Annotated in this window: 51 protein-coding genes and 1 other RNA gene (2 of these 52 running past the window's edge); 35 read left to right on the top strand and 17 right to left on the bottom strand. The window is 64.1% G+C overall.

Annotated elements, in window-relative coordinates:
• Positions 1-374, bottom strand: partial view of an outer membrane protein assembly factor BamD gene (locus M2361_RS22080; protein ID WP_259252643.1) — the 5' portion only. Its footprint begins 415 nt before the window's first position; 374 of the gene's 789 nt are visible here — the first part of the coding sequence; the start codon lies at positions 372-374; the stop codon falls past the left edge of the window.
• Between the two features lie 107 nt (positions 375-481).
• Here M2361_RS22080 and M2361_RS22075 point away from each other — a divergent pair, with 107 nt between their 5' ends.
• From M2361_RS22075 to M2361_RS22030, 10 genes are all read left to right on the top strand, one after another.
• Complete coding sequence (locus tag M2361_RS22075; RefSeq protein WP_259251795.1) at positions 482-1,489, top strand: RluA family pseudouridine synthase; 1,008 nt, start codon at positions 482-484, stop codon at positions 1,487-1,489.
• Entirely contained in the window at positions 1,477-2,241 is a 765-nt protein-coding gene (gene pgeF, locus M2361_RS22070) for a peptidoglycan editing factor PgeF (RefSeq protein WP_259251794.1), read from the top strand. Before M2361_RS22075 ends, pgeF begins: the two co-directional genes overlap by 13 nt.
• A gap of 123 nt (positions 2,242-2,364) precedes the next feature.
• Positions 2,365-3,999 carry an alpha/beta hydrolase gene (locus M2361_RS22065; RefSeq protein ID WP_259251793.1) on the top strand — a complete coding sequence of 545 codons (1,635 nt, stop codon included), beginning with the start codon at positions 2,365-2,367 and terminating at the stop codon, positions 3,997-3,999.
• Between the two features lie 78 nt (positions 4,000-4,077).
• Positions 4,078-4,815: an acetoacetyl-CoA reductase gene (gene phbB / locus M2361_RS22060; protein WP_050447831.1), complete on the top strand. Its 738-nt coding sequence runs from the start codon at positions 4,078-4,080 to the stop codon at positions 4,813-4,815.
• A gap of 119 nt (positions 4,816-4,934) precedes the next feature.
• A complete protein-coding gene (gene phaR, locus M2361_RS22055) occupies positions 4,935-5,501 on the top strand; it encodes a polyhydroxyalkanoate synthesis repressor PhaR (protein ID WP_100857221.1) in 567 nt (188 codons plus the stop codon).
• A 232-nt stretch (positions 5,502-5,733) separates the two neighbouring features.
• Positions 5,734-6,270, top strand: coding sequence for an iron transporter (locus M2361_RS22050; protein WP_100857220.1), 537 nt, complete (start codon positions 5,734-5,736; stop codon positions 6,268-6,270).
• Positions 6,271-6,272: 2 nt separating this feature from the next.
• Complete coding sequence (locus tag M2361_RS22045) at positions 6,273-6,626, top strand: cupredoxin domain-containing protein (RefSeq protein WP_404976436.1); 354 nt, start codon at positions 6,273-6,275, stop codon at positions 6,624-6,626.
• 13 nt (positions 6,627-6,639) lie between these two features.
• Complete coding sequence (locus M2361_RS22040; RefSeq protein WP_100857219.1) at positions 6,640-7,503, top strand: FTR1 family protein; 864 nt, start codon at positions 6,640-6,642, stop codon at positions 7,501-7,503.
• 39 nt (positions 7,504-7,542) lie between these two features.
• Positions 7,543-8,940, top strand: a complete 1,398-nt coding sequence (locus M2361_RS22035; RefSeq protein ID WP_259251792.1) for a 4Fe-4S binding protein — start codon at positions 7,543-7,545, stop codon at positions 8,938-8,940.
• 88 nt (positions 8,941-9,028) lie between these two features.
• Positions 9,029-9,901 (top strand): PhzF family phenazine biosynthesis protein, encoded by an 873-nt coding sequence (locus M2361_RS22030; protein WP_259251791.1) that lies wholly within the window; start codon positions 9,029-9,031, stop codon positions 9,899-9,901.
• A 109-nt stretch (positions 9,902-10,010) separates the two neighbouring features.
• On the opposite strand, the gene M2361_RS22025 is transcribed toward M2361_RS22030, so the two are convergent.
• The 3 genes from M2361_RS22025 to M2361_RS22015 form a co-directional block, all read right to left on the bottom strand.
• Positions 10,011-10,343, bottom strand: a complete 333-nt coding sequence (locus M2361_RS22025) for a BON domain-containing protein (protein ID WP_259251790.1) — start codon at positions 10,341-10,343, stop codon at positions 10,011-10,013.
• A gap of 96 nt (positions 10,344-10,439) precedes the next feature.
• Positions 10,440-10,604, bottom strand: a complete 165-nt coding sequence (locus M2361_RS22020) for a DUF1328 domain-containing protein (protein ID WP_006218179.1) — start codon at positions 10,602-10,604, stop codon at positions 10,440-10,442.
• 44 nt (positions 10,605-10,648) lie between these two features.
• Complete coding sequence (locus tag M2361_RS22015) at positions 10,649-10,849, bottom strand: CsbD family protein (protein WP_050447836.1); 201 nt, start codon at positions 10,847-10,849, stop codon at positions 10,649-10,651.
• Positions 10,850-11,233: 384 nt separating this feature from the next.
• On the opposite strand from M2361_RS22015, the gene M2361_RS22010 reads away from it, so the two are divergent.
• Entirely contained in the window at positions 11,234-11,362 is a 129-nt protein-coding gene (locus M2361_RS22010) for a hypothetical protein (RefSeq protein ID WP_259251789.1), read from the top strand.
• 148 nt (positions 11,363-11,510) lie between these two features.
• Here the strand turns inward: M2361_RS22010 and cphA (M2361_RS22005) are convergent, their stop codons facing one another.
• Both cphA (M2361_RS22005) and cphA (M2361_RS22000) read right to left on the bottom strand, forming a co-directional pair.
• Positions 11,511-14,081, bottom strand: coding sequence for a cyanophycin synthetase (cphA, locus tag M2361_RS22005; protein WP_259251788.1), 2,571 nt, complete (start codon positions 14,079-14,081; stop codon positions 11,511-11,513).
• 14 nt (positions 14,082-14,095) lie between these two features.
• On the bottom strand, positions 14,096-16,711 hold the full coding sequence (cphA, locus tag M2361_RS22000; RefSeq protein WP_259251787.1) for a cyanophycin synthetase: 2,616 nt from the start codon (positions 16,709-16,711) through the stop codon (positions 14,096-14,098).
• A 269-nt stretch (positions 16,712-16,980) separates the two neighbouring features.
• Between cphA (M2361_RS22000) and M2361_RS21995 the strand changes: the two genes are divergently transcribed.
• Together M2361_RS21995 and M2361_RS21990 are read left to right on the top strand one after the other, a co-directional pair.
• Positions 16,981-19,266, top strand: a complete 2,286-nt coding sequence (locus tag M2361_RS21995) for an ABC transporter ATP-binding protein (protein ID WP_259251786.1) — start codon at positions 16,981-16,983, stop codon at positions 19,264-19,266.
• Between the two features lie 21 nt (positions 19,267-19,287).
• Entirely contained in the window at positions 19,288-19,770 is a 483-nt protein-coding gene (locus M2361_RS21990) for a DUF1854 domain-containing protein (protein ID WP_259251785.1), read from the top strand.
• A gap of 59 nt (positions 19,771-19,829) precedes the next feature.
• Here M2361_RS21990 and M2361_RS21985 read toward each other — a convergent pair whose 3' ends face one another.
• The gene (locus M2361_RS21985; protein ID WP_259251783.1) at positions 19,830-20,960 is read right to left on the bottom strand and encodes a GNAT family N-acetyltransferase; all 1,131 of its coding nucleotides are present in this window, start codon (positions 20,958-20,960) and stop codon (positions 19,830-19,832) included.
• 95 nt (positions 20,961-21,055) lie between these two features.
• Between M2361_RS21985 and M2361_RS21980 the strand changes: the two genes are divergently transcribed.
• The 5 genes from M2361_RS21980 (at position 21,056) to M2361_RS21960 (ending at position 25,444) form a co-directional block, all read left to right on the top strand.
• On the top strand, positions 21,056-21,901 hold the full coding sequence (locus tag M2361_RS21980) for a ferritin-like domain-containing protein (protein WP_259251782.1): 846 nt from the start codon (positions 21,056-21,058) through the stop codon (positions 21,899-21,901).
• Complete coding sequence (locus tag M2361_RS21975) at positions 21,898-22,611, top strand: MOSC domain-containing protein (protein ID WP_259251781.1); 714 nt, start codon at positions 21,898-21,900, stop codon at positions 22,609-22,611. Before M2361_RS21980 ends, M2361_RS21975 begins: the two co-directional genes overlap by 4 nt.
• A 107-nt stretch (positions 22,612-22,718) precedes the next feature.
• Positions 22,719-23,900, top strand: coding sequence for a lytic murein transglycosylase (locus M2361_RS21970; protein WP_259252641.1), 1,182 nt, complete (start codon positions 22,719-22,721; stop codon positions 23,898-23,900).
• A 120-nt stretch (positions 23,901-24,020) separates the two neighbouring features.
• Entirely contained in the window at positions 24,021-24,434 is a 414-nt protein-coding gene (locus M2361_RS21965) for a YidB family protein (protein ID WP_259251779.1), read from the top strand.
• A gap of 59 nt (positions 24,435-24,493) precedes the next feature.
• Entirely contained in the window at positions 24,494-25,444 is a 951-nt protein-coding gene (locus tag M2361_RS21960; RefSeq protein WP_259251777.1) for a DUF4434 domain-containing protein, read from the top strand.
• A gap of 58 nt (positions 25,445-25,502) precedes the next feature.
• Here the strand turns inward: M2361_RS21960 and M2361_RS21955 are convergent, their stop codons facing one another.
• The 9 genes from M2361_RS21955 to ompA form a co-directional block, all read right to left on the bottom strand.
• Entirely contained in the window at positions 25,503-28,322 is a 2,820-nt protein-coding gene (locus tag M2361_RS21955; RefSeq protein WP_259251776.1) for an NfrA family protein, read from the bottom strand.
• On the bottom strand, positions 28,319-30,013 hold the full coding sequence (locus M2361_RS21950) for a glycosyl transferase family protein (protein WP_259251775.1): 1,695 nt from the start codon (positions 30,011-30,013) through the stop codon (positions 28,319-28,321). Before M2361_RS21950 ends, M2361_RS21955 begins: the two co-directional genes overlap by 4 nt.
• Positions 30,014-30,032: 19 nt before the next feature.
• Positions 30,033-32,246, bottom strand: a complete 2,214-nt coding sequence (locus M2361_RS21945; RefSeq protein ID WP_259251774.1) for a cellulose biosynthesis cyclic di-GMP-binding regulatory protein BcsB — start codon at positions 32,244-32,246, stop codon at positions 30,033-30,035.
• 38 nt (positions 32,247-32,284) lie between these two features.
• Complete coding sequence (gene wecB / locus M2361_RS21940) at positions 32,285-33,445, bottom strand: non-hydrolyzing UDP-N-acetylglucosamine 2-epimerase (RefSeq protein ID WP_310508924.1); 1,161 nt, start codon at positions 33,443-33,445, stop codon at positions 32,285-32,287.
• A 217-nt stretch (positions 33,446-33,662) separates the two neighbouring features.
• Positions 33,663-34,052, bottom strand: a transfer-messenger RNA (tmRNA) gene (ssrA, locus tag M2361_RS21935).
• Positions 34,053-34,143: 91 nt separating this feature from the next.
• Positions 34,144-35,322, bottom strand: a complete 1,179-nt coding sequence (locus tag M2361_RS21930; RefSeq protein ID WP_259251772.1) for an MFS transporter — start codon at positions 35,320-35,322, stop codon at positions 34,144-34,146.
• A gap of 397 nt (positions 35,323-35,719) precedes the next feature.
• Entirely contained in the window at positions 35,720-36,394 is a 675-nt protein-coding gene (locus tag M2361_RS21925) for an HAD-IA family hydrolase (protein WP_259251771.1), read from the bottom strand.
• Positions 36,391-37,119 (bottom strand): bifunctional 2-polyprenyl-6-hydroxyphenol methylase/3-demethylubiquinol 3-O-methyltransferase UbiG, encoded by a 729-nt coding sequence (gene ubiG / locus M2361_RS21920; protein ID WP_259251770.1) that lies wholly within the window; start codon positions 37,117-37,119, stop codon positions 36,391-36,393. The genes M2361_RS21925 and ubiG overlap by 4 nt, the downstream gene beginning before the upstream one ends.
• Positions 37,120-37,270: 151 nt before the next feature.
• Complete coding sequence (gene ompA, locus M2361_RS21915; protein ID WP_050447851.1) at positions 37,271-37,852, bottom strand: outer membrane protein OmpA; 582 nt, start codon at positions 37,850-37,852, stop codon at positions 37,271-37,273.
• Positions 37,853-38,268: 416 nt separating this feature from the next.
• Between ompA and gyrA the strand changes: the two genes are divergently transcribed.
• The 15 genes from gyrA (at position 38,269) to cysM (ending at position 54,939) form a co-directional block, all read left to right on the top strand.
• On the top strand, positions 38,269-40,953 hold the full coding sequence (gene gyrA / locus M2361_RS21910; protein ID WP_100857198.1) for a DNA gyrase subunit A: 2,685 nt from the start codon (positions 38,269-38,271) through the stop codon (positions 40,951-40,953).
• On the top strand, positions 40,953-42,083 hold the full coding sequence (serC, locus tag M2361_RS21905; RefSeq protein WP_259251769.1) for a 3-phosphoserine/phosphohydroxythreonine transaminase: 1,131 nt from the start codon (positions 40,953-40,955) through the stop codon (positions 42,081-42,083). Before gyrA ends, serC begins: the two co-directional genes overlap by 1 nt.
• Entirely contained in the window at positions 42,076-43,161 is a 1,086-nt protein-coding gene (pheA, locus tag M2361_RS21900) for a prephenate dehydratase (protein ID WP_259251768.1), read from the top strand. Before serC ends, pheA begins: the two co-directional genes overlap by 8 nt.
• A gap of 9 nt (positions 43,162-43,170) precedes the next feature.
• A complete protein-coding gene (gene hisC / locus M2361_RS21895) occupies positions 43,171-44,292 on the top strand; it encodes a histidinol-phosphate transaminase (RefSeq protein WP_259251767.1) in 1,122 nt (373 codons plus the stop codon).
• On the top strand, positions 44,289-45,191 hold the full coding sequence (locus M2361_RS21890) for a prephenate dehydrogenase/arogenate dehydrogenase family protein (protein WP_259251766.1): 903 nt from the start codon (positions 44,289-44,291) through the stop codon (positions 45,189-45,191). The genes hisC and M2361_RS21890 overlap by 4 nt, the downstream gene beginning before the upstream one ends.
• Before the next feature lie 5 nt (positions 45,192-45,196).
• On the top strand, positions 45,197-46,519 hold the full coding sequence (gene aroA / locus M2361_RS21885; protein ID WP_259251765.1) for a 3-phosphoshikimate 1-carboxyvinyltransferase: 1,323 nt from the start codon (positions 45,197-45,199) through the stop codon (positions 46,517-46,519).
• Positions 46,520-46,531: 12 nt separating this feature from the next.
• Positions 46,532-47,242, top strand: coding sequence for a (d)CMP kinase (gene cmk / locus M2361_RS21880; RefSeq protein WP_259251764.1), 711 nt, complete (start codon positions 46,532-46,534; stop codon positions 47,240-47,242).
• Between the two features lie 259 nt (positions 47,243-47,501).
• Entirely contained in the window at positions 47,502-49,214 is a 1,713-nt protein-coding gene (gene rpsA, locus M2361_RS21875) for a 30S ribosomal protein S1 (protein ID WP_006225145.1), read from the top strand.
• A 3-nt stretch (positions 49,215-49,217) separates the two neighbouring features.
• Positions 49,218-49,577: an integration host factor subunit beta gene (locus M2361_RS21870; protein ID WP_046802728.1), complete on the top strand. Its 360-nt coding sequence runs from the start codon at positions 49,218-49,220 to the stop codon at positions 49,575-49,577.
• A gap of 139 nt (positions 49,578-49,716) precedes the next feature.
• A complete protein-coding gene (locus M2361_RS21865) occupies positions 49,717-50,031 on the top strand; it encodes a lipopolysaccharide assembly LapA domain-containing protein (RefSeq protein WP_046802729.1) in 315 nt (104 codons plus the stop codon).
• A 60-nt stretch (positions 50,032-50,091) separates the two neighbouring features.
• On the top strand, positions 50,092-51,306 hold the full coding sequence (gene lapB / locus M2361_RS21860) for a lipopolysaccharide assembly protein LapB (protein WP_259251761.1): 1,215 nt from the start codon (positions 50,092-50,094) through the stop codon (positions 51,304-51,306).
• Positions 51,303-52,244, top strand: coding sequence for a D-glycero-beta-D-manno-heptose-7-phosphate kinase (gene rfaE1 / locus M2361_RS21855; RefSeq protein WP_259251760.1), 942 nt, complete (start codon positions 51,303-51,305; stop codon positions 52,242-52,244). The genes lapB and rfaE1 overlap by 4 nt, the downstream gene beginning before the upstream one ends.
• The gene (rfaD, locus tag M2361_RS21850) at positions 52,241-53,230 is read left to right on the top strand and encodes an ADP-glyceromanno-heptose 6-epimerase (RefSeq protein WP_100857188.1); all 990 of its coding nucleotides are present in this window, start codon (positions 52,241-52,243) and stop codon (positions 53,228-53,230) included. Before rfaE1 ends, rfaD begins: the two co-directional genes overlap by 4 nt.
• Positions 53,231-53,417: 187 nt before the next feature.
• Positions 53,418-53,948: a DUF655 domain-containing protein gene (locus M2361_RS21845; protein WP_259251759.1), complete on the top strand. Its 531-nt coding sequence runs from the start codon at positions 53,418-53,420 to the stop codon at positions 53,946-53,948.
• Positions 53,949-54,030: 82 nt separating this feature from the next.
• A complete protein-coding gene (gene cysM / locus M2361_RS21840; RefSeq protein ID WP_259251758.1) occupies positions 54,031-54,939 on the top strand; it encodes a cysteine synthase CysM in 909 nt (302 codons plus the stop codon).
• Between the two features lie 93 nt (positions 54,940-55,032).
• Here the strand turns inward: cysM and mltB are convergent, their stop codons facing one another.
• Positions 55,033-56,187 (bottom strand): lytic murein transglycosylase B, encoded by a 1,155-nt coding sequence (mltB, locus tag M2361_RS21835; RefSeq protein ID WP_259251757.1) that lies wholly within the window; start codon positions 56,185-56,187, stop codon positions 55,033-55,035.
• Between the two features lie 10 nt (positions 56,188-56,197).
• On the opposite strand from mltB, the gene M2361_RS21830 reads away from it, so the two are divergent.
• Together M2361_RS21830 and M2361_RS21825 are read left to right on the top strand one after the other, a co-directional pair.
• Positions 56,198-57,121, top strand: a complete 924-nt coding sequence (locus tag M2361_RS21830) for a histone deacetylase family protein (protein WP_259251755.1) — start codon at positions 56,198-56,200, stop codon at positions 57,119-57,121.
• A gap of 70 nt (positions 57,122-57,191) precedes the next feature.
• Positions 57,192-57,456 carry the start of an electron transfer flavoprotein subunit beta/FixA family protein gene (locus tag M2361_RS21825; RefSeq protein WP_054423710.1) on the top strand. 485 nt of this gene lie beyond the right edge of the window, so the window shows 265 of its 750 coding nt (coding positions 1-265); the start codon lies at positions 57,192-57,194; its stop codon lies off the right edge, out of view.

Here is a 57,456-nt window from a genome sequence, read left to right as displayed (position 1 = left end):
TTGGCCATGAACGCGCTGGCCGGCGTGAAGTTGATCAGGCCTTTCAGGTAGAGCGCGTAGTCGGTGCCGGGGTGGTTGGGGTAGAGCTGCTGGAAGCGGTCAATGGCGGCCAGGGCCTGTTCGTTTTCGCCGTCTTTCCAGTTGACGTAGGCCAGTTCAAGCAGGGCTTGCTGGGCGTACACGCCGAAGGGATAGCGGCTTTCGATGGCGGTCAGGCGTTCGCGTGCTTCCTTCCAGCCTCCGGAGGACATTTCGGCCTTGGCGTCGGCGTAGAGCTGTTCGGCGCTCCAGTTGGTGGTCTTGTCGTATTTGGTGTTGGTCGAGCCGCAACCGGCGATGACCAATACGGCAAATAGCGCGATAACCACGCGCAAAACCGGCCCGCTTCGGGATGCGGGGTTCGAGGGAGCTGCGGGGTGGTGAATCACGAGAATCGTATCCTTGGTGTTAGCATGGCAGGCTGATTATATGATTTGTCTCCATGTCTGATACAGCCGCCGGCACAGATCTCGTTTCCGACGACGAATTCCCGGGCCTTCCTGATGAAAACCCCGCCGAAACTCGCGGCGAACCGCAACTTGTAACGGTACCTTCCAGTACCCGCGCCGACCGGCTGGACAAGGTGCTGGCCGGCTTGTTGCCCGACCATTCCCGCAGCCGCCTGCAAGGCTGGATCGAATCCGGCAACGTGCACGTCAACGGCGCGCCCGGCAAGATCCGCCAGACAGTGGGCCCGGGCGACGAGATCCTGGTCTGGGCCCAGCCCGCACCCGATGCGCGCGCCTTCACTCCCGAACCCGTTGAATTCACCGTCGTGGACGAAAGCCCCGACTGGATCGTGGTCAACAAGCCCGCGGGCCTGGTCACGCACCCCGGTGCCGGCAACTGGAGCGGCACGCTGCTCAACGGCCTGCTGTATCGCTACCCGGAATTGGCGGCGGTAGCGCGGGCAGGCATCGTTCACAGGCTGGACAAGGACACCTCCGGGCTCATGGTGGTGGCCCGCAATGAAAAGGCCCAGACGCATCTGGTGCGCCAATTGCAGGCGCGCAGCATGGGCCGCGAATACGTGGCCCTGGCGCATGGCTGGGTGGCGGCGGCCGGCAGGGTCGACCGCGCCATCGGCCGCGACGCCCGCGTGCCCATCCGCATGAGCGTCGAACGCCCGGTCGCGCCCAAACCCGCCATTACCAATTACGCCCCGGCCCGTCGCGGTCAGGTGGACCCGGGCGGCCGCGTCACGGAAGTGGTGTGCCGCCTGGAAACCGGCCGCACCCACCAGATCCGCGTTCACATGGCCAGCCTGGGGCACCCGCTGCTGGCCGACACCATCTACGGCGGCAAGAACATTGCCGGGGCAACGCGTCAGATGCTGCATGCCCGCGCCCTGCATTTCGACGACCCAGGCGGCAACGGCGAGGTGCAGTTTGCGGCCGACGTGCCTGCCGACATGACACAGGTTCAGGAGACGATTGCATGGACCGCGTGATAGCCAGCCTGCCCGTTGTCACCGGCCCCACGTGGCCCGGCGTGACGTACTTCTGCACCACCCGGGCCGGTGGCGTGGGGGTGGCGCCGCACGACACCCTGAACCTGGGGCTGCGCGCGGGCGACGACCCCGCCACCGTGACCGAGAACCGGCGCCGGGTGCGCGCCGCCGTGCCGGGTGATCCGTTATGGCTGCGCCAGGTGCACGGCAGCGAGGTCGTGGATGCCGATTCCCCCGACCTGCCTGACGAACCCGCGCTGGACGCCAGCGTTACCTCGCAGCCGGGCCGCGTGCTGGCCATCATGGTGGCCGACTGCCTGCCCGTCGTTATCGCGGATGCCGACGGCAAGGTGCTGGGCGCGGCGCACGCCGGCTGGCGGGGCCTGGCGGGCGGGGTGCTGGAGCACACGCTGGCCGCCATGCGCGCCAAGGCGCCGGAAGCCACCGGCTGGCGCGCCTGGGTCGGCCCCGGCATCGGCCCGCAGGCCTTCGAAGTGGGGCAAGACGTGCTGGACGCCTTCACGGCGGACGATCCCGCCACCGCGCGCTACTTCACGCCACGGCCGGATCTTCCCGGCAAGTGGTTGGCCGACCTCGCCGGTTTGGCTGATTTCCGCCTGCGCCGTGCCGGGGTAAAAGAGGTGGCCTTGAGCGGCATGTGCACGGTATCGCAAGCGCAGCGCTTCTTTTCTTACCGCCGCGACACCGAAACCGGACGCATGGCGTTGCTGGCCTGGCTCGACCCGGTTTGATCTGGCGCAAGGCAGTCGCGGAAGGCTTGAACGCCTGCCGCGAAACTCCTTGTATACCCGCATTGACAGTGATGGACCCGGAATGCAACATCAATTGAGCAGTGTCGATAACAAGGTGTGGAAGTGAACGCCAATCTCTCCGCAGGTCCCATTCCGGTGAGCGTGGCACCGGAAATCCTGGCCGACATTCAGGCCGAATTCTCTCGCGAATGGCAGCGCCTTTGTGACGACGCCCGGCGCGGCGCGCTCGTGCCCCCGGCCGACCGCCGCTTCGCCGGCGACGCCTGGGCCGCCAACAATTCGCATCTGCTGCTGGCGCATACCTACCTGCTGTCGGCGCGCGCCATGCAGCGCATGGTTGACGCGGCGCAGGTCAGCGAGCCCATGCGCAACCGGCTTCGGTTTTCCATCATGCAGTGGGTCGACGCGCTGTCGCCGTCGAACTTCCTGGCCTTGAACCCGGACGCCCAGCAATCCATCGTGGAAAGCGCCGGCCGCGCCCTGAACGAAGGGCTGGCCAACCTGTTGGGCGACGTCAAGAAAGGCCGCATCACCCAAACCGACGAATCGCAATTCGAAATCGGCCGCAACGTGGCGGTGACGCCCGGCGAAGTGGTGTTCGAGAACAAGCTGTTCCAACTGATCCAATACGCACCCTCGACGGCCACGGTGCACGAGCGCCCGCTGGTGATCGTGCCGCCGAACATCAACAAGTTCTACATCCTGGATCTGCAGCCCGAGAATTCCTTCGTGCGCTATGCGGTTGACCAGGGCCAAACGGTGTTCTTGATTTCGTGGCGCAACCCGGTGGCGGGCGACGCCGACGGCGTGGACCGCGCCACCTGGTCCGATTACCTGGACGACGCCGTGCTGCAAGCGCTGCGCGTGGCCAGCGACATCACCAAGCAGCCCAAGGTCAACGCGCTGGGCTTCTGCGTGGGCGGCACGATGCTGGCCTCGGCACTAGCGCTGGCCGAGGCGCGTGGCGAACACCCGGTGGCCTCGCTGACCTTGCTGACCTCGCTGCTGGACTTCCACGACACCGGCATCCTGAACGTCTTTGTCGACGAAGCCCATGCGCTGCTGCGCGATCATCAGCTTGGCAACGGCGGGCTGATGCCTGGCCGCGACCTGGCCACCACGTTCTCGTTCCTGCGGCCCAATGAGCTGGTCTGGAACTACGTGGTCGGCAACTACCTGAAAGGCCAGAAGCCGCCGCCATTTGATCTGCTGTTCTGGAATGGCGACAGCACCAATCTGCCGGGCCCGTTCTTCTCCTGGTATTTCCGCAATACCTATCTTGAGAACAATCTGAAAGTGCCGGGCCGCGCGCAAGCCGCCGGCATGCCGCTGGACCTGACTCGCCTGACCATGCCGGCCTATATTTTCGGCTCGCGTGAAGACCACATCGTGCCGTGGGTCTCGGCCTATGCGTCCACGCAATTGCTGCGCGGGCCCCAGCGTTTCGTGCTGGGGGCGTCGGGTCACATCGCGGGCGTGGTGAATCCGCCCGCCAAGAAACGCCGCAGCTACTGGGTGGCTGACAAGCTGGGCCAGAAGGGCCATGACATGCCGGGTGATCCCAACACCTGGTTCGCGCAAGCCACGGAACAGGCCGGCAGTTGGTGGCCGGACTGGACGGCCTGGCTGGCGGACCACGCGGGCAAGCAGGTCAAGGCGCGTACAAAATTAGGCAATGCCAAGCACCAGCCAATCGAGCCGGCGCCTGGCAGGTATGTAAAGGTCCGGGCAGCCTGAAACCGCAATACGCGGTTTGCTCGGGACCAAGAAGAAAGTTAATCAACGAGGCGTCCGTCGCACACAGGAGGAAGTCCAATGAGCGGAAAACTGGCTTACGTAACAGGCGGGATGGGCGGTATCGGCACCTCTATTTGCCAGCGCTTGGCCAAGGATGGCTTTCGCGTCGTGGCAGGTTGCGGCCCCAGCCGCAACTACCAGCAATGGCTGGATGAGCAAGCTGCGCAGGGCTACACATTCCACGCATCGGTGGGCAACGTATCGGACTGGGAATCCACGGTGAAGGCCTTCGAGAAGGTCACGGCCGAACTGGGCGGTGTCGACGTGCTGGTCAATAACGCGGGCATCACCCGCGATGGCCTGTTCCGCAAAATGAGCGCCGATGACTGGCGCGCGGTGATCGACACCAACCTGAACAGCCTGTTCAACGTGACCAAGCAGGTCATCGAGGGCATGGTTGAACGGCAGTGGGGGCGCATCATCAACATCAGTTCGGTGAACGGCCAGAAGGGCCAGTTCGGCCAAACCAACTATTCCACGGCGAAGGCGGGCATTCACGGCTTCACCATGGCGTTGGCGCAGGAAGTGGCCAGCAAGGGCGTGACCGTCAACACGATTTCGCCCGGCTACATCGGCACGGACATGGTCCGCGCCATCCGTCCCGAAGTGCTTGAAAAGATCGTGGCCACCATTCCGGTGCGCCGCCTGGGCACGCCCGAGGAAATCGCGTCGATGACGTCGTGGTTGGCGTCGGACGAATCCGGTTTTTCCACCGGAGCGGACTTCTCGCTCAACGGCGGCCTGCACATGGGCTGATGACGGTCAGCGGGCCGCCCCGGCGGCCCAAGGCGCTGGAAGGTCTCGGGGAGAGGGCCTTCCAGCATTACACTCCACCTTATTCGAAGTCTTAGAGATCGCCCGATCCGGGGACACACATGACGCAAGCACAAACCGGCGCCAGCCTGCGCCTGATTAAAAAATACCCCAACCGTCGCCTATACGACACCCGGACCAGCACCTACATCACTCTGGCAGATGTCAAGCAACTGGTTCTGGCCAACGAAGAGTTCCAGGTGATCGACGCCAAGAGCGGTGAAGACCTGACGCGCAGCATCCTGTTGCAGATCATCCTGGAAGAAGAAAGCGGCGGCATGCCCATGTTCTCGTCGAACATGCTGTCGCAGATCATCCGTTTCTACGGACATGCCATGCAGGGCATCATGGGTTCTTACCTTGAGAAGAACATCCAGGCCTTCATGGAAATCCAGACGCGCATGGCGGAACAGTCCAAAGGCCTGTACGGCAGCCAGTTCGGACCCGAAGCCTGGACGCAGTTCATGAACGTGCAAACGCCCATGCTGCAAAACATGATGAACAACTACATCGACCAGAGCAAAAACCTGTTCGTGCAGATGCAAGACCAGATGCAGGACCAGACGCGCGCGATGTTCTCGACGTTCCCGTTCACGCCGGGCAGCACGCCGGGCCAGGGCCGCAAGTAAGCGTTGCGGGCGAGGGCGTGTCACCGCCCTTCAAGCGCCACCAGCAGCCGGTTTGGCACTCGCCTTGCCGGCTTTTTTGTGGCCGCGCGGCCCCTTGAGCCAACGCAATGAACTGACGCATCCAGGGCCTTTCGGTTCAGGGTGATGTCAGTTTTTTTCGTTACATTAATGCAAACGGTTCTTGTTTATGTTTTTAGAGCCGACATTCATTTATGTCTCAAGGATTATGCACATGATCAAGAAAGCCTTGGCGCTGGCCATCGTTGCCCTGAGCGTATCGGCCGCGAATGCGGCTGAATACCCCATCGGCAAGCCGGCAGAAAAGGGCGGCATGGAAATCGGCGCGGTCTACTTGCAGCCGATCGAAATGGATCCGCCCGGGATGATGCGTCCCGCCAAGGATTCGGACGTCCACCTTGAGGCCGATATCCACGCCACCGCCGGTAACAAGACCGGCTTTCCCGAAGGCGAGTGGGTGCCGTATCTGGTCGTGAACTTTGAAATTCAGAAGGTCGGTAGCCAGAACGTGCAGAAGGGCACCTTCATGCCCATGGTGGCCAACGACGGCCCGCACTATGGCGACAACGTCAAGCTGGAAGGCCCGGGCAAGTACAAGCTGAAGTACACGATCCTGCCGCCGTCCGAAAACAAGATGGCCCACTTCGGCCGCCACGTCGACAAGGAAACCGGCGTGGGTCCGTGGTTCGAGCCCTTTGAACTGGACTACGAATTCGTCTACGCCGGCACCGGCAAGAAGGGCGGATATTGATCGTGCGCCGCCTGCATCGCCTGATTGCCGCCGCACTGATCGGCCTGGCCGCCCTGGCCGGCATCGCGCCCGCGCAGGCGGCCGAACTGCCGACGTTCACGCTCAGGTTCAAGCCGGACGGCACGTTCGAGCCGGCGACCCTGGAAGTGCCCGCCGGCCGTTTCAAGATTGAACTCATCAACGAAAGCAACGAGCCGGTGGAATTCGAGAGCATTCCGTTGCGCAAGGAAAAAGTGTTGGGCCCGGGGGTGAAGTCCTTTGTGGTCATCACCATTTCCCGCCCCGGCGAATATCCCTTCTTTGATGACTTTCACCAAAGCGTGAAAGGCACCCTGGTCGTCAAGCCCAAGGAATAAGCGGTAGCTACACATGGAACAGGTTCTATTTATTGTCTGGCGTGAAAGCGTCGAAGCGTTGCTGGTGGTGGGTATCTTGTATACCTGGCTGCGCGCCACGCCCGAGGGCAAGCGCGGGCTGAACTACCTGTGGGGCGGCGTTGCGGCAGGTCTGGCGTTGGCCGTGGCCTTGGCGTTGGTGTTGCTGGGCGTGTCGTCCTGGCTCAGCGACGAAGGCCAGGAATGGTTCCAGGCCATCATGTCGCTGGCGGCGTGCGCGCTGGTTGTGCAGATGGTCGTGTGGATGAAAAAGCACGGCCGCACCTTGAAAAGCGAACTGGAAAGCGGCGCGCGCAGTTCGGTCGCCAACGACAACTGGTGGGGCCTGTTCGTGCTGGTGGCCATTGCCGTGGCGCGCGAAGGCAGCGAGACGGTGGTGTTCCTGTATGGCACCGTGTCGGCGGGCGAAGGCGGCAGCGACATGCTGATGCTGGCCTTGGCCGGTGTGGCCGGCTTTGCAGTGGCCTTGCTGACGTTCTGGCTGCTGCAACTTGGCGGCAAGCTGATTACGTGGCGCCGCTTCTTCCGCGTGACCGAAATCCTGTTGCTGCTGCTGGCCGGTTCGCTGCTGGTGGGCGGCCTGGACCACCTGATTTCGCTGGACGTGCTACCGACCATCATCGACCCCGTGTGGGACAGCTCGTGGTTGTTGGATGACAGCAGCGGCGTGGGCAAGGTGCTGGCGGATTTCGCGGGCTACCGCGCCTTCCCGGCCCTGACCTCGGTCTTGCTGTGGGTGGCTTACTGGGTCGTGGTCTGGGCGCTGCTGCGCTGGGTGGGCGACAAACCCGCCCGGGTTCCGGCTCCGGCTCCGGCCCCGTCCCGCAATGCATCCTGATTCCGACGTGATGCCGGACTGAACAATGAAGGTTTGACCATGGCTGCTGTACTCGGGAGGGCGACCTCCCGGATCGCCGATTTTCTTCGTGACCATGCCCCGCTGTTGCGCAAACTGCAGTGGGGCATTGTTGCGTTGTACGCGTTCCTGTTGATCGTGCCCGCGATCATGCCCTTGCCCGACAACGCGGCATCGGTGTTCAACAACCTGACCGTCGTCGCGCAGTTCGCATTCTGGGGCGTGTGGTGGCCGTTCGTGTTGATCTCCATGCCCATCCTGGGCCGCGCCTGGTGCGGCTGGCTGTGCCCCGAAGGCATGCTGACCGAGTGGGCCAGCGAACGCGGGCAGGGTCGCGCCATACCGAAATGGATGCGCTGGGGCGGCTGGCCTTTCGTGGCCTTTGCGCTGACGACGGTCTACGGCCAGTTGGTCAGCGTCTATCAATACCCGCTGGCGGTGCTGGTCGTGCTGGGCGGGTCCACCGTGGCGGCGATGATCGTCGGGTGGCGCTATGGCCGCAGCAAGCGCGTGTGGTGCAAGTACCTGTGCCCGGTCAACGGCGTGTTCAATTTGCTGGCCAAGCTGGCGCCCTGGCATTTCAAGGTCGACGAAGAAAAGTGGCGCCATCCGGTCATCCGGATCGAACCCATCAACTGCGCGCCGCTGGTGCCCCTGCGCCACATGAAGGGTGCGGGTGACTGCCATATGTGCGGGCGTTGCAGCGGCTACCGTGGCGCCATCGAACTGACACCGCGTTCGCCCGAAGAAGAAATCGTGCATGTCGCCGACGGCGACGCCTGGCAGACCGTGTTGCTGTGCTTTGGTTTGATGGGCATCGCCATCGGCGCCTTTCTCTGGAGCGCCAGCCCCTGGTACGTGACCGCCAAGCAATGGGCCGCCACCTGGTTGGTCGAGCGCGACATCATGTGGCCGTTGATGGACAACGCGCCCTGGTTCATCTTGACGCACTACCCCGACGTGAACGACAGCTTCTCGTGGCTGGACGGCGCGGGCATCCTGATGTTTGTCGTGGGCGCCACCGTCATCGTGGGTGGCGCAAGCTTCCTGTCGTTGTGGATCGCGGACCGGCTTGCGCCCGCCGCGGCCGTGGCCAATGCGCCCGCCTGGCGTTGGATTCGTCCGGGCGTGCACAAGCTGGCGCAGGCGCTGATTCCGTCGGCGGGCATCGGCGTGTTCCTGGGCCTGTCCGCCACCACGGTCAACCTGCTCAAGCACGAAGGGGTGCAAGCCGCGTGGGCAGGGCCGGTGCGCTTCACGCTGCTGACGCTGGCCGTGCTGTGGACCCTGCGCTTGTTCGCCCGCCTGCTCAAGCCGCGCGCGGCAAGTGGCGTGCGCAAGCTGGCCGCGTGGATCGTCCTGGCGGCGGGCCTGGCGCCGTTCTGCTTGGCATGGGTATTTTTCTTTGCGATCTGGTAAGCACTGCTTGATGGCTGGCGGCGGGCCACTGCGATAAAGTGGAACGCCTTGCCGGTCCGCCGGCGCCTTGATGCCTACACGCCAGTCCATGACTTCCTACGCCTTTCGCCTGCTTAACGTCTTTGCTTCAACCACCTTCAGCGGCAACCAGCTTTGCGTGTTCGAAGACGCGCGCGGCATGGACGACGCCACGATGCTGAACCTGGCGGCGCAGTTCAATCTTTCCGAAACCACCTTCATCCTGCCGTCGGATAACGCCGATGCGCGCGTGCGCATCTTCACCCCCGGCTACGAAATGAAGTTCGCGGGCCATCCCACGATCGGTACTTCACAAGTGGTGCGCGAGCTTCGGCAAACGGGCGATGCATTGACGCTGGAATTTGCCGCGGGCATCGTGCCGGTGCAAGCACAAGGCGATGCCTGGACATTCACCGCGCCATGCCCCGGTGGCGTACAGACGGCGACGCCCGAACTGGGCCGCGCCGATATCGCGGCGCTGGTCGGGCTCACCACGGATGACCTTGCCGCCGACCCGATCTGGGTGGATACCGGCGCGGACCAATTGCTGGTGCCCCTGGCCAGCGTGGAGGCGGTGCGCCGGGCGGCGCCGGACGCATCCAAGCTCAGTCGCTGGCAAGCCAGCAGCCTGGGCCGCAAGACGCTGTACGTGTTTGCGTTTGATGAAGGCAATGTGCGCGATGCGCGCCAGGTGGTGGTGGCGCGCTATTTCTTCGCGAAGGCGGGCGGTGGCGTTGACGAAGATGCGGGCACGGGTTCGGCCTGCGCCAACCTGGGCGGTTGGCTGATCCACCAACAACGTTCCTTGCCCGTCAGCATCCTGGTTGAGCAGGGCGACCAGATGGGCAGGCCATGCCGCCTGCTGCTGGACGTGCTGGCCGACGGCCGCATCCAGGTGGGTGGCCGGGCATTGGAAATCGGCCGGGGCAGCATCAGTATCTGACGGCACCCGGCTTGAAGGCCGCCCATGAAAAACGGCGCCTGTGTCAGCCACAGGCGCCGTGCTCTCTCTAGGCCTCGGTATGGAACGGGGCCGTCCTGCTACGTGCTCTTTACTTCTTGGTCGCGTCGACCTTGATGTTGTTCTTCACCTGCTTCACGCCTTCAATGCCACGGGTGACCGTTGCAGCGTGATCGGCTTCAGCTGCCGTGGCGACCGTACCGGTCAGCGTCGCGACGCCGTTGTTGGTTTCCACGGCGATGTCCAGCGCGCTCAATTGCTTGTCGGCAACGTAGGCGGCCTTGATCTTGGTGGTTACGGTGGCGTCGGAGGCGTACTCGCCCACGGATTGCTTGGGCTTGCCATCATCCGCCGCAAAAGCCATGGAAGTGAAGACAGCGCCAGTTCCCAGTGCGGCGGCGGCGATCAGCTTGCGGAATTCCATAGTCGTGCTCCTTGTTCGTATGGTCTGCCGCGATAACAGGCTGCGCGGCAGACGATCAAATTTATTGTGTAGGGGTATGCGTTCTATCGACGTGTTCTATTTTTTTCGCAGGGCGCCGCTCAAGATGGACAAGAGCGCCAGCACCAGGAATACGAAGAACAGGATCTTGGCGATACCCGCGGCCCCGGCGGCGATGCCGCCAAAGCCGAGAACCGCCGCGATGATCGCGATGACGAAGAAAACTACGGCGTAATGCAACATGTCAGCTTCTCCAGTGGTTTCGACCGATCAAGGCGGGGCGAGATTCAGGGATTGCGGTCGAAGAAATCCCGGACTTCCTTTTGCGCTTCTTCCTTGGTCTTGCCGTAGCGCTCTTGGATCAGACCGGCCAGGCGTTCGGCATTGCCTTCCGTGCGGGTCAATTCGTCGTCGGTGAGTTCACCCCAGGCGGCTTTGGCCTTGCCAGTCATTTGCTTCCACTTGCCGGCGATGATGTCGTTGTTCATGGTGACCTCTCTTCTTCTCTGCGTGCGACACAAGGCTCATGGCCTATAAGTCTTGCAGTCGCGGTTGACTAGGACACTGATCAGTTAGCCCCTACCGTACGAGCCGGCCAGGGGGCTGTCAAACCTCGCTGTCGGCAAATGTAACAGCGGAAAGGCGGGTTCCTGGCGCGCTTTCCGACGGAAGAAAGAGGGGGCTGGCCATAGGGCAGGAGTTACATTCCGGCAATGTCTTGTCCCCTTTTGAGCGGGCCTCGTAACGGAAGATGCGGCGGTTTTTTGGGACGCACGGCCCTGGTTGGGTTGAGGGTGGGCCGGTATAGTCGTGACGGAACACTTCGTGATTCAACACTTCATGCTTCATCAACGAAAAAGGAAGGGGCACGCATGACGCAACGACTTTGCAGCGCGATTTTGCTGACGCTGGCCGCCATGGCGGCGGTGGGATGCACGCACGTGACGGACCGGTACCAGGCCACGGCGCCCACGCAAGCGGTGGCCACGCCCAGCACCTGATCGCGTCGGCCAAGGCCGTGGGCGGTGCGTGGTATGGCCGTGGGCCATATGGCTGCCTGGCCGGGCAATGCAAACGGGGCGCCTGAGCGCCCCGTTTGCGTGTGCGGCGGTTGAGTTGCCGCGCGGGTCTATCCACCCTGGCCCAGGGCTACGGCTGCGCGATGCGCTTGGCGATGTGGTCCAGCGCTTCTTCCACCTGGTCCACCAGGATCAGGCACAAATCCCCGGTTTGCAGCCGCGCCAACGCGGTGTCGATCGCCAGGAATTCGCCGTGGATCTCTTCAATGTGCCGCGCGCGCGGGGCGCCGACCAGGCCCTCCTGCAGCAACGCCAGCACTTCGCCGTCGGCGCGTCCGCGTTGGCATTGGTCCTGGTACAGCAGCACGTCGTCAAACGCCGCGCCCAGAATTTCCGTCTGCATGCGGATGTCCTCGTCGCGGCGGTCGCCCGCCCCGCTGATGACCACTGAACGGCGCTTGGCGGGCATGGCGTCCACCGCGCGCACCAAGGCAAGGATCGCGTCGGGGTTGTGGCCGTAGTCCGCGATGACCGTGGCGCCTCGGTAGTCGAACACGTTGAAGCGTCCGGGCGCGGTCTGGGCATCATTGACGAAGGTGGCCAAGCCATGGCGGATGACGTCCCAGTCCAGGCCCAGCGCCCATGCGGCTGCAATCGACGCCATCGCGTTTTCAACCTGGAAGGTGATCGTGCCGTTGCGCGTCAGCGGGATGTCGGCCAGCGCAAAGCGAATCTCTTGCGCGCCCTGCGCGGCCACGATCGCGTCGCCGTCGCGGTACACCGAACGCAGGCCCTGCGCGCGGTGCGTGGTCAGCACCGGGTGGTTGCGGTCCTCGGCAAAGTACGTGATGGACCCCGGGCAACTGCCGGCCATCTCGGCCACGATGGGGTCGGCGGCGTTCAGCACCGCGGTGCCCGTCGGATGCACGTGCTGGACGATGACGCGCTTGACCACGGCCAGGTCTTCCACCGTGCTGATGTAGCCCAGGCCCAGATGGTCGCCCATGCCGATGTTGGTGACGATGGCGACGTTGCAGCGGTCAAACGCCAAGCCTTCGCGCAGGATGCCGCCACGCGCCGTTTCGAATACGGCCGCGTCCACGTCCGGGTGCATGAGCACGCTGCGCGCGCTGCGCGGGCCACTGCAATCGCCGGTGTCGATGCGCAGGTTGTTGACGTACACGCCGTCGGAATTGGTCATGCCGACGCGGTTGCCGGCCGCGCCCAGCAGATGGGCGGTCAGGCGCACCGTGGTCGTCTTGCCGTTGGTGCCGGCCACGGCCACGACCGGAATGCGGCCGTCGTCGCCGTCGGCGTACATGTTGGCGATGATGGCTTCGCCCACGGGGCGGCCCTTGCCGAACGAGGGGTTCAGGTGCATGCGCAGCCCTGGCGCCGCGTTCACTTCCACCACGCCGCCATGCTGGTCTTCCAGGGGGAAGAGCACGCTTTCGGCCACCACGTCCACGCCGCAGATGTCCAGGCCGATCATGCGGGCCGCGGACACGGCGCGTGCCGCCATCTCGGGGTGGACTTCGTCGGTCACGTCGGTGGCCGACCCACCGGTGCTGAGGTTGGCGTTGTTGCGCAGGAAGATCAGGGTGCCGGGCGCGGGCACGGAATCCGCGTCGAAACCCTGTTTTTGCAACGTGGCCAGCGCGATGTCGTCAAAGCGGATCTTGGTCAGCGAGGTGGCGTGCCCGTCGCCGCGCAAGGGGTCGGCGTTGACCTGATCGACCAGTTCGCGGATGGTGTGCTGCCCGTCGCCCGTGACCTGGGGCGGGTCGCGGCGCGATGCCGCCACCATGTTGCCGCCCACCACCAGCAGGCGGAAATCGTGGCCGGGAATATAGCGTTCCACGATGACTTCCGAACTGATTTCCTCGGCGACCTCGAAGGCCTGGATCACCCGTTCGCGCGTTTCGATATTGACGGCCACGCCGCGGCCCTGGCTGCCGTCGCGGGGCTTGACGACCACCGGGCCGCCGAGCGCTTGCGCGGCTTCCCAGGCTTCTTCGGCCGACGTTACGGAACGGCCCATTGGCACCGGCACGCCGGCGGCGTCCAGCAGCATCTTGGTCAGGTCCTTGTCCTGCGCGATGGACTCCGAGATGGCGCTGGTCAGGTCGGTTTCAGCGGCCTGGATGCGGCGCTGCTTGCTGCCCCAGCCGAACTGCACCATGCTGCCTTGCGTCAGCCGGCGATAGGGAATGTTGCGCGCCACGGCGGCGTTCACGATGGACCCGGTGCTGGGCCCCAGGCGCACATCTTCATCCAGATCGCGCAAGCGCTTGAGCGCGTCGGCCAGGTCGAACGGGGTGTCGTCCAGCGCGGCGCGAACGAGTTGCTGGGCCAGCTCCATTGCCAGCAGGCCGACGGCTTCTTCGCTGTATTCCACCACCACCTGGAACACACCGGGTTCGATGGTGGCCGACGTGCGGCCAAAGGTGACCGGGCAACCGGCGTACGCCTGCATCGTCAGCGCGGCAATCTGCAAGACATGCGCAATGGACACGGCGCCCTGATGGCCTTCCGGGCGCATCAGCCCGATTTGCGGCAGCCGCGCGCGCAGGCGGGCTTCGAACTCGGGCAGGTTGTCGATGGAGCACTCGGCGTCGGCACAAGAAACAATGGCCTCGATTGCCGTGTTCTTGCTCCACAGATTGGGGCCGCGCAGGGCACGGATACGGGAAACTTCCATGGCAGGTGTTCCTGTCAGTATTGTTGAATCCAGCGGCGCACCAGATCGATGGTGGGGCCGGAGAAGGCTTCGTCGGATTGCAGCAGGACGAAGTCGCCCGCCGCCATGCCGTTCAGCACGCTCTCGATGGCCTTGCCATGGTCAGGCTCGTCCTGGATGTCTTTCACGCGGCTGCCTTGCGACAAGCCCTGGCGCAGCAGCGCGCGCGCCTGCCCCGTCGGACGCTTGCTTTGCACCGTGTTGTCGTCGTAGAGCACAACGCGGTCAAAGGCATCGCCCAGCAGGCGGCCCTGTTCGATCAGGTCCGCGTCGCGGCGGTCGGCGCCGGCGGAATAGACGGCGGCGCGGCTCGACGCCGGGAATTGATCAATGGCGGCGATCAGCGGGCGCAAGGCCGACGCATTGTGTACGTCGTCCACCACGACCGTGGCGCCGTTGCGTTCAAACAGCGTGAACTGCCAGGGCGCGTCGGCCTGGTGGATGTCAAAGGTTTCGATGCCGGCGCGGATCAGCTCCACGGGAATGTCCAGGGCCCAGGCGGCGCCCACCGCGGCCAGCACGTTTTCCACCTGGAAGGCCACGCGCCCGCCGTGGGTCAGCGGAATGGCGGCAACATCCGCCAAGCGCTCTTCGCGGGTGCCCTGCGCCAGGACGATGGCGCCGTCGCGCACAAACACCGCGCGGCCGTCCTGTTGCAGGTGGGCGGCAATGGCGGGCAGGGCGGGGTCGATGCCAAAGAAGATCACGGAACCGTCGCACAGCTCGGCCATCTCGACCACGCGCGGGTCGCGTGCGTTGAGCACGGCCACGCCGGTCGGCAACACTACATCGACTTGCGTGCGGAACACATTGAACATGCGCTCCGTTTCGTTGATGTCGAAGTCGCCCAGATGATCGGCGTCGTCAATGTTGGTGACTACGCCCACCTGGCAGCGGTCATAGGCCAGGCCTTGGCCCAGGATGACGCCGCTGTCGTTCTCGATGACGGCGGCGTCCACGTTGCGGTTCATCAGCAAACGGGTGGCCGAGGCGAAGTCGGCGTGGTCGCCCTTGTGCGCCAGGCGGCGGTCAAGGTAGAGGCCTTCACTGCAGGCCAGGCCGGTGCGCTTGCCCGACAGGTGCAGCAAGCGCGCGACCAGGCGCGCCACGACGGTCTTGCCATTGGTGCCCGTCACGCCCACGATGGGAATGCGGCCCGCGTCGCCTTCCGGGAACAGGTGGTCGACGATGGCGCGGCCCACGGGGCGCGGCGTGCCGTCGGCCGGCTTCAAGTGCATCAGCAAGCCGGGGCCGGCGTTGACTTCCACGATGGCGCCGCGCTGCTCAGCCAGCGGCCGGGTGATGTCTTCGGCCACCAGGTCCACGCCGGCGATGTCCAGGCCCACCACGCGCGCGGCCAAGGCCACGGTGGCGGCAATGCTGGGATGCACGCGGTCGGTCACGTCGAAGGCCACGTTGCCGCTGCGCTGCACCAGCACACGCTGCCCTTCAGCCGGCACGCTGTCTTCCGACATGCCCTGGCGCGCGATTTCCAGCCGGGCGGCGGAATCCAGGCGCACGAAATTCAGCGGATGGTTTTCGGTGCGGCCACGGCGCGGGTCGATATTGATCTGGCTGTCGATCAGTTCAGTGATGGTGGACGTGCCGTCGCCCGTCACCCAGGCCGGTTCGCCGGCGGCGGCGGCCACCATGCGGTTGCCCACCACCAGCAGGCGGTGCTCGTTGCCAAGCACGAAGCGTTCGACGATGACGCCGCTGCCTTCGTCCACCGCCACGCGGTAGGCGGCCACCACGTCTTCGCGGGTCGTCAGGTTGGTGAACACGCCCCGGCCATGATTGCCATCGTAGGGCTTGACCACCACCGGCAGGCCGATGTCTTCGGCGGCGTCCCAGGCGTCGTCTTCGCTGTCGACCAGACGGCCTTCCGGCACCGGCACGCCGCAGGTCGACAACAGTTCCTTGGTCAGGTCCTTGTCGCGCGAAATGCCTTCGGCGATGGCGCTGGTGCGGTCGGTCTCGGCCGTCCAGATGCGGCGCTGGGCCGAGCCGTAGCCAAACTGCACCAGGTTGCCTTCAAACAGGCGGATATACGGAATATCGCGGTCATCGGCGGCATCCACGATGCAGGCGGTGCTGGGCCCCAGGCAGTGCTTGTCCACCAGGCTGCGCAGTTTGGCAACGGTGGCGGGCACGTCGAACGGGCGGTCTTCAATGGCCGCCATGACCAGGTCGCGGGCTTCGTTCAAGGCGGTGCGCGTGACCTGTTCCTGCCAGGCGCGCACCACAACCTTGTAGACGCCGCGAGTTGACGTTTCCCGGGCTTTGCCGAAGCCGCCGCGCAAGCCGGCCAGGTTCTGCAATTCCAGGGTGACATGCTCAAGGATGTGGCCGGGCCAGGTGCCTTCTTTCAGGCGGGCCAGAAATCCGCCGCGCACGCCGGGGCTGCATCGGTGTTCGATCAGCGTCGGCAGCCATTCGGACAGGCGCTCGTAAAACCCGGGAATGGTGTTGGACGGGTAGTCTTCCAGTTCACCAATATCCACCCATGCTTCCAGGACCGGGCGATAGGTCCAAATGTTCGGGCCGCGCAAAGCCACGACATCGAGAAATTCAATGTCTTTCTTTTTCATGTTTTAATTTACGTGAGAAGCAGGTTGGCACGCGCGGACGCCCCTAGGTAAGACCGCGAATCTATTAAGAATTTTCGGGGTTGCGCTTCAAGAATAATGCCAACGAGTGGGGGATCCCAGATATTCCTAATTAGAAAAATCGGCTGCTACTATACGACGCCTTCAAGGCGTCGATTCGTTGTGTTGTAAGGAAGGGACACGTTTGCCGCCGTGGGTGGTAAACCGGTTGCCGCCTAGTAGGGCAGAGTCCTGGCCCGGTATGCGTTCCAATGAAAAAACCACACCTGCTTTCTGGCCTTGCCGATGCATTTCCTGCCCGCTGGCGGGACGAAATCCGCGCTGAACTCGCGGATGACGAAACCTTATTGGCCTGGGTTGAAATTGACCTGGACCAGCGGCTGAAGTTCCATCCGGGGCTGGTCGCAGCCACCGATCGCCGCCTGCTGGCCCGCAATTCCGCCGACAACGGCTGGGAATCCTGGGTCTATGGGCCGCAACTTTCGCTAAGTCTCACCGATCATGCGGGCGCCGCCGTGCTGGAATTGCACGACGATGCCGCCCGCCTGGCGGTCTGGCGCTTCACCCTGGCCCGCAATCCGGCCGCGCTGCGCCTGTTGGCCCAGTTCGAATCGCAACAGGCGATCCGGCTGTCCGGCCAAGCCGAAGAAGCGCCGCAAGAGCGCAACTGCACCGTCTGCAATAACGTCATTCCCGCAGGCGAAGAGGAATGCCCCACCTGCAACCAGGAACTGGCCGCGCCGTCGTCCACCTGGGCGCTGTTGCGCCTGTGGCGATTCGCCCGGCCGTATCGCGGGCCCTTGCTGGCGGGATTTTTGCTGACCTTGCTGGGCACGGCCGCCACCCTGGTGCCGCCGTACCTGACCATGCCGTTGATGGACGAGGTGCTGATTCCGTTCCAGAACGGCGCGCCGATCGACTACGACAAGGTCCGCTTGTATTTAAGCGGTTTGCTGGCGTCCGCCTTGCTGGCTTGGGGGTTGGGCTGGGCCCGGACCTACATCCTGGCCTGGGTCAGCGAACGCATCGGCGCCGACCTGCGCACCACCACCTATGAGCATTTGCAGCAGTTGTCGCTGGAATATTTCGGCGGCAAGCGCACGGGCGACCTGATCTCCCGCATCGGCAGCGAGACCGATCGCATTTGCGTGTTCCTGTCGCTGCATCTGCTGGACTTCGCCACCGACATCCTGATGATTGTCATGACGGCGGTGATCCTGGTGACGATCAACCCCTGGCTGGCGCTGGTCACGCTGGTGCCGCTGCCGTTCATCATCTGGATGATCCACGCGGTGCGCGACCGTTTGCGCCATGGCTTTGAAAAGGTCGACCGCATCTGGTCCGAGATCACCAACGTGCTGGCCGACACGATTCCCGGCATTCGCGTGGTCAAGGCGTTTGCGCAGGAAAAGCGCGAGGTTGCGCGGTTTCGCGAAGCCAATAACCGCAACCTGGAAGTCAACGACCGCGTGAACACCACCTGGTCCTTGTTCTCACCCACGGTGACGCTGCTGACCGAAGTGGGTCTGCTGGTGGTGTGGATATTCGGTATCTGGCAGGTGTCGCAAAACCAGATCACGGTGGGCGTGCTGGCGGCGTTCCTGGCGTATATCGGGCGCTTTTACATGCGCCTGGATTCGATGAGCCGCATCGTCTCGGTCACGCAGAAAGCGGCCGCCGGCGCCAAGCGCATCTTCGATGTGCTGGACCATGTGTCCAGCGTGCCCGAGCCGCAAAAGCCCGCCACGCTGCCGCAGATCAATGGCCGCATTGAACTGCGCGACGTGGGCTTTCGCTATGGCAACCGCCAGGTGATCCGGGGGCTGGACCTGACCATCGCGCCGGGCGAAATGATCGGCCTGGTGGGGCACAGTGGTTCGGGCAAGAGCACGCTGATCAACCTGATCTGCCGCTTCTACGATGTGTCTGAAGGCGCGGTGCTGGTGGACGGCATTGACATCCGTTCGGTGCGCGTGGCCGACTATCGGCGCAACATCGGGCTGGTGCTGCAAGAGCCTTTCCTGTTCTTCGGCACCATTGCCGAGAACATCGCTTACGGCAAGCCCGACGCCACCCGCGACGAAATCGTGGCGGCGGCGCGCGCGGCCCACGCGCATGAATTCATCCTGCGCCTGCCGCATGGCTACGACTCGCTGGTGGGCGAGCGCGGCCAGGCCTTGTCGGGCGGGGAACGCCAGCGCATCTCGATTGCGCGCGCGCTGCTGATCGACCCGCGCATCCTGATCCTGGACGAAGCCACGTCGTCGGTGGACACCACTACCGAAAAAGAAATCCAGAAGGCGCTCGACAACCTGGTACGGGGCCGCACCACCATCGCCATCGCGCACCGCTTGAGCACGCTGCGCAAGGCCGACCGGCTGGTTGTGCTGGACCGGGGCCAGATCGTGGAGCAGGGGCCGCACGAAGAGTTGATGGCCCACGAGGGCGCTTACTATCGTCTCTACCAGGCGCAGGCGCGCCAGGCGGAAGCCGACGCGCAGGCGTCGGGCAGCGAAGACATGGCCGCCGTGGCCTGACGCGGAATCGGGATTCTCTTCATGACCTTGCCTTCCTCGTTGCCTCTTTTTGATCTGCGCCGCAATGCCTTCGGGCGTCTGGAATTCATCTCCGCCGACGGCGAGACGCACGAAGGGGTCATCCCCGTGCGCGCTTTCCCGATCAGTGAAGCCGGCCGAGGCCTGTCGCTGGTGACCAGCGACGGCCATGAACTGCTGTGGATCGAACAGCTGTCCGACGTCCCGGCGCCGCAGCGCGCCTTGATCGAGGAAGAACTGGCCGGGCGCGAATTCATGCCCGAAATCCAAAAGCTGAGCAGCGTGTCCACCTACGCCACGCCCAGCACCTGGAAGGTCGAGACGGATCGCGGCCCCACATCGTTCACGCTGCGCGGCGAAGAAGACATCCGCCGCCTGAGCCCACAGACGCTGTTGATTGCCGACAGCCACGGCATTTTCTATCTGGTGCGCGACATCCTGTCCCTGGACAAGCACAGCCGCAAGCTGCTGGATCGCTTCCTGTAAGTGGCTCGCGCGGGCAGGGGTACGCGCGTTACGCGTTGCCCAAGCGCTACCCAAGCGCGCTAAGCGCTGCCTTTGAACGGCGTATGGGATTCCAGTTCGCCCAGGTAATCCGTGACCGCCGACGTCTCTTCATCCAGGAAGTTCTGGATGGCGTCGGCAAAGCCTGGATGCGCCACCCAATGCGCCGACCACGTCGGCGTGGGCAGCAAGCCGCGCGCCATCTTGTGTTCGCCTTGCGCGCCGCCTTCAAAGCGCTTGATGCCATGCGCGATGCAATACGCGATGGACTGCATGTAGCAGGTCTCGAAGTGCAGCCCCGGCACGTATTCCGTCGCGCCCCAGTAGCGACCGTACAGCGCGTCGCCGCCCGCCAGGTTCAAGGCCACCGCCACGGGTTCGCCGTCACGTTCGGCCAGCACCAGCACAAAGGCGTCCGGCTGTTCGCGATGCGCGCGTTCGAAGAAGTTGCGGTTCAGATACGGCGGGTTGCCATGTTGGAAGTACGTGCGGCAATAGCAGTCGTAAAAGAAGCCGAGTTCGGCGGGGCCGATCTCGGCGCCGCGTAGCCAGCGGAACGACACGCCGGCGGCGGCGACCTTCTTGCGGTCTTGCCGGATCTTCTTGCGTTTGTCGTGGCTCATCATCGCCAGGAAAGCGTCGAAATCCGCGTAGCCGGGGTTGGTCCAATGAAACTGCACGCTCTCGCGCACCATGAACCCCGCCTCGCGCAACACGCGCATATCGGCGTCCGACGGAAACAGCACGTGCAGCGACGACACCTTGATTTCCTCGGCGAAGGCAACCAGGCCGCGCACGAGCGTGGCGCGGTCTTCGTCGTTGGACGCCAGCAGGCGCGGCCCCGTGACCGGCGTAAACGGAATGGCCGACAGCAGCTTGGGGTAATAGCGCATGCCGTGGCGCTGGAAGGCGTCGGCCCAGGCGTAGTCGAACACGTACTCGCCGCGCGAATGGGACTTCAGGTAAAGCGGCACGGCCGCCGCCAGCGCATCATCTCGCCACAGGGCAAGATAATGCGGCGCCCATCCCGATGCCGGTGCGGCGCATTCCGTTTCGTGCAGCGCGCACAGGAATGCATGCCGCAAAAAGGGTTGATCACCGGCCAAGGCGTCCCAGGCGTGGGCGTCGATGCGGGACAAGTCGGTTTCAATGGTCAGGCGCAGGGAATCCATCCGTGAATGATAAAGTCATCGACAGCGCACGGGTTTGAAACCGTGGGCTTTTTCAGGGTTTGCGGTGGCATGCGCCACCTGGGATTGAAAACACCATGGACAGCAACACAATGCCCGCCGCGCCGCGCGGGCACGTCGACGACTGCTTGCGCGGGCAGGCACTGGCGGCGCTGGCCGCGCGCGAATGGCCAGAGAAAATGGCGGCCGTGCGAGGTATCTCGGATACCGCCGTGCTGGACTGCCAGCGGGAATTCGTGGCGCCCACCGGCTTGCCCGGCCGGCCGCAACGCCCGGAACTGGTGGCGCCCGCCCAGGTCAAGCATCGTTCCATGGCCACGGTCGAGGGCCGCGCGGCACTGCTGCACGCGCTGGCCCACATTGAGTTCAACGCGGTCAATCTGGCGCTGGACATTCTGTGGCGGTTTGCCGGCATGCCTGACACCTTCTATCGCGACTGGCTGCGTGTTGCGCGCGAAGAGGCCTACCACTTCGACCTGCTGCGCCAGCGGCTGGCGACGCTGGACCATGCCTATGGCGACTTCCCCGCGCACAACGGTTTGTGGGACATGGCCGAGCGCACCAGCGGCGACCTGCTGGCGCGCCTGGCGCTGGTGCCGCGCACGCTGGAGGCGCGCGGGCTGGATGCTTCGCCCATGATCCGCAATAAATTAGCGGGGGCGGGCGACGCGGAAAGCGCGGCCATCGTCGACATCATCCTGCGCGACGAAATCGGTCATGTCGCCATCGGCAACCATTGGTTCAAGCTGCTGTGCGCGCAAGCGGGCAAGGAGCCCGTGGCCTGTTACGCCGAACTGGCGCAACGCTATGGCGCGCCCCGGCTGCGCGGCCCATTCAACCTGGAAGCGCGCCGCGCCGCCGGGTTCGACGACGCCGAACTCGCCGCGTTGCAGGCGGATCAACCGGAACTGAATACCCGATGACACCCATCACCATTGATGCGCTGCTGACGGGCACGGTGCGCCCGCTGGGTGATTCCGGCCGCGATAGCGGTATCGACAAGCGCCCCGTGGCCGAGCGCCTGTGGCTAGGCGCCGAAGGCCTGCGCGGCGACGAACAAGCCGACCGCCGCTTTCATGGCGGCCCGGAAAAAGCGCTGCACCATTACGCCCGCGACCACTATTCGACCTGGCGCGCCGAGCTGGGTGCACGTGTCGTGCTGGATGCCCCGGGCGCGTTCGGCGAGAACATTTCAACCACCGGGCTGACCGAAGCGGATGTCTGCGTGGGCGACGTCTATGGCGTCGGCACGGCGTTGATCCAGGTGTCGCAGGCACGCCAGCCGTGCTGGAAGCTGGACCACCGATTCGGCCAACGTGGCATGGCGGCGCGCGTGCAAGCAAGCGGCATGACCGGCTGGTACTACCGGGTGCTGGAAGAAGGCTGGCTGTGCGTGGGCGATACGCTGGCGCTGCGCGAACGGCCTCGGCCGCAATGGCCGTTGTCCCGCGTGCAAGACATCCTGAACCGACGCGTGCTGGATGCGGACGTGCTGCACGCCCTGGCAACGATGCCCGAGCTGTCGCCGAATTGGCGCGCGCTGTTCGAGAAGCGCGCGCAGGCGGGGCAGGTGGAAGATTGGACCCGACGACTGGAAGGCGACACCGCGCTTTCAGCACCCAAGGAACGTTGAACATGAAGCATCCCCGCATGAAGCACTCAGGCATGAACCCCCCAGGCATGAAGCAACCCTATCGCGCGGGAAAGCAGTTCCTGGCCCTGGCGCTGTGCAGCGCCGCGATGGCATGGTCGGCGGCGGCACAGGCTGCCGACGCCTACGCCGCCTGCCTGTCGCAATTGCGCGGCCCGGCGCAGAAAGCGGGCGTGTCCACGACCACCTTCGATACGCACACGGCCGGGCTGTCGCCCGACATGGCGGTCATTGATCTGCTGGATGCGCAGCCCGAATTCAAGACGCCCATCTGGGACTACATGGCGGGCCTGGTGGACGACGAGCGGGTGGCGGACGGCCAGGCGGGCATGGCACGTTGGCAAGCGGAGCTGGCGCGCGCGGCATCGCGCTACAACGTCGACCCGGCCACCATTGCGGCAGTGTGGGGCGTGGAAAGCAATTTCGGCCGCACGCTGGGTGGCCGGCCCTTGTTGACGTCCTTGTCCACGCTGTCGTGCTTTGGCCGCAGGCAAGGGTATTTCCGGGGCGAATTCTTCGCCACCTTGAAAATCATCCAGGACGAGCACATCGCACCGGAACGGCTGGTGGGGTCCTGGGCGGGCGCCTTCGGCCAAACGCAGTTCATGCCGTCCACCTATCTGCGGCTGGCGGTTGATTTCGATGGCGATGGCCGCCGCGACCTGGTCGATAGCGTGCCCGATGCGCTGGCGTCCACCGCCAACTTCCTGAAGCGCGCGGGCTGGAATCCGCAACTGGCCTGGGGTTATGAGGTGCGCCTTCCTTCCGGGCTGGATACGGCGGGCGCGGGGCGCAAGAACAAACGTCCGATGTCGGCGTGGGCCAAGCAGGGCGTGACGCGCGTGGACGGACAGGCCTTGCCCGGGGGCGAGACGCCGGCCGGCCTGTTGCTGCCGGCGGGCAGGAAAGGCCCGGCGTTTTTGGTCACGCGCAATTTCGACGCGCTGTATTCCTACAACGCCGCCGAAAGCTACGCACTGGCCATCGCCCATCTGTCTGACCGGCTGCGCGGCGGTGGGCCGTTGGTCCAGCCTTGGCCGACGGACGACCCGGGCCTGTCACGAGCGGAACGGCGCGAATTGCAACGCCTCTTGATCGCCAAAGGCTATGAGCTGGGTGAACCCGATGGCATGGTCGGCGCCCGCACGCGCCAGGCCTTGCAGGCCGCGCAGCGCGAGCTGGGCTTGCCCGCGGACGGAAGGGCGGGGCAGAAGGCGCTACAGGCGCTGCGGGCCTCGGCTTCGGCCCCCGCTTCGGCCACGCCGCGCTGACCGGTCCAGACCCGCCAGATTTACAAGTTTTGCAAAGATCCCGCGCCAGGTAACCACCCTGACATGCGCGCCGCCAGCCGGGGCCCTATACTGGTTTTCCCAATTTTCAGGAGCACTGCGATGAGCCTGTTGGATACCTTGGCCTCTATGGCCGGCGGCGGTCAGCAAGGAGGCTCGGCGACGTTGCTGCCGGCGCTGATCGAGCAATTGAATAAATACCCGGGCGGCCTCAGCGGCCTGATCGCCAGCTTCCAGAAAGGCGGCTTGAGCGAAGTGATGGCGTCGTGGGTAGGCCCGGGCCAGAACATGCCCGTCAGCGCCGACCAGTTGGGTTCCGTGTTGGACCCCGGTGTTGTCAACGAGCTGTCCGCCAAGACGGGGCAGGACACCGATTCTGTGCTGGCGTCGCTGTCTTCGCTGCTGCCGCAATTGGTGGACAAGGCCACGCCGGAAGGCGAGGTGCAGCCCGGCCAACAGTTCAACCCGACCGATCTGCTGGCGTCGCTGTCCGGCATGTTCGGCAACCGCGGCTAAGGGCGGCACGGGGCTTTCCCCTGACGTACCGTCTGCTTTCATCCCCCTCGCGTCGGCGCATGTTTCAGGCGCTGGCGCTTGGTGCATTGGCGCCTTTGGTCGCCTGCGCGCCGCCCCTGTCCTTGAACGCCACCTTCCTGCAATTGTGGCGCAGCCATCTGGACTTGAGCCCCGACGACTGGCGTGTGCGTTTGTCGGCCTACCGCCGTTTGGGATGCCGCGAGATCTTCCTGCAATGGGTGGGCCTGGAAGGTGGCCGGCCCGACGATTGGATGGCGTCCGACGCCGTCCTGCGCATGATCTTTGACGAGGCCGAGCACCAGGGCCTGGGCGTGCATGTGGGTCTGCCCTACGACCAGCGCTGGTGGGACGTGCTGGCCAAGCCGGATCAAGCGGCGCTGACTGCCTATCTGGAACAGACGCGGGCACGCGGCGTGACCTATATGCAGGCCGCGCCCTGGCCCAAGCGCAGAGCTTTTCGCGGTTGGTATGTGCCTTACGAGCTTGAGCAATACAACTGGGCATCCGCCGAACGGCAGGCGCTGTTGCTGCCCTGGCTGGATGCCTTCTCTCGCACGGCGCAGGCCACCAGCCCGGGCGTGCCCTGCATATCCACCTACTATTCCCGCTTGCCCGGCGAAGGCTCGTTGACGAAGCTGTGGAGCAACATTCTGGACCGGGTACGTATCCACCCCATGATCCAGGACGGCGTGGGCGTGGCCGGCTTGGCCAACTACCAGTCGCTTGCCCCCTTGCACGACATGCTGCTCGCACGGCGCGCCTCGTTCGACTTGATCCTGGAACTGTTCGAGGAGCTGCCTTCGGGCAGTACGGACGGGTCCTCCTTCAAGGCACGCTCGGCGGATTTCGATCGCGTCAAACAGCAATGGGAAGTGGCGCGCGGCTATGGCGCCAAGCGGGTGGTGGCGTTTGCGATCGACCCTTGGGTGATCGACAACACACCCGAGGCGCGGGCACTGATGCAGGCTTGGTTAGCGGCGCGCGTTTGATGCCTGGGGGCAGGGCGGTGGCGCCCGTGCGAGGTCAGTACAGCCTTCAGTAAAGCCTTCAGTACGACAGGGTCAGGTTGATGAACAGGCCGCGCGCCCGGTCGGCCGAGCCGCCGCCGATGTTGAAGCGGTACTGCGTGGTCAGGTCCAGATACGACCGTGGCGCGTTGTAGTGGTCTTCGCGGAACCAGTAACGTACGTTGACGCCGGGCCCGGCGCCCAGCGACCACGACGAGCCATTGCCTAGCTGATCTACGCTAAACGACTCGCCCTGGGAGGAGAAAGATGCGCGGTTCTTGTTCCACAGCCAGTCGGCGCCCACTACCGCATAGGGAAAGAGCACCAGCCGGTCGCTGATGGCGTCCAGGCGATAGCTGCGGCCCACGCGCACTTCGCCGGCGCCGAACGCCTGGTCGCGCTTCATGCGGCCCGAGATCTTGTCGCTGTCTTCGCCCGTAACGTTGTCGCGCAACCAGAATTTCGCCGGCATGTCCTGCCAGGAATAACCGGCCTGCAGATAGCCTTCCATCGTGAACCAATCGGGCCGGTCGATGCGCAGCGTCGTGCCTTCGTACAGGCCGTAGGTGACGTAGGCCAGCCAGGCGCCGTTGTCGGCGGTGGTTTCGTAGTGCGGTGATTGATTCGTCTGGTTCAAGGCGCAGCGCAATGCGGCGGGTGCCGGACTGAATGTGCCGCGTCGGGTGGCGGTGCCCAGGTTGAACTGGCGTTCGATGCCGAACGTCAGCCCTACTTCGGTGGATGGCGTGAAGCGCATGCCCAGGGATCCGATCGTGGTGGGAAAGCCGGCGATGCCTTCGTTGCGGGTTTCGGCGACGTCGATGCTGCCCCCGCAAGGGTCGGCCACGGTCTGGCCCGTGGTGGTGCCGCCGTTGTCATAAAGCGTGTTGGAAACGCGCCCGTACAGTTCGAAGGTTTGCGTGGCGGAGTTCATGAAATCCGCTGGACGCCAGAAGATCTCGGCCGTGCTGAAGATGGCGTCGCCCGGCACGGTAATGGCCGCGCCACCCAAGCCCGACGATGCCGGCCGCGCGCCACGATAGCCGGCGGAAACGTAGCCGCCCCATTCACGCGATAGTTCGCCGATGCCGCTGCGGGTGTCAAAGCGCTGTTGCGGCGTCAAGGCCAGCTTGCCCGCATCGGCCTCGTCGATGGCCTGCTTCAAGTTGTTGACCGCGCCGCGCTTGTCGCCGGCGCCAGCCCGCGCGTAGCCTTCGTCCAGAATCACGGTGGGCGGCGCTTTGCCGGTGGCGCGCGCGGCTTCGAAATCCCGCAGCGCAAGCGCGGGTTGCCTCATGCGCTGGTACAGATAGCCCCGCTGCATCAGCAGCGTGGGGTCGTCGGGCTGGGCCGCCAGCGCGTGGCTCATGCGCTGCTCTGCCTCGACCAATTCGGCGCCCTTGCCGGCCGCCAGCGTGGTCGTCAACAGGCGCTGGTAGTCCTGGTTGTTGGGGTCTTGTGCCACTGCCTTGCGGGCTTGGGCGATGGCTTCGGCGTAATCTTCCCGCGCGTAGGCGGCATAGGCCAGCGCGGCAGGGCCGCCATTGCCGGCGGTGTCGGACGGCAGCAGTTGGCAAACAGTGCCGGCAGGCGTGTCGCGGCAGTCCTGCACAGGCGCGGGGTAATTGCCTAGCGTCAATGTGGCGGGCACGGCGGGGCGGGAGCGCGCGCGTTTTATCCGTGCATTGGCCGCGTCGTCCTGTTGGCCCAAGGGTTCTAGCAAGGCCAACGCGCGCGCATTTTCGCCGGCCGCCAACGCCGCATCGGCGGCAAGCAGGCGGACGTTGCGGCGTTGCGCATCGTCTTGTGGGTCTTGCTTGAGCGCGGCGTCAAAGTCTGCATTCGCCAGGTCGGTCTTGCCCTGGCGCTGGCGCAGATAGCCGCGCATGACAAGCGCCGTGGTGTTGCCGTTATTTTGCGTGATGGCATCGGTGGCGGCCGCTTCGGCGGCGGCCAATTGGTCGTCCAGCATCAGGGCGTTGATCAACAGCAAGCGGTGGCTGGCGGAGTCGGGCGCCAGCGACACCGCTTGGCGCGCCAGCGGCACGGCGTCGTCTGGGCGGTTGGCGCTTAGCGCCTGGTAGGCCGCTTCGGCCTGCTTGGCGGCCATGCGCGCATTCATCGTCTGGCGGCGGGCGGCCAGGTCTTTCTTGTTGGGGGCGCCTAGCGCAATCGCCTTGTCGGCGGCGGCTTCGGCCTGTGCGTACTGATTCTGGGCTTCCAGCGCGTCCAGCCACAGCATGGCCCAGGCGCCTTGCTTGGGATCCATGCGAAAGGCCTGCTCGGCGCCGCGCGCGGCGGCGGCATAGTCGCCGCGCTTGTAGTCGGCGTAGGCGCGGGTGGCGATGGGGTAAGCGCGGCTGTAGGCAGAGGCGGGTCGAGGAGCAGGTGGGGACGGCGTTGCGGTGGATGTGGTGGCGGCTGTGGTGGCTGTGGTGGCGGCTGTGGCGGCGGGTCGGGTGGCTGTGGCCGTGGGCATCGCCGGCGTAACGGCCGGACCGGGAGCGGGGCGCAGGTTGGCGCGGGCCTGCCGCAACGCGGGCGTATCCACCCCTTCCTTGACGGCGTTGGCGGCGGCCTGTTCCGCCTCTTTCAACTTTCCCTGCTTTTGCAGCGCGTAGATCAGCAGCAGGTGCAGCCGTTCCACGTCGGGCCGCAACACGATGGCCGACTCCGCCTGCTGCGCGGCCAGTTCGTACTTGCCCGCGTCAAAATTCTTGTAGGCCTCTTCGGCGAAGCGGTACGCCGCGCCTTCCAGCGGGGCTTCCGTCTTCGCCGCCGTCTGTGCCGTGGCGGGCGAGGCGGTCCATACGCATGCCAGCGCGGCGGACAGAATGAGCGAGCGGGTCAGCGGGATCATGTCGTCGCGGGTTTGTCGTCGGCGTGTGGTGGCGGCGCCACCTGGCCCGATTGTTGGAAGTCGATGGCTTCGTTCAGCGTGCCCTCGTCCAGCCAGCCTTGTTCGGTCAGAATCTGGCCCAAGGGCTTCTTGTCACGCGCCTGGATCTCAAGCGCGCGCGCCAGCGTGTCCTGGTCGATGGCCTGCCACGACAGCAGCAGTTCGCCCAGCCGCTTGCGTTGCTGCGACAACTGGTCTGTGCTGGGGAAGTCGTGCATGGTCTTGTCCCAAGCCAGGCGTTTGCCGGTGATCAGATGCACGATGAACAGGCGCCAGGCGCGCGCCGCCGCCATGGCGTTGATGAAGTTGCCCACGATCATGCGGGGTATCGACAGCACTGCGTGTTCCCAGCCATACATGTGGCCCACGAAGTACGCCCGCTGCACCACGCGCAGCAGCAGGGCGAAGGCATTGAGCCACATCAGCGTCACCAACCAGCCGCCGGGCCGGAAGTACGACGGGTAGTACACCGTCCACCAGCCGAATTTATCCGCCAGGAAAAACAGGAAAAAGTTAGCCAGCAGCACGTAGGCAAGAATCGCGATGAACGACGTGACCAGGCCCTTGCGGTCGCGGAACAGCAGATACCGGTTGGCGAGTGATCCCGTCCAGCCCACTTGCTGCCAGCCTTGCAGGCCGATGCCCAGCGTCCAACGCGCCTTCTGTCGGTACGCGGTACGGAAGGTGTTGGGAAAGTATTCGCGCACACCCAGCGGCATGCGAATGCTGGAGACCTTTTCGCGGCCCAGGCCGAACCAGGCGCGCCGGCGCGTCACGTATTCCACCTGGAACTTCCCGAAAATCTGCTTCATGCCGCGTTGCGCCAGCCGCGCGCCGATGTCGTAGTCCTCGGTCAGTGTGTCGGTGTTGAAAGGCTGGTTGTTGGTTTCCGCCGCCAGTTCTTCCAGCGCACGGCGCGAAAAGCAGGTGCCCACGCCCGCCGACGGCACCATCTTCGACAAGCTTTCGCGCACCACCAGATCTTTGGTGTGCCATTCGGCGAACTCGTCCATGTAGGTGCCGGCGACCAGCTCATGCCAATGGCGTTCCAGCGACGTGACGGGCAGTTGGATGAAGTCGATGCGCGGCAACAGATAGTTGTAGTACTTCAGTTCCAGCGGGTGCAGCACGTCTTCACTGTCGTGCAGGATGACGCCCGCAAACGGCTCGGGCTGCTTCGCGTTCTGCGCAAAGATGGCCTGCACAATCCAGTTCAGGCAGTCTGCCTTGCAGGTCGGCCCGTCATGCGGCACTTCCACACGGATCAACTTGCGGTATCGGCGCCGCATCCTTTCCACTTCGTCGATCGTGCGCTGATCGTTCTGGTAGGTGCCGGCGAAGATCATGTAGTTCTTGTATTCCAGCGTCGACACCATGGTCTCAAGCATCGACGAGATCACGTCGTACTCAAGCCAGGCGGGCACCATGATCGCCAGCGGTTGTTCCGGTTTGGCGCGCAGTTCTTCGGCGGACAAGGCCGTATAGCGACGCTTGACCGTCAGCGAACGCCGCATCTCGCGCAACCAGTACCAGGCGTCGATGAACAGATCGTCCAGGCTGGAGAGCAGGATGATGACGCCGACGATGGCGGTCACCACTTCCAGCCCGCGGTAATAGTCCGCGATGAAGTAGGGCCAGTAAAGGGAAGACATGGGGGCAGACCTGGCCGGCTTACTTGGTGTCCCTGGTCTTCCTGCGATTCACCCGCCGGGCAAGGATCAGGACCAGGATCAGGACCAGCAACGCGACGCTGATGGCCGGCACGCTCCAGGAGACGTAGCGGCGCCACTCGAAGAAGGCGCTTTCGCCCGCGCCCGGTGGGTGGCTGGCGTCGGGGTTGGCGCTGTCTATCCAGGCAATCGGCCCCGTGGCGCCGATGACGGCGACATTGCCCCGGTTCAGCACGAAAGGCGCGTCCAACTTGCCCGGGTGTTGGCCCAGCGTGTGCCACAGCAGCCCATCCTGGCCATTGCCGCGCACGACTTCCGCCGTGCTCAGGTTTTCCAGCCCGGAGATGTCGAGCCACGTCGCGGTCTTGCCCGCTACCGTCAACTGCTTGCGATCCGTGACCTTGACGATGGGTTCGGCGCCATCCACCGCCACTTCCATCGCCAGGAAAGGTCGGCCGGGCTTGACCGCCTGGCCTGCCGGCGCCACCGACAATTCCGCGCGCGTCGGCGATACGCCGCTTGCCGAGGCAATGCCAATCACGCGCTTGATGTTGTCGGGCGCGTCGGCCAGATAGGTGTCGGGAATGATCAGTTGCGGGTTGCCCGCCATCAAGGGCAGCAGCCCGACAAAGCTGCCGTCCGGCTGCGCCTTGCCCGGCTTCACATAGCTGGTCGGCAGGACGTTGACGGGGTAGCCCTGCGGGATCTCATTGCAATCCACCGAGACCGGCTGCCGCTGGAACGTGACGCGCACGGCATTGTTGACGCCCAGGGCATAGCCCGGAACGCGCGCCCTGAGGCGTTCGGGCTTGCCATCCGCGTCCATCTGCTTGGCCGTCAGCAGGATGCCGTTCCAGAAGACGGAGGCCACCGGTCGCGTGGATGAGGCGCCGGGCGCGGCGGCCAGGTCCATCACCAATTCGTCGGGCATGAGGCCGCCCGAGGACACTGCCGACAGCGGGAACGTGGTGGTCCAGTCGCCACGCGACGCAACATCGAAGCTGTCGGCGGATCCGCCCAACGACGTCAGGCGCAATGCCCCATCCGCGCTTAGCGGCGGCGTCGCGGCCTTGACGTTGACCTGGCGGGTCACCAAGATGCGCCGCCATGCGCTGTCGAAAGCGCCGGCGGCTTGCGCGCCCGCATCGGCGGCCACCGCGATCACGGCTTGTCGGCCCAGCGGCAGCAGCCGGATGTCCTTGGCGGGCAGGTCGGCGCCGGCCAGCGGCATGCGCGCCTGGCGCCACGTCTTGAAGGCGTCGGCCGCGTCGCTGTCCGAGGCCAGTTGCGCTTGCAGCGCATCCAGCGCTTCGTTGTAGCGGGTGCGAAGTGCGGCATCGACAATGGCGACGTCCGCGCTGACGGCGGGGGCGCCCAGCACCAGCAAGGCGCCCAGTTCCGCCGGGCTGGCCAGCTTGTGATTTTCCTTGCCTGCGATGGCGGCAAAGGCGGCGACCCGTTCCAGACCCGCCGGTACTTGCAGCCCGCGCGTGTCGATTTCGTCGCCCACCGACGGAAACGCCCGGACCGAGACCCGCTTGCCCGTGCGCTCCAGCGCCACGCCAAGGCGCCAGGCACTATCGAAAGCCTGCTGGTCGAGCTTAGGGCTTGCCACCATCAGCACGGGCTTGCCGGGCAGGGTGCCCCAGGCGTCATCCAGGTTCTTGAGGGCCGAAGCGTCGTAGCGGTAGCTCAACCGGGTCTGCGGCGAAATGGTCAGCGCGTTGGCAGTGGCGCGGTTGCTTTCGCAGTGGCGCAGCGCGATCTCCGACTGCCAGTCCACTCCCAGGCGCAGGAAGCCGGTCTGGCGGTTGCGCTGCTCGACCGTCAGATTGCGCGCCACCGTCCCGTCGCCATCGGCGATGCGTTGAGCGGTTTGCGGGATGCCGTCCAGCCACAGCACCATGTTGGTCCGGCCCGATTCGCCTTTGGTGTATTTGGCGTCGAAACCCAGGGTGGCGTCCAGGATCGGTACGCCGCGCGGCACGGGCAAAAAGAACTCGTGGTGCGCATCGCTGTTGGTCAGGACAACCGGCTCGGTAATGCCCAGGTCTTGCAGCGTGATGTTGCGCGTTACCCAGTCGTCGTTTTGCAAACGCCGCAGCGCGTCGCCGGCCGGGCTGGCCAGCGTAGCCAAGGGAAGCAGTAGTCCCGCCGCCATCAGTGCGCGGCGTAGGGTTCGGGCAACAGGAAAGTTCGGTGCGGGGTGGTGCATGCGGACTCCGGGGCAGGAATGCGTCGCGGGGGGATGCATCAGGCGGATGGGGTGATGGTGGTCCCGTGGGGATCAAATTCAGAGACGGCGCGGCCGCATAGCGCATCCACGATGCGTTGGCTGGCGCGGCCGTCGCCGTAGGGGTTGATGCGTCTTGAAAACGACGCATGCAGGTCGGGGTCGTCCAGCAGGCGATTCACTTCGGTCACAATGCGCCGGGCATCCGTGCCGACCAGCGCCACGGTGCCGGCTTCAACCGCCTCGGGGCGCTCGGTCACGTCGCGCATGACCAGAACCGGCTTGCCCAGGTAAGGAGCTTCTTCCTGCACGCCGCCCGAATCAGTAAGGATGAGGTGCGCGCGTTGCATGAACCAGACGAAATCCAGGTAATCCAGGGGATCAATCAGGTGCACATGCGACAGTCCGGCCAGGTTCGTCATCACGACATTGCGCACCTGCGGATTCAAATGCACGGGGTAGACGATCTGCAAATCTTCGCGGCGCGCCAGTTCCGCCAGCGCGGCGCAGATGTTCTTGAACCCGCCGCCAAAGCTCTCGCGCCGATGGCCCGTCACCAGCAGCAGCCGCCGCGTCGGATCCAGCCAGCCGTAACGGGCCTCCAACTGCTGTGCAAGCGGCCCCGAGGGATCCAGCTTGGCGCACGTCATCGCCAGGGCGTCGATCACGGTATTGCCGGTGACGGTGATCCGCCCCGCCAAATTCTCGCGCGACAGATTGCCGCGCGATTGCGCGGTGGGCGCGAACAACCAGTCACCGATCGCGTCGACCACACGCCGGTTCATTTCTTCGGGGAAGGGCATTGCCAGGTTGCCGGTACGCAAGCCGGCCTCGACGTGCCCGATCCGCACGCGCCGGTGAAACGACGCCAATGCGCAGGCCGACGCGGTGCTGGTATCGCCATGCACCAGCACGCAGTCGGGCTGTTCGGCTTCCAGAACCTGGTCCACGCGGGCAATGAGGCGTGAGTACAGGCCATTCAAGGTCTGGTTCGGCACCATGATGTCCAGATCATGCTGCGCGCGCAGCCCAAACAGCGCCAGCACCTGATCCAGCATCTCGCGATGTTGGCCGGTGACGCACACCACGCTTTGAATCGCCGGCTCTTGGGAAAGGGCGGTGACAAGCGGCGCCATCTTGATCGCTTCGGGACGGGTCCCAAAGATGGATAGGACTTTCATCACAAGAATGACCTCACAAACGTGGTGGCATTTTCTTGCGTTGATTATGTCTTGATATTTTTCGTAATATGTGACGGATTATTTCGGTCCCGGTGAACCTTGGGGATATACCCCCATTTGTTACTTTCGGTAGCCGGCATGTGTTGCGAACAGGCAAAAAAATGGCCAACCCCGAAGAGTTGGCCATTTGCTAAGCACTCTGCAATAAAGCGGAATTTGGTGGAGCCGGGGGGAATTGAACCCCCGTCCGCAAGCCCTCTGCAATCAGTTCTACATGCGTAGTCGATTTATTTAGTTTTAACTTTGGACTTAGCCAACCGACAGGCCGGACCAAAGCGATTCACGTAATTTAAATCTGAGCCGTGTGACCCCAGCGCAGACCGATTCCTTGTGAATGTCGCTGCTGCGGTTCGAGGGTTACCCCCCTAGGAAGTTGCCTTCCTCCGCCTGACCCAAGGACAGATCAGTGCAGCGGCTCACCGCTTAAGCGGCGAGAGCGAAACGCTCGTCGTTGGCGTTTGTAGTGTTTCCAGTGGTTTAACGAGCGAACTGGTGCTCGGCATGCCCTGAGTTGTTTCGCGACCCACGTCGAATCCGGATCGGCCCCAAGAACTTTCTATTGTACTGGTAAATGTCATAGCCTGCTGTACTGTCCACCGGCCGTCGCCCAGGCGTGGCGCGGCGGACACAAGCGGGGTTCAGGTGGCATTCGCGCAAGCGGTCTTGGTCGACGGCTGCGTGCGCGACGCGACCATCAGCGCCAGCGCCAGGGCGACTGAAATCGCCACGATCAGGGCAGCGGCCCAACCCAGCGAGGCCAGCCCGTACTGGTCAATGACGTGTCCGCCCACCACGGCGCCCAACCCGATGCCGATGTTGGCGCCCGATATATTCAGCGATGCCGCAAAGGCGGGCGCCTCGGGGGCGGCCTTCATCAAGCGCACGTGGCAAACAATGAATAGCGCCGCCTGCGCGATGCCCCACAGGCCCAGCGCCACGGCCAACAGGCCATGCGATTGCATCACCGGCGCCACAAACACCAGCCCGGCCGCCATCAATGATGAAAACAGCGCGGTGGCGCCCAGGGGGCTACGGTCCACCATGCGGCCGCCCAGCGTGTTGCCAATCAAGCCCACCGCCCCGAACGCCATCATCGTCCAGCCAACGATCTGCCCGTCGAAGCCCGCCAGTCGCTCAAGCATGTCCGCCAGATAGGTGTAGGCCGTGAACATGCCGGTAAACACCAGCAGGGACAGCACCACGTGGCCCAGTACGATCGGATTGCGCAGGATGCGCAGTTGCGTGACCAATTTGACGCTGTCAGCGCGGATTCGGGTGCTGGGAAACGCCAGGAACAACAACAGCGCCTTGGCGAACGCCACGGCCGACAGCACCCAGAACGCCGCTCTCCAGCCGAATGCGTCCGAGATAAGCACCCCGATCGGGATGCCAAACACGGTGGCGGCCACAATGCCGAAAGCGACCATTGAAATCGCCCGGCCGGCGCGCGCCGGTCCAACCAGCTCGACGGCGGTAGCGCTGGCCAGTGACCAGAACACGGGCAAGGCCAACGCGGGCACAAAGCGGGCCACGGCCATGACCCAGATGTTTGGCGCCATGGCGGCAACCGCGTTTGAAACGCCGAACAACACCAGCACGCCGATGAACAGGCGCTTGCGTTCGATGTTGGCCATCAAGGCGGTCAGCAAGGGGCCGGTTGCCGCAACAGTGAAGGCGAACAGCGAAACGAGCAGGCCGGCTTGGGACACGGTGACCTGCAAGTCGCGGGCCAAGGCGGGCAACAACCCGACAATAAGAAATTCGGTGGTCAGAATCGTAAAACCGGCGGCAGAAAGTAGCAGGATGGGCAAAAGCATAGGCATTCCATTGGCGCGATGCCAAGAGGCGTCGCGCGGGGTAGGGCGTTGTCAGCGAAAAGGTCGTCGGTGCGCGCAAGCATTGGCCGCGCACGGTGCACGAGGGTGGTTAACCGTCGGCGTGGAGGGGAGTGGTTGCGGAGGCAGGCTCCGCGACACCGGCGTCTGCCGGACCGGCAATCGGGAAGCGCCCGACCGCCTTGCATGGGTCACACTTTAAGTGACTTGGAAATCCGGATAAAGCGTGCAATTCCGGAAATATTGTTCGCCGGGTACAACTAATAGGCGCAACGACCCGTTGGTACGACGAATCGGTACGACGACTCGGTATGACGAATCGGCGTGATGCATTGCAAGCCGGCCGGCGGACCGTTGTGGTCCGCCAAGCCTGGCGCCTTTAGCGCAGGTCGATGGGCAGCAACGGCTGAATGGCCGACCAAAGTTCCTCAGGCGTATTGGCGCAGGTTTCCGCTTCCCAGCTGATGATGTTGTCGTCTTCGCCCACGTAGCCGTAGGCCGCCGCGACGGCGGGCATGCCGGCGGCATGTGCCGCCTGAATGTCGCGCAGGTCGTCGCCCACGTAAACGCAACGATCGGTGGAAAAACCGGCTTCGCGCGCGGCATGCTGCAACGGCAGCGGATGAGGCTTGGCATGGGCCGTGGTGTCGCCGCAGACAAGCACGGCGCTGTCGCGGGTCAGGTCCAGGAATTCGACGATGGGCAGCGTCAGGTAAGTGACTTTATTGGTGACGATGCCCCACGACATGCCCCGCCGGCGGATATCCGCCAGCAATTCCTCAATGCCGGGGAACAGCTTGCTGTGCACGGTGGAGTTGGCTGCGTAGTCTTCCAGGAACTGCAAGCGCGTCGGCTCATAGTCCGGATCGCCCGGCGCCAGGTCCAGGGCCACGCGAAGCAGGCCGCGCGCGCCTTGCGACGCGACAGGGCGCAGGGCTTCGAAAGGCATGGGTTCCAGACCACGGCGGGTACGCTGCTGATTGGCGGCGGCGGCCAGATCGGGGGCGGTGTCGGCCAGGGTGCCGTCGAAATCGAACAGAATCAGGGCGCTCATTTGCGGGTAGCCATCAGGTAGTTGACCGAAGTGTCGGACGACAGCGAGTAAATCTGCGTAATCGGGTTGTATTCCATGCCGCGCATGCTCACGGGTTCCAGGCTGGCGGCCCGCGCCGCGGCGGACAGTTCGCTGGGCTTGATGAACTGGTCATAGCTGTGGGTGCCGCGCGGCAGCAGCCGCAGGACGTATTCCGCGCCAATGATGGCAAACAGGAAAGCCTTGGCGTTGCGGTTCAGGGTGGAAAAGAACACCCAGCCCCCCGGTTTCACCAGGGTGGAGCAGGCACGCACGATGGACGCCGGATCGGGCACGTGTTCCAGCATTTCCATGCAAGTGACCACGTCGTACTGGCCGGGCTGTTCGGTAGCTAGTTCTTCCACGGGCACTTTGCGGTATTCCACCTTCACGCCCGACTCCAGGCCATGCAGGCGAGCCACCTTGAGAGATTTGTCCGCCAGGTCGATACCGGTTACGTCCGCGCCGCCGCGCGCCATCGCCTCAGACAGGATGCCGCCGCCGCAGCCGACATCCAGCACCTTTTTGCCGGCAAGGCTGCCCGCGCATTCCTGAATCCATTCCAACCGCAGCGGATTGATGGCGTGCAGCGGCTTGAACTCGCTTTCGGGATCCCACCAACGGCTGGCCAAGGCACTGAACTTGTCGAGTTCAGCCTGATCAGCATTGACGGCAGGGCGGTCGGAGTCGTGAATTTGCGTGGTCATGGGAAGGTCCAGCGAAAGGCGACGCTATATATATAGAGGGGCCCGCCGTGCGCTGCCGGACAGGCCACGCGCCGGGGCACCATATTGGTGCGCAGCGGACGAAAAAAAGGGCCTCGCTATGCGAGGCCCCTTATTGTAGCTAGTCCGGCAATTACTTGCGGCTACCCACGATTTCGATTTCAACGCGACGGTTTTGGGCACGGCCCTCTTTCGTCTTGTTGGAAGCGATCGGGTTCAGCTCACCCTTGCCTTCCGTGTAGATACGGTTCGGGTCGATGCCCTTGCTGACCAGATAGGTCTTGACCGAAGCGGCGCGGCGCTCGGACAGCTTCTGGTTGTAGGCTTCCGTGCCGATCGAGTCGGTGTGGCCAACAGCAATGATGGTTTCCAGCTCGATACCGCGAGCTTGCTGGGCGACTTGGTCCAGCAATTGACGGCCTTCGGGCTTCAGGGTCGACTTGTCGAAGTCGAAGAACGTGTCAGCATTGAACACGACCTTTGCCGCCATCGGGGCCGGCTTCGCCTTCTGTTGTGCAACCGGGACACCGTCGCAACCGGGGATACCGGTGGCAGGGGTCCAGAAAGCATCGCGCCAGCACAGTTCGTTCGTACCGTTTTTCCAAACGTCACCGAACGGGTTGCGCCAGTTGTCCACGGTTTGCGCGGAAGCTACACCAGAGGCCGTGACGGCGGCGAAGGCGAGCGCCAGAGCGAATTTGGAGGGTTTGTTCATGTTTCTCCTCGTTGAGCTTGAAGCTGGATAAGTGACTCGCAGCGAACCCCCGCCGCATATCAGGAAAACGGGGCCAGTATAGCAACGCCAAGAGCTGGTTCAAAGTATTAGCTACTGGGTTTCCTGCGTGCTGGAAACAATCTTAAGGCATTTGGGGGCCTTTGGCTTCCCTGGAGAGCCGCATTAATGCTGGATACGACGTTTTCGGCGCTCGTTCGGTTTTCCATGTTGGTTTTTGACAACAGGGCCGTGGGGCGCCATCGGGCGGCCAGCCAACGAGGCGGCTTGAGCGATGGGCGGGGCGAACGCCTGGCGGGCTCCTGCGGCAACCCCGGCAAACGGGAACGGAATCGAATGATAGAATTTCCTGTTTACCCGGCCCGGGTTCCTCCTTACACGATTCTGTCGTTATATATATGGATTCCTTTGCCAAGGAGACGCTTCCGGTTTCGCTGGAAGAAGAGATGCGCCGCAGTTACCTCGATTACGCGATGAGCGTGATCGTTGGGCGGGCGCTACCGGATGTGCGGGACGGGCTCAAACCCGTCCACCGGCGCGTGCTCTACGCGATGCATGAGCTTAACAACGACTGGAACCGCGCTTACAAGAAGTCAGCGCGTATCGTCGGGGACGTTATCGGTAAGTACCACCCCCACGGTGACCAGTCCGTTTATGACACCATTGTCCGCATGGCGCAGGATTTCTCCATGCGCTATATGCTTGTCGATGGCCAGGGCAACTTCGGCTCCATCGACGGCGACAACGCCGCGGCGATGCGTTACACCGAAATCCGCCTGGCGAAGATCGCCCACGAATTGCTGGCCGACATCGACCAGGAAACGGTGGACTTCGGCCCCAACTACGACGGCAGCGAACAAGAACCGCTGCTGTTGCCGTCGCGCCTGCCCAACCTGCTGGTCAACGGCAGTTCGGGTATTGCCGTGGGCATGGCCACCAACATTCCGCCGCACAACCTCCAGGAAGTGGTCGACGGCTGCCTGTACTGCCTGCGCAATCCGGCCTGCACGGTCGATGAACTCATCGAGATCATCCCGGCGCCGGACTTCCCCACGGGCGGCATCATCTATGGCATGTCCGGCGTGCGCGAAGGCTATCGCACGGGTCGTGGCCGCGTCATCATGCGCGCCAAGACGCACTTCGAAGACATGGAGAAGGGCAACCGCCAAGCCATCGTCATCGACGCCATTCCCTACCAGGTCAACAAGAAGACGCTGCAGGAACGCATTGCCGAGCTCGTCAACGACAAGAAGATCGAAGGTATCTCCGATATTCGCGACGAGTCCGACAAGGACGGCATGCGCCTGGTCATCGAGCTCAAGCGCGGTGAGGTGCCAGAGGTTGTGCTGAACAACCTGTACAAGAATACGCAGTTGCAAGACACCTTCGGGATGAACCTGGTGGCGTTGGTCGATGGCCAGCCCCGCCTGCTCAACCTGAAGCAGATGATCGATTACTTCCTGCAGCATCGCCGCGAAGTGGTCACGCGCCGCACGGTGTTCCAACTGCGCAAGGCCCGCGAACGCGGCCACGTGCTGGAAGGCCTGGCCGTTGCGCTGGCCAACATCGATGATTTCATCACCATCATCAAGGCCGCGCCGACGCCTCCCGTCGCGCGCCAGGAATTGATGGCGAAGTCGTGGGATTCGTCGCTGGTGCGCGACATGCTTTCGCGCGCCGACGGTGATACGCCGGGAGGCCGCGCTGCCTTCCGTCCGGACGACCTGGGCACCGAATTCGGCTTGCAGGCCGACGGCATGTACCGCTTGAGCGATACGCAGGCTCAGGAAATCCTGAACATGCGCCTGCAACGCCTGACCGGGCTGGAGCAGGACAAGATCGTTGGCGAATACAAGGACATCATGTCCACCATTGCCGACCTGCTCGACATCCTGGCTCGCCCCGAGCGCATCACGGCCATCATCAGTGACGAACTCCAGGCCATCAAGGCCGAGTTCTCCACGAACACGAAGGACTCGCGCCGTTCGGAAATCGAACTGAACGCCACCGAGCTCGACACTGAAGACCTGATCACGCCGACCGACATGGTCGTGACCCTGTCGCACGGCGGCTACATCAAGAGCCAGCCGCTGTCCGAATACCGCTCGCAAAAGCGTGGCGGACGCGGCAAGCAGGCCACGGCGATGAAGGAAAACGACTGGATCGACCAGTTGTTCATCGCCAACACGCACGACTACCTGCTGTGCTTCTCGAACCGTGGCCGCGTGTACTGGCTCAAGGTCTGGGAAGTGCCGCAAGGCACGCGCAACTCGCGTGGCAAACCCATCGTCAACATGTTCCCGCTGGCTGACGGCGAGAAGATCACCGTGGTGCTGCCGGTCAAGGAATTCAGCGAAGATCACTACGTCTTCATGGCGACGTCGCGCGGCACGGTCAAGAAGACCCCGCTGTCCGACTTCTCCAACCCGCGCAAGGCCGGCATCATCGCCGTCGACCTTGACGATGGCGACTACCTGATCGGCGCCGACCTTACCGACGGCAAGCACGATGTCATGCTGTTCTCGGATTCCGGCAAGGCCGTGCGCTTTGACGAAAACGACGTGCGTCCGATGGGCCGAAACGCCCGCGGCGTGCGCGGCATGATGCTGGAAGAAACGCAGACCGTCATCGCGCTGCTGGTTGCCGGTGACGAAACGCAGACCGTGCTGACCGCCACCGAAAACGGTTACGGCAAGCGCACGCCCATCGGTGAATACACGCGCCATGGCCGTGGCACGAAGGGCATGATCGCCATCCAGACCACCTCGCGTAACGGCAAGGTCGTGGGCGCGGTGCTGGTCAACCCGACCGACGAAATCATGCTGATCACCACCGGCGGCGTTCTGGTGCGTACCCGAGTCGCGGAAATCCGCGAAATGGGCCGCGCGACCCAAGGCGTCACGCTGATCAACGTTGATGACGGCAGCACGCTGTCCGGCGTGCGTCGTGTTGTGGAAAGCGATGCGGACGACGACGGCGAACTGGACGAAGACGTCCAGGCTGAAGGCGGCGCGACGGAAGGCGGCGACGACAGCAACGGCGCAGCGGACTCGACGGATTCGACGGAACCTACGGAGCAATAATGGCCCGCCCCTGGAACTTCTCGGCAGGCCCCTCGGCCTTGCCCGAGGTGGTATTGCAGCAAGCAGCAGCTGAGATGCTGGATTGGCATGGCAGTGGCATGTCGGTGATGGAAATGTCTCATCGCGGCAAGCACTTCGTGCAGATCTGCGACGAAGCGGAATCCGACCTGCGCGATCTTTTGGGCTTGCCCGCCGATTACGCAGTCATGTTCATGCAAGGCGGCGGTTCCGGGGAAAACGCCATCGTTCCCATGAATCTCATGGGGCGCCGCGGTACGCCGGCCGCCGACTTCGTCGTGACGGGCCATTGGTCCAAGCGTTCGTACAAGGAAGCTGGCCGCTATGGCAGCACCCACGTGGCGGCAAGCAGCGAACAGGCCATCCAACTGGATGGCCGCGAGCAGGCGCCGCTGACCTGGGTGCCGCCGGTCGACACCTGGAACGTGCGCAAGGAATCGGCCTACCTGCACCTGTGCAGCAACGAAACCATTGGCGGCGTCGAGTTCATGGACTGGCCCGATACCGCCGCGCTGGGCGCGCCGGACGTGCCGCTAGTGGTTGATGCGTCGTCGCATTTCCTGTCGCGTCCGATGGACGTGACGCGCTGCGGCATGGTGTATGCCGGCGCGCAGAAAAACGCCGGGCCGGCAGGCGTGACCATGGTCATCGCCCGCCGCGACCTGATCGGCCACGCCTTGCCGATCTGCCCGTCGGCGTTCGATTACGCCAACGTGGCCGCTGAACATTCGCGCTACAACACGCCGCCCACCTTCGCGATTTACGTCGCGGGCCTGGTGTTCAAGTGGGTCAAGGCCAATGGCGGCGTGGCGGGCATGGAAGCCGCCAACAAGGCCAAGGCCGACTTGCTGTACGGCTACCTGGACAGCAGCAATTTCTATCGCAATCCCATTCATGCGCCCGTGCGTTCGCGCATGAACGTGCCGTTCGTACTGCGCGATGAATCGCTGAACGACGCCTTCCTGCAAGGCGCCGATGCGGCGGGTTTGACCCAGTTGAAAGGGCACAAGAGCGTGGGCGGCATGCGCGCGTCCATTTACAACGCCGTGCCCCTTGCCGGGGTGTCGGCGCTGGTCGAGTACCTGAAGGAATTCGAGCGCCGCTATGGATGACGATCTGCAGCGCAAGCTGCGCCCCTTGCGCGAACGCATTGATGCGTTGGACGCGCAAATCCTCGATCTTTTGTCGCAGCGCGCGAGCGCCGCCCTGGAAGTAGGCGAAGCCAAGCATGCCGCGCAGGCCGATGGCCCGGTGTTGCGCCCCGAGCGCGAAGCCGAGGTCATCCGCCGTTTGCAGCAGATCAACCCCGGCCCCTTCCCGAATGCGGGCGTGGCCTCGGTCTGGACCGAGATCATCTCGGCCTGCCGTGGGTTGGAGCGCGGCATGACCGTTGCCTACCTTGGCCCGCAAGGCTCGTTTTCCGAGCAGGCGGCGCTGGAACATTTCGGCCACGCCGTGCAGAAGTTGCCGTGCGTATCGTTCGACGAAGTGTTTCGCGCGGTCGAGGCCGGTCAGGCGGATGTGGGCATGGTGCCGGTGGAAAATTCCACCGAAGGCGCGGTCAACCGCAGCCTGGACCTGCTGCTGAACACGCCGCTGACAATTCTGGGCGAGCGCTCGCTGGTGATCCGCCATTGCCTGATGTCGCAATCGGGCGGCATGGAAGGCATCAAGACCATCTCGGCGCATCCGCAGGCGCTGGCTCAGTGCCAGGGCTGGCTGACGCGCAACTATCCTGATGTGGACCGCGTCGCGGCGTCCAGCAATTCCGAAGCGGCGCGCGCCGCGGCGGGGGACCCGACCATTGCCGCAATCGCCGGCGAAGTGGCCGCGCCCGCCTGGAATCTTCAGGTGATTGCGTCCGGCATTCAGGACGATCCGCACAATCGCACCCGCTTCCTGGCCATCGGCAACATCCAGCCGCTGGTCAGCGGCAAGGACAAGACGAGCCTGATCCTGGCCGTGCCGAACCGCGCGGGCGCCGTGTACGAAATGCTGGCGCCGCTGGCGGCCAACGGCGTGTCGATGACGCGCTTTGAGTCGCGTCCCGCGCGCACCGGCCAGTGGGAATACTATTTCTACGTAGACGTCCTGGGTCACCGTAATGATCCGAACGTTGAGCGCGCCCTTGCCACGTTGCAGGCGCAGGTTGCCTACCTGAAGGTGCTGGGTTCCTACCCGGCGCCGTGAGTCCACACCATGACCACCGCATCCAAGCCCCTCGTTGCCCCCGCGCACGTCAGCGCCATCGCGCCGTATCAGGCGGGCAAACCCATTGAAGAACTGGCCCGTGAATTCGGGCTGGACCCGGCCGGCATCGTCAAGCTGGCCTCCAACGAAAACCCGCTGGGCATGCCCAAGTCGGCGCGCGCAGCCATGCTGGCCGCCGCCGAGTCCCTGGCCCGTTATCCGGACCCCAATGGTTTTGACCTGAAGGCGGCGCTGGCCGAACGTTACGGCGTGCCGATGAACTGGATCACGTTGGGCAACGGCTCGAACGATATCCTGGAGATCGCGGCGCTGGCCTTGCTGGAGCCGGGTTCGTCGGCCGTATACGCGCAGCATTCGTTCGCGGTCTACCGCTTGGCCACGCAAGCGCGCGGCGCGCGCCACATCGTGGTGCCGGCCAAGGACTATGGCCATGATCTGGATGCGATGTTCGAGGCTATTGCCGATGACACGCGCCTGCTTTTCATTGCCAACCCTAACAATCCCACGGGCACCTTTGTGTCGGGCGACAAGGTCACGTCGTTCCTGGAGCGTGTGCATGCCGCCCACGGCGACCGCGTCACCGTCGTGCTGGACGAGGCCTACAACGAATACCTGGATCCGGAATACCGCTTCGACAGCACCGCGCTGGCGCGTCGTTTCCCGAACCTGATCATCTCGCGCACGTTCTCCAAGGCATACGGGCTGGCGGGGCTGCGCGTGGGCTTCTCGGTGTCGCAGCCGCCGCTGACTGACTTGCTGAACCGTGTGCGTCAGCCGTTCAACGTCAACACGCTGGCGCAAGCCGCCGCGATTGCCGCGTTGGGCGACACCGCCTATCTGGAAGAAGCCTATGCGTCGAACAAGGCGGGCAAGGCGCAACTGTGCGCCGCGTTTGACCGCCTGGCGCTTCGCTACGTGCCCAGCTATGGCAATTTTGTGCTGGTGCATGTGGGCGATGCGCCCCGCATCAATCTGGAACTGCTCAAGCGCGGCGTGATCGTGCGCCCCGTCGCGGGCGATGGTTTGCCGGAATGGTTGCGCGTGTCGATCGGCCTGCCCGAAGAGAACGCCCGCTTTATTGATGCCCTGACCGACATTCTGGCCACATGAACGACGCGTTACCTTCTACCGATCAGGGGGCCGCTGGCCCCCTGATTCCTGTATTGGCCGTGGTGGGCGTTGGCCTCATCGGCGGGTCGTTCGCCGCGGCGTTGCGTCGGGCGGGCCAGGTCGGCCGCGTGCTGGGCGTCGGGCGCAGCGCATCGTCGCTGGCGCGGGCGGTCGAACTGGGCCTGATCGACGAAGCCGTCAGCGCGGAAGACGCGGCGGCGCGGGCTGATCTTGTTCTGCTGTCCACACCGGTTGGTGGCTTGAAGAACGTGTTGTCGCGGATGCTGCCGCATCTGGGCTCGGCCACCGTAGTGACCGACGCGGGCAGCACCAAGGCCGAAGTCGTCGATGCCGCGCGTGAGGCGCTGGGCGAGCGGGTCGGATGCTTCGTGCCAGGTCATCCGATCGCAGGCGCAGAGCGCACGGGCCCCGAGGCGGCTGATGCCAAGCTCTACGCCGGTCGCACCGTCATCCTGACGCCGCTTGCCGAGAACAGCGCCGCGTCCATCAGCCTGGTGCGCCGCGCGTGGCAGGCCTGCGGTTCAAGCGTGATCGATATGGATGCGGGCGCGCACGACCGTGTGCTGGCGTCCGTCAGCCATCTGCCGCACTTGCTGTCGTCGGTGTATATGGAGCAGGTGGCCACGGCCGCTGACGCCCGCACCCGGCTTGACCTCGCGGGTAGCGGTTTTCGTGATTTCACGCGCATTGCGGCGGGTTCGCCGGAGATGTGGCGCGATATCTTTTTATCCAATCGCGATGCGATGCTGGCCGAGCTTGCCGACGTGCGCGCCGTGCTGGATCGCGCCGAACGCGCCATTGCCGACGGCGATGACGCGGCGTTGCTGGCATTGCTGGATACGGCGGCCCAAGCGCGCCGCAACTGGCAGAAGGAGTAGCTGACATGGGCGCTTTGCCTTATCTGGACCTGCCGCGCGTGCGGCAGGCGCAGGGCGTGATGGCCTTGCCGGGGTCCAAGAGCATTTCCAATCGCGTGCTGCTGTTGTCGGCGATTGCCGAGGGCACCACCACCATTACCGGTCTGCTGGACTCCGACGATACGCGCGTCATGCTGGGCGCCTTGCGCCAATTGGGCGTGCAGGTGTCTGAATTGGATGCCGGTTGCGTGACGGTCCAGGGCGTGCGGCGTTTTCCGGTTGAAAGCGCCGACCTTTTCATGGGCAATGCCGGCACGGCGATACGCCCGCTGACGGCCGCGCTGGCGCTCATGGGTGGCGACTACCGCCTGTCGGGCGTGCCGCGCATGCACGAACGGCCCATCGGCGATCTTGCTGACGCCTTGAATGCACTGGGCGCCAGTATTGATTACCTGGGTCAGCCGGGTTATCCGCCGCTGCACATTGGCCAGGGCCAGATCTCGGACGATGCGGTGGCGCGCGTGCAGGGTTCGGTGTCCAGCCAGTTCTTGACCGCCTTGCTGCTGGCGGCGCCCTTGCAGGCAGGCCGTAGCGGTAAGCCGGTAACGATTGAAGTGGTCGGCGAGCTGATCTCCAAGCCCTATATCGAGATCACGCTGAACCTGATGGCACGCTTCGGTGTACAGGTGCGGCGCGATGGCTGGACCCGTTTTGTGATCGATGGCGGCGCGGGCTACCGCAGCCCGGGCCAGATCGCGGTGGAAGGCGATGCCTCCACAGCGTCTTACTTCTTGGCACTTGGCGCGATTGGTGGCGGCCCCTTGCGGGTAACGGGCGTGGGCGCCGACAGCATTCAGGGCGATGTCGCGTTTGCCGACACGCTGGCGCAGATGGGCGCAAATGTGGCGTACGGACCCGACTGGATCGAGGTTTCCGGCGTGCGTGTGGCCGACGGTGCGCGCTTGAAAGCCTTCGACACGGATTTCAATCTGATCCCGGACGCGGCCATGACCGCCGCCGCGCTGGCGCTATATGCCGACGGCCCGTGCCTGTTGCGCAATATTGGCAGTTGGCGCGTGAAGGAAACCGACCGCATCCACGCCATGCAGACCGAGCTTGAAAAGCTTGGCGCCCAGGTGGAGTCGGGGCCGGATTGGCTGCGCGTCATCCCGCCGTCGCCGGATGCCTGGCGCGATGCGCAAATCGGCACCTGGGATGACCACCGCATGGCAATGTGCTTTTCATTGGCGGCGTTTGGGCCGGCGGCCGTCCGGATTATGGATCCCGGTTGCGTCAGCAAGACGTTCCCGGGTTATTTTGATGTTTACGCAAGCCTGGTCTCGGCCTAGCGCACTTTCCACATGACTTTGATTTCATCGACAGATTCCCCCGCCGCCGTCATCACCATCGATGGCCCCACCGCGTCCGGCAAGGGCACGGTGGCGCATCGCGTCGCCAAGGCGCTGGGCTGGGCGGTTCTGGATAGTGGCGCGCTGTACCGCCTGACCGCCTTGGCCGCCCTCAAGCAGGGTGTGGCCGCCGACGACGAGGCCGGCGTCGCGCGCGTGGCGGAAACCCTGGATGTTCAATTCGACGGCCCGCACGTCTACCTGGCGGGGGAGGATGTCGGGCATGACATTCGCCGCGAGGAAGTGGGTAATTTTGCTTCCCGCGTGGCGGCGTTCCCCGGCGTGCGCCGTGCTTTGCTAGAGCGCCAGCGTGCCTTCCGGCTGCCCCCGGGGCTGGTTGCGGACGGCCGAGATATGGGCACGGTGGTCTTTCCCGACGCGTCCCTGAAGGTGTTCTTGGTCGCCGACGTGGTGGCTCGGGCGGAGAGGCGGCGTAAGCAGTTGATCGAAAAGGGAATTTCTGCTAATCTAGACGACCTTCTGCGAGACATGCGCGAGCGAGACGCCCGCGATACCGAACGCGCCACGGCGCCGCTGGCTCCCGCAGCAGACGCACACGTACTGGATTCGTCTAATTTGACGATTGCTGAAACGGTGCAGGCAATACTGGATTTTTGGCAGCAAGAGAAAGGCAAGGGTGGGTTGTTAAACCCGGTGGGTTAAATCCAGTGGGTCAAACCCAGTGGGCTAAGCCCGGTGGACTGAAACCCGCCCTGGCATTGGTGAGTTTCAGCCAATGTAGCCAAGCCAAAACATCCAGGCCAAGATTTTTTACTTGATTAGGCCCTGTCCTAGCCAGGCGCAACCCCCACGGGCCACCCCGCAGGGCAAACCGGCAGGCAGGTATTTTGACTCCACTGTGGCGGGCAATCCGCTGCGGTGTGTTCTTAACGGCCATTTCGGCCCAATGGATTTCAACCCCATGTCTTCCGTTTCCACTACCGCCACCGGCGGCGAAAGTTTCGCCGACCTTTTCGCACAAAGCCTCAAGAGCCAGGACATGAAGTCCGGCGAGGTCATCAGCGCCGAAGTCGTGCGCGTCGACCATAATTTCGTCGTCGTCAACGCCGGCCTGAAGTCCGAAGCGCTGATCCCCCTGGAAGAGTTCCTGAATGACCAGGGCGAGCTCGAAGTGCAACCCGGCGATTTCGTCTCGGTGGCCATCGATTCCCTGGAAAACGGCTACGGCGACACCATCCTGTCGCGTGACCGCGCCAAGCGCCTGTCGGCCTGGCTGCAGCTGGAAAAGGCCCTGGAAAACGGCGAACTGGTTACCGGCACCATCACCGGCAAGGTGAAGGGCGGCCTGACCGTCATGACCAACGGCATCCGCGCGTTCCTGCCGGGTTCGCTGGTGGACCTGCGTCCGGTCAAGGACACCACCCCGTACGAAGGCAAGACCCTCGAATTCAAGGTCATCAAGCTCGACCGCAAGCGCAACAACGTTGTGCTGTCGCGTCGCCAGGTGCTGGAAGCCAGCATGGGCGAAGAGCGTCAAAAGCTGCTCGAAACCCTGCACGAAGGTGCTGTGGTCAAGGGCGTGGTCAAGAACATCACCGACTACGGCGCGTTCGTTGACCTGGGCGGCATCGACGGCCTGCTGCACATCACCGACATGGCATGGCGTCGCGTGCGTCACCCGTCCGAAGTCCTGCAAGTGGGTCAAGAAGTCGAAGCCAAGGTCCTCAAGTTCGACCAGGAAAAGAGCCGCGTCTCGCTGGGCGTCAAGCAACTGGGCGAAGATCCGTGGGTGGGCCTGGCTCGCCGCTACCCGCAAGGCACCCGCCTGTTCGGTAAGGTCACGAACCTGACCGACTACGGCGCGTTCGTTGAAGTCGAAGCCGGCATCGAAGGCCTGGTTCACGTCTCCGAAATGGACTGGACCAACAAGAACGTCGACCCGCGCAAGGTTGTTACCCTGGGCGAAGAAGTCGAAGTCATGGTCCTGGAAATCGACGAAGACCGTCGTCGTATTTCGCTGGGCATGAAGCAGTGCCGTCAGAACCCGTGGGAAGAGTTCGCTACGAACTTCAAGCGCGGCGACAAGGTCCGCGGCGCCATCAAGTCGATCACCGACTTCGGCGTGTTCGTCGGCCTGCCTGGCGGCATCGACGGCCTGGTTCACCTGTCCGACCTGTCGTGGACGGAAACGGGCGAAGAAGCCGTGCGCAACTTCAAGAAGGGCGACGAGATCGAAGCCGTGGTTCTGGGCATCGATACCGACAAGGAACGCATCTCGCTGGGCATCAAGCAGCTGGAAGGCGACCCCTTCAACAACTTCGTCGCCACGTTTGACAAGGGCGCGGTTGTTCCGGGCACCATCAAGTCCGTCGAAGCCAAGGGCGCTGTGGTTACGCTGTCCGTGGACGTTGAAGGCTACCTGCGCGCTTCCGAGATCTCCTCGGGCCGCGTTGAAGATGCCACCACCGTGCTGAACGCCGGCGAAAACATCGAAGCCATGATCGTCAACATCGACCGCAAGACGCGTTCGATCCAACTGTCGATCAAGGCTCGCGACAACGCCGAAACCGCCGATACGATCCAGCGCATGTCCGACGCCAGCGCTTCGTCCGGCACCACCAACCTCGGCGCGCTGCTGAAGGCCAAGCTGGACCAACAGCGCAACGACGGTTAATTCGTGACCAAGTCGGAGCTGATCGCCGCCTTGGCGGCCCGCTATCCTCAGCTGGCCGCCCGCGACACCGATTACGCCGTCAAGACCGTGCTGGATGCAATGACCCAGGCCCTGGCCTCGGGTCAGCGCATCGAGATCCGCGGCTTTGGCAGCTTCTCGTTGTCGCAGCGGTCTCCCCGCATCGGTCGCAATCCGAAGTCTGGCGAACAAGTGCTGGTGCCTGGTAAACAGGTGCCGCATTTCAAGGCAGGCAAGGAATTGCGCGAGCGGGTTGACCTGGTCGGCGGCAACGATGAGGACGCCCAGTCCTCTGGATCGGGTGAACCGATGACGTCAATGGCAAGCTTGCACGCCATGCACTGACGAATCGGCTAGTAGGGCTGCCTACGGGCAGATCGGACCGAGAACAGGCCCCTTGAGAAATCAAGGGGCTTTGTTTTTTTCCTTCGACTGTTAAGACGTCGCTTACAATTGACAGTCTTGAATCTCTGGAGCATGCGTCATGCGCTATCTCGTCTGGGCCCTGCGATTGCTCGTGTTTATTGCGGTATTGATGTTCGCCTTGAAGAACACCGATCCCGTCGCCGTGAAGTTCTATGCGGACTACGTCGTGCAAGATGTGCCGCTGATCGTCGTGATGCTGGTCGTATTCGTTGCTGGCGCCTTGTTCGGCCTGTTGTTGACCGTGCCTGCCGCCATGCGCCGCCGCCGCGAAGCCATGCGCTTGCGCCGCGAGCTGGATCGCGTCCAGGCCGCCGCCAACGGCACCACGCCCGTCGTGCCGCCCGAAGCCGTTGCACCGATGTCGCCGCTCTGATGGCGGGCCAATCACCGCACGTCCCGCATATCGCACTGAATTACCGCATGAGCCCGAACCGTGGATTTTGAACCTTGGTGGTTGATTTTCGTGCCGGTGTTGTTCGCGCTGGGCTGGCTGGCCGCGCGCTTCGATATCCGGCAGATGCTTCGGGAAACCCGCAGCCTGCCCGACTCCTATTTCCGGGGGCTGAATTTCCTGCTCAATGAAGAGCCGGACCGCGCGATCGATGCCTTTGTCGAAGTCGCCAAGCTGGACCCGGAAACCACGGAGCTGCACTTCGCGCTGGGCAGCCTGTTCCGCCGGCGCGGTGAAATGGAGCGCGCCATCCGCGTGCACCAAAGCCTGCTCAGCCGTTCCGACCTGCCCGATGCCGAACGCGAGCACGCCCAGCACGAACTGGCGCAGGACTTTCTTAAAGCTGGCATGCTGGACCGCGCCGAAAGCGGTTTCGAGCAGTTGAAGGACACGCGCTACGCGCTGCCCGCGCTGCGTTCGCTGATCCGCATCTTTGAATCCGAGCACGACTGGCCGCGCGCGATCGAAGCGGTCAAGACCTTGCAGGGCCTGGTCGACGAGCCGGTGCCGCAAATCGTTCACTACTACTGCGAACAGGCGCAGACCGCGCTGTCGGCCAAGCCCGCGGACGTGGATGCCGCCCACAAGGCGCTGGATGCCGCCGACCACGCCTTGTCGACTACCGATGCCACGGTAGGCAAGGGCGCCATGGTGCGCACTGCCATGCTGCGCGCCCGCCTGGCCTCGCTGGAGCAGGACCCGAAGCGCGAACGGCTCTACCTGGAATCGGTAATGACCGACGCGCCCGAATTCGCGGGGTTGGTGGCCGAGCCACTGCTGGCCAACTATCGCGCTGCCAATCAGATCGAGGCGGGCCTGGATTTCCTGATGAAGCAATATCAGCGCCACGCCTCGTTGGATCTCTTTAATGTCGTGTTCCGCGAACTGCGCGCGCAGCAAGGATCGGAAGTCGCCTGGGCGTTTGCACGCGGTGCGTTGCGCAGTCATCCGTCCCTGCTGGGCTTGGACCGCCTGTTGGAAGCCGAACTGGCCAATCCGGAAGGTGGCGCCGAAAAGGGGCCGGTACCCGGCGCCGACCTGACGCTGCTGCGCAGCCTGATTCACAAGCATACGCAACGCCTGGACCGCTATGCGTGCCGCAGTTGCGGTTTTCAAGCGCGTCGTTTTTACTGGCAATGTCCCGGCTGCAACGCCTGGGAGACCTATGCGCCGCGCCGCCTGGAAGAACTTGAATGAAGCCTTTCCCCGCCGAAGCCATTTCGCAAGGCCGCGTCCTCGTGGTTGGCGACGTGATGCTGGACCGCTACTGGTTCGGTGAAGTTGAACGCATCTCGCCGGAAGCCCCCGTGCCCGTGGTGCGCGTTGCGCGCCGTGAAGACCGCTTGGGCGGCGCCGCCAACGTGGCGCGCAACGTCGCTGCGTTGGGTGGTCAGGTGACGCTGGTGGGCGTGCTGGGCGCGGACGAGGCCGGCGACAGTATCCGCCGCCTGTCCGCCGAGGCCGGTATCCATACCGACCTGATTGCCGACCCGTCCCTGCACACCACGCTGAAGATGCGCGTGCTGGGCCGCCAGCAGCAATTGCTGCGCGTGGACTTCGAACAGCATCCCGAACAAGCCGCGTTGGATAGCGTGGACGCCGCGCTGGCCCGTCATCTGGCCAATCACGATGTTGTGGTGCTGTCCGACTACGCCAAGGGCGTGTTGACGCGCGTTGAATCGCTCGTGGCCATGGCGCGCCATGCGGGCATTCCGGTGCTGGTGGACCCCAAGGGCGACGACTATTCGCGCTATCGCGGCGCGACGCTGGTCACCCCTAACCGGGCGGAAATGCAGCAGGCCGTGGGCCGCTGGAATTCCGAAGCCGAATTGACCGAGCGCGCGCAACGATTGCGCGCCAATCTTGACCTCGAAGCGCTGCTTGTGACCCGTTCCGAGCAGGGCATGACTTTGTTTACCGATGCGGGACGCGACCACATCGATGCGCAGGCGCACGAAGTGTTCGATGTGTCCGGCGCAGGCGATACGGTGCTGGCCACCTTGGCGGTTTCACGCGCCATCGGCTTGCCGTGGGCCGAGTCGATGGGCTGGGCTAACAAGGCCGGCGGCATCGCCGTGGGCAAGCTGGGCACGTCCGTCGTTACCGCCGCGGAATTGGCAGGAGAATCCTCATGATCGTCGTAACCGGAGCCGCGGGCTTCATCGGCAGCAACTTGGTGCGCGGGCTCAACCGCCGTGGCATCCATGACATCATCGCGGTTGACGATTTGACCGAGGGCGACAAGTTCGTCAATTTGGTCGATTGCCAGGTCGCCGACTACATGGACAAGGACGACTTCCGCCGCCGCGTGGCTGATGGAAGCCTGCCCGAGGTGCGCGCGGTGCTGCATCAAGGCGCGTGCTCGGACACGACCGAGCGCAACGGCCGCTACATGATGGACAACAATTACCGCGTCACGCTGGAACTGTTCGAGTTCTGCCAGGCGCGCCGCATTCCGTTCCTGTATGCCTCGTCCGCCGCCGTCTACGGTGCGTCGTCGGTCTATGTGGAAGACCCGGCCAACGAAGGGCCGTTGAACGTCTACGGCTACTCCAAGCTGCTGTTCGATCAGGTGCTGCGCAAGCGCATGGACAGCCTGACGGCGCAGGTCGTGGGCCTGCGCTATTTCAACGTCTATGGTCCGCACGAACAGCACAAGGGCCGCATGGCCTCGGTGGCGTTCCACAACATGAACCAGTTCCTGGAGCACGGCCACGTACGTCTGTTCGCGGGTTGGGACGGCTATGTGGATGGTGGCCAAAGCCGCGACTTCATCTCGGTCGAAGACGTGGTGGCGGTCAACCTGCACTTTTTGGATCATCCCGAGCAGTCCGGCATCTTCAACTGCGGCACGGGGCGTGCTCAGCCGTTCAATGACGTGGCCGCCGCGGTCGTGAACACGCTGCGCGCCGAACGGGGAGAGGCCAACTTGACCTTGGCGCAACTGGTGGAACTGGACCTGATCCGCTATATCCCGTTCCCCGACGACCTAAAAGGGCGCTATCAAAGCTATACGCAGGCCGACGTCACCCAACTGCGTGCGGTCGGCTTTCAGGCGCCGATGCGCGATGTGCAAACGGGCGTGGCCGAATACGTACGGTATTGGCGCGCTCGCCGTTGATATCGCGCTAAGGCGCCATGACAAGAAGCCACCCTTGAGGTGGCTTTTTTTCGTCTCCGTATAGCTTCGCCCGCGTAGTTCCCGAGGTGGATCATTCCATTCACTGCCCGGCCCAAAAGCGGGGCGGGAAGCCATGATCTGGGTGTGGTTCGGCACCTGCCGCGCCCATTCTTTCTGGAGACTTCCCATGAACGCTTTTTCCGTACCCGCCGTCGCCCGGCGCTCCTTGACCATGCCTTGGCACAAACGCCATTCGCGTCAGGTGGCTGGGGGCACGCAAGGCGGGCGCCGCTTGTGGCAGCACACCCTGGGTGCGATCCTGCTCATTGGCGGCCTCGGTTTCGCCGCACCCGAAGCGCGGGCGCTGGATGTGAACCAGGCCAGCGCGCAGCAACTGGAGACCATCCGCGGCATTGGTCCCCGCACGGCCGAGATCATCATCAACGAACGCGAGCGGGGCGGCCGCTTTGATTCGTTCGAAGACCTGGCTGAGCGCGTGCGCGGTATCGGCGAGAAGAAGGCAAAGGCACTGGAGGCGGCCGGCTTGCAGGTGGGTGAAGGGGATGCCGCAACCCAAGCCGCCGCAGCGACTGCCGCCTCGGCACCGGCTGCCCCAGCCGCGGCGCCAAGCAGTTCGGCCGCTTCCAAACCGGCCGGCAAGCCCGCCAACCGGCCGGCCACCGGCAAAGCCGCGACTCCGCCGCCCAGTCGGCCCTGACGCCAGCCGGCTGCCAGGGAACCCCTGGCACGAGCGCGGCTTTTGCCCGCGCTCGCTGTCGGGCGGAGTTATGATCTTTCGCATGACTACTACCTACCCCACTATCGAGCAGACCGTCGGCAATACGCCTTTGGTGCGTTTGCAGCGCATTCCCGGTGCCGCGGGCGCCGCGCGTGGCAACGTCATCCTGGCCAAGCTGGAAGGCAACAACCCCGCTGGTTCCGTGAAGGACCGCCCGGCCTTGTCGATGATCCAGCACGCGGAAGCGCGCGGCGACATCAAGCCGGGCGATACCCTCATCGAAGCCACCAGCGGCAACACCGGCATCGCCCTGGCCATGGCGGCCGCGATGAAGGGCTACCGCATGATCTTGATCATGCCCGACAACCTGTCGGTGGAACGCCGTGCGGCCATGGCGGCTTATGGCGCCGAGCTGATCCTGACGCCGGCCGACAAGGGTGGCATGGAGTATGCCCGCGACCTGGCCACCGAGATGCAGGCGGACGGCAGGGGCGTGGTGCTGGACCAATTCGCCAACCCCGATAACCCGCGTGCGCACGTGGAATCCACCGGTCCGGAACTCTGGACGCAAACCGAGGGGCGCATTACCCACTTCGTCAGCGCCATGGGCACCACGGGCACCATCATGGGGGTGTCGACCTACCTGAAGTCGCGCAATCCGGCCGTACAGATTGTCGGTGCGCAGCCGGCCGAAGGGTCGCAGATCCCCGGTATCCGCAAGTGGCCCGAAGCCTATTTGCCCAAGATCTTCGACCGCAGCCGGGTGGATGCGTACGAATCCATCGAGCAGTCGGAAGCCGAAACCATGGCCCGTCGGCTGGCGGCGGAAGAGGGCATCTTTGGCGGCATCTCGTCCGCGGGCGCGCTGGTTGCCGCGTTGCGCGTGGCCGAGCGCGTCAACGACGCGACCATCGTGTTTATCGTGTGCGATCGTGGCGACCGCTACCTGTCGACGGGCGTCTTCAACTAAGCCTGCCGTATCGCGGAGCGCCAGCCCACAATAAAATCGCCCCGTCATGAACGGGGCGATTTTTTTCAGGCAGGGATATCAGCGGGTGGCTGATCAGCGAGCGACTCGCGCTTCGATCTCGTAGGCCAGATCGGCCACCGAGGTGGCGTAGAAATAGCTGCGGTTGTACTTGGTCAAGGCGAAGAAGTTGGGTGTGCCGACGCGGTATTGCGCCGTGCCCCGCGCTTCCTCGACCAGGTCCACAACCCCCAAGGGCTGGGAACTCCAGCCTGCGCTGGATGCGCCTGGCTGCAAGCGCGCGCCAGCCGCCGAAAGCGTGCTCCAGCTTTGCTTGGGTTCCAGCCCGCCGTCGACCAGTGGGGTGGGATCGGCCGGAAGCACCACCGGCGCGAACACCGGCAGACCGCGCTGCCAGCCGTGCTGGGCCAGGAAGCTGCCCACCGACATGATGGCGTCTTGCGTGTTGCTCGTCAGGTTGATGTGGCCATTGTCATCGCCGTCCACCGCGTAATGCATGATGCTGGTCGGCATGAACTGCGGCATGCCGATAGCGCCCGCATACGAGCCTTGCGTTTCAAGTTCCAGCTTGTCTTTCATGACCAGCGTCAGGAAGTCCGCCAATTGGCCCCGGAACATCGTGGCGCGTTCGGGTTTGTTGGGGTCGGGGTAATCGAATGCCAGCGTGGCCAGCGCATCCAATACCCGGAAATTGCCCATGTTGCGGCCGTATAGCGTTTCAACGCCGATGATGGACGCAATGATCGGCGCCGGCACGCCGAAGCGCTGGGCCGCCTGGTTGAGCAGGTCGCGGTTTTCGTTATAGAAGTCCACGCCCCAGCCGATACGCTTGGGTTCGACGAAGCGCGACCGGTAGGTCAGCCAGCTACGCCAGATTTTCTTGCCCGGTGGTGACGGAGCGATCAAGCGCGACACCGTGGCGTTGTAGCGCGAGCTCTCAAGCGCCTTGACCATCGGGTCCAGCGGCAGTTCGCGCTCGGCTGCCAGTTCTTCGACGAAGCTGCGCACTTCCGGGCGCAGCGCGCCGGTGGCGGTCAGCGTGGCGGGCGCGTCATCCGGCAGTTCGGAGCCGGGTGTCGGCGTGGTGGGTCCGATGCGGATGGCGCTGTTGGCGGAGGCGGCCGTGGGTTGGGCCGAAAGCGAATTTGGAGCGGAGGGAGCGGTGGTGGAGCAGCCCGCCAGCAGGGCGGAAAGCGTTCCGAGTTGCAGTAATCGCCGACAGATGAACATAATCTTCCTTATGGAGACCATGTATCTTACCCACCCGACATGCCGCTTGCATGAAATGGGCAGTTGGCACCCCGAAAGCCCGCAGAGGCTGGACGCCATTTCCGACCAGTTGCTGGCCAGCGGCTTGATGCCTTATCTGGACGATCGGCAGGCGCCCCAGGCGTCGCGCCACGACCTTCTGCGCGTGCACACCGTCCAGTATCTGGACAGTTTGCGCGAACATACGCCGGACCAAGGGTATTACCCAATCGATCCGGACACGCTGATGAATCCCCACACCTATGAAGCCGCCCTGTATGCAGCGGGCGCGGGTGTGGCGGCGGTGGACGCGGTGATCGGCGGCGAGGCCCGCACGGCGTTCTGCGCCGTGCGTCCGCCCGGCCACCATGCTTGCCGCTCGCAGGCCATGGGGTTCTGCTTCTTGAACAACGTGGCGATCGCAGCGCGCCATGCGCTGGACTTCCACGGCCTGTCGCGCGTGGCCATCGTTGATTTCGATGTGCACCACGGCAACGGCACCGAAGACGTCTTCGCGGGCGACGAGCGGGTGCTGATGTGCAGTTTCTTCCAGCATCCGCTCTTTCCCAACAGCGGTACCGAGCAACCGGCGGCCAATATGGTGAACGTGCCGGTGGCCGCCTACACGGTGGGGGCTGCGGTCAGGACGATCGTGACCGACACCTGGCTGCCCAAGCTTGAGGCCTACCGCCCGGAATTGATCCTGGTGTCGGCGGGATTTGACGCCCACCGCGAGGACGATATGGGCCAGATGGGGCTGGTGGAAGCCGACTACGCCTGGATCACCGAGCAGCTCGTGGAGGTGGCCGAACGGCATAGTCAGGGCCGGATCGTCAGCACGCTTGAAGGTGGTTACAACTTATCTGCCCTAGGGCGCAGCGTGGTTGCGCATATACGAGCGCTGGCGAAGCTGTAGAATCAGGAAAAAATTGTGCAATGCGATCCCGGCGCATGCCGGGTATTTATTTCCATTTGGAGGCAGCGGGATGAAGGTGTTGGTACCTGTCAAGCGCGTCGTTGACTACAACGTCAAGGTGCGCGTCAAGTCGGATCAGACTGGCGTGGATATCGCCAATGTGAAGATGTCCATGAACCCCTTTGACGAAATCGCCGTCGAAGAAGCGACCCGGCTCAAAGAGAAGGGTGCCGTCGCTGAAGTCGTGGCGGTTTCTTGCGGCGTTGCGCAATGCCAGGAGACGCTGCGCACCGCCATGGCCATCGGCGCCGATCGCGGCGTGCTGGTGCAGACGG

The organism is Achromobacter sp. JUb104, from assembly GCF_024806975.1.
Classification (GTDB): domain Bacteria; phylum Pseudomonadota; class Gammaproteobacteria; order Burkholderiales; family Burkholderiaceae_B; genus Achromobacter; species Achromobacter spanius.
The sequence above is the reverse complement of the archived record's forward strand: the minus strand, read 5'-3'. Positions and strand labels throughout refer to the sequence as shown.

Coding starts and splice junctions, on each gene's coding strand:
- M2361_RS22075 (WP_259251795.1), top strand. CDS start 482: ATGTCTGATACAGCCGCCGGCACAGATCTCGTTTCCGACGACGAATTC.
- pgeF (WP_259251794.1), top strand. CDS start 1,477: ATGGACCGCGTGATAGCCAGCCTGCCCGTTGTCACCGGCCCCACGTGG.
- phbB (WP_050447831.1), top strand. CDS start 4,078: ATGAGCGGAAAACTGGCTTACGTAACAGGCGGGATGGGCGGTATCGGC.
- phaR (WP_100857221.1), top strand. CDS start 4,935: ATGACGCAAGCACAAACCGGCGCCAGCCTGCGCCTGATTAAAAAATAC.
- M2361_RS22050 (WP_100857220.1), top strand. CDS start 5,734: ATGATCAAGAAAGCCTTGGCGCTGGCCATCGTTGCCCTGAGCGTATCG.
- M2361_RS22040 (WP_100857219.1), top strand. CDS start 6,640: ATGGAACAGGTTCTATTTATTGTCTGGCGTGAAAGCGTCGAAGCGTTG.
- M2361_RS22035 (WP_259251792.1), top strand. CDS start 7,543: ATGGCTGCTGTACTCGGGAGGGCGACCTCCCGGATCGCCGATTTTCTT.
- M2361_RS22030 (WP_259251791.1), top strand. CDS start 9,029: ATGACTTCCTACGCCTTTCGCCTGCTTAACGTCTTTGCTTCAACCACC.
- M2361_RS22025 (WP_259251790.1), bottom strand. CDS start 10,343: ATGGAATTCCGCAAGCTGATCGCCGCCGCCGCACTGGGAACTGGCGCT.
- M2361_RS22020 (WP_006218179.1), bottom strand. CDS start 10,604: ATGTTGCATTACGCCGTAGTTTTCTTCGTCATCGCGATCATCGCGGCG.
- M2361_RS22015 (WP_050447836.1), bottom strand. CDS start 10,849: ATGAACAACGACATCATCGCCGGCAAGTGGAAGCAAATGACTGGCAAG.
- M2361_RS22010 (WP_259251789.1), top strand. CDS start 11,234: ATGACGCAACGACTTTGCAGCGCGATTTTGCTGACGCTGGCCGCCATG.
- cphA (WP_259251788.1), bottom strand. CDS start 14,081: ATGGAAGTTTCCCGTATCCGTGCCCTGCGCGGCCCCAATCTGTGGAGC.
- cphA (WP_259251787.1), bottom strand. CDS start 16,711: ATGAAAAAGAAAGACATTGAATTTCTCGATGTCGTGGCTTTGCGCGGC.
- M2361_RS21995 (WP_259251786.1), top strand. CDS start 16,981: ATGAAAAAACCACACCTGCTTTCTGGCCTTGCCGATGCATTTCCTGCC.
- M2361_RS21990 (WP_259251785.1), top strand. CDS start 19,288: ATGACCTTGCCTTCCTCGTTGCCTCTTTTTGATCTGCGCCGCAATGCC.
- M2361_RS21985 (WP_259251783.1), bottom strand. CDS start 20,960: ATGGATTCCCTGCGCCTGACCATTGAAACCGACTTGTCCCGCATCGAC.
- M2361_RS21980 (WP_259251782.1), top strand. CDS start 21,056: ATGGACAGCAACACAATGCCCGCCGCGCCGCGCGGGCACGTCGACGAC.
- M2361_RS21975 (WP_259251781.1), top strand. CDS start 21,898: ATGACACCCATCACCATTGATGCGCTGCTGACGGGCACGGTGCGCCCG.
- M2361_RS21970 (WP_259252641.1), top strand. CDS start 22,719: ATGGCATGGTCGGCGGCGGCACAGGCTGCCGACGCCTACGCCGCCTGC.
- M2361_RS21965 (WP_259251779.1), top strand. CDS start 24,021: ATGAGCCTGTTGGATACCTTGGCCTCTATGGCCGGCGGCGGTCAGCAA.
- M2361_RS21960 (WP_259251777.1), top strand. CDS start 24,494: ATGTTTCAGGCGCTGGCGCTTGGTGCATTGGCGCCTTTGGTCGCCTGC.
- M2361_RS21955 (WP_259251776.1), bottom strand. CDS start 28,322: ATGATCCCGCTGACCCGCTCGCTCATTCTGTCCGCCGCGCTGGCATGC.
- M2361_RS21950 (WP_259251775.1), bottom strand. CDS start 30,013: ATGTCTTCCCTTTACTGGCCCTACTTCATCGCGGACTATTACCGCGGG.
- M2361_RS21945 (WP_259251774.1), bottom strand. CDS start 32,246: ATGCACCACCCCGCACCGAACTTTCCTGTTGCCCGAACCCTACGCCGC.
- wecB (WP_310508924.1), bottom strand. CDS start 33,445: ATGAAAGTCCTATCCATCTTTGGGACCCGTCCCGAAGCGATCAAGATG.
- M2361_RS21930 (WP_259251772.1), bottom strand. CDS start 35,322: ATGCTTTTGCCCATCCTGCTACTTTCTGCCGCCGGTTTTACGATTCTG.
- M2361_RS21925 (WP_259251771.1), bottom strand. CDS start 36,394: ATGAGCGCCCTGATTCTGTTCGATTTCGACGGCACCCTGGCCGACACC.
- ubiG (WP_259251770.1), bottom strand. CDS start 37,119: ATGACCACGCAAATTCACGACTCCGACCGCCCTGCCGTCAATGCTGAT.
- ompA (WP_050447851.1), bottom strand. CDS start 37,852: ATGAACAAACCCTCCAAATTCGCTCTGGCGCTCGCCTTCGCCGCCGTC.
- gyrA (WP_100857198.1), top strand. CDS start 38,269: ATGGATTCCTTTGCCAAGGAGACGCTTCCGGTTTCGCTGGAAGAAGAG.
- serC (WP_259251769.1), top strand. CDS start 40,953: ATGGCCCGCCCCTGGAACTTCTCGGCAGGCCCCTCGGCCTTGCCCGAG.
- pheA (WP_259251768.1), top strand. CDS start 42,076: ATGGATGACGATCTGCAGCGCAAGCTGCGCCCCTTGCGCGAACGCATT.
- hisC (WP_259251767.1), top strand. CDS start 43,171: ATGACCACCGCATCCAAGCCCCTCGTTGCCCCCGCGCACGTCAGCGCC.
- M2361_RS21890 (WP_259251766.1), top strand. CDS start 44,289: ATGAACGACGCGTTACCTTCTACCGATCAGGGGGCCGCTGGCCCCCTG.
- aroA (WP_259251765.1), top strand. CDS start 45,197: ATGGGCGCTTTGCCTTATCTGGACCTGCCGCGCGTGCGGCAGGCGCAG.
- cmk (WP_259251764.1), top strand. CDS start 46,532: ATGACTTTGATTTCATCGACAGATTCCCCCGCCGCCGTCATCACCATC.
- rpsA (WP_006225145.1), top strand. CDS start 47,502: ATGTCTTCCGTTTCCACTACCGCCACCGGCGGCGAAAGTTTCGCCGAC.
- M2361_RS21865 (WP_046802729.1), top strand. CDS start 49,717: ATGCGCTATCTCGTCTGGGCCCTGCGATTGCTCGTGTTTATTGCGGTA.
- rfaE1 (WP_259251760.1), top strand. CDS start 51,303: ATGAAGCCTTTCCCCGCCGAAGCCATTTCGCAAGGCCGCGTCCTCGTG.
- rfaD (WP_100857188.1), top strand. CDS start 52,241: ATGATCGTCGTAACCGGAGCCGCGGGCTTCATCGGCAGCAACTTGGTG.
- M2361_RS21845 (WP_259251759.1), top strand. CDS start 53,418: ATGAACGCTTTTTCCGTACCCGCCGTCGCCCGGCGCTCCTTGACCATG.
- cysM (WP_259251758.1), top strand. CDS start 54,031: ATGACTACTACCTACCCCACTATCGAGCAGACCGTCGGCAATACGCCT.
- mltB (WP_259251757.1), bottom strand. CDS start 56,187: ATGTTCATCTGTCGGCGATTACTGCAACTCGGAACGCTTTCCGCCCTG.
- M2361_RS21830 (WP_259251755.1), top strand. CDS start 56,198: ATGGAGACCATGTATCTTACCCACCCGACATGCCGCTTGCATGAAATG.